This window comes from Paenibacillus sp. FSL P2-0322, from assembly GCF_037975315.1.
In the GTDB taxonomy this organism is placed as follows: Bacteria; Bacillota; Bacilli; order Paenibacillales; family Paenibacillaceae; genus Paenibacillus; species Paenibacillus polymyxa_B.
Window position 1 is genome coordinate 3,849,452 of sequence record NZ_CP150243.1, and the last position, 57,671, is coordinate 3,907,122.

Here is a 57,671-nt window from a genome sequence, read left to right on the forward strand (position 1 = left end):
CCGGACTTTATCGAATGTTTGGATCGGCGTCAAAATAAGAAACGAGAGCAGTGCCGTTGCTGCGGGAACCAGTGGGTCCTTGTCAAAAGCTTGCGCCAGTCTGTAGGCAATGAAGAAGACTGCATAGAGGGCGACGATGCCAGTTGTCATCGTCGATCCTAATCCGATAATACCCTTGATGGGTGCGATGAGGTTCTGGTAAGGCTCCCAGGCAAGTGCGGAGAAAAGCGTCGAAAATGCTCCAATAATCAAAAAAGGAAGGGTGGACATCAGTCCATTTGATATAGCGCTCATATAGCGATTTTGCTGAATTTTCCCAGCGTATCTTTGCAATTTATGCGATAGTTTTTTTTCGTTAGCCATATTCCTTCAACTCCTGTTTTAGAGTTTCATCTGTTGAACAATAATCTAGAGAGCGCTTCTATTTGAGGAAATCATATTTTTGTACCAATGGAAGCTGTTCTTGCGAATCCGCCGCAATTGTCTCAGGTTGAACTCATCCCGGTCAACATAGACGAATCCGTAACGTTTGCTTACTCCCTGGTGGGTGCTGACCAGATCAATTGCGGACCAAGGACAATAACCAAACAGCTCCACTCCGTCCGTAATAGCCAGCTGGCATTGCTCGATATGCTTGCGCAAGTAATCGATGCGGTAATCATCTCTTACAACATCGCCCTCTTCCAAGGAATCAAAAGCCCCCAGTCCATTCTCGGTAATGATCAGCGGTAGCTGGTAGCGGTCATAGATCTTCCTAAGAGTAACACGCAGGCCTGCCGGATCAATTCCCCAGCCGAACTCCGTTCGCTCCAGATACTCATTTCCACTCCCAGCAAAAACACCCACTTCTCCAACTGAGATTTGCTGATCTCCCATCCCGCCTTTTTCTACCGAATTCTGGGTACTGGCTTTGACCGTTGCAGAGCTGTAATAATTAAAAGCGATAAAGTCTGGCTTCGCGGCGGCCAGAATGCTCATATCCCCTTCTTGAATCTCAGGCGTATAGCCTTTTTCCTCGAAGTAACTCCAGACCAGCGTATTGTAACGGCCAAACACCGCCATATCAAGGTATAACCAATTGCGGATTGCGTTGAAGTTATCAGCCGCCAGCACATCTTCCGGACGCGAAGACGCTGGATATACGCACGAGATGTTAGGGGCCGGTGCCACTTTAGCTTCAGGTAACATTTCTTTGCACAGAATCATCGCCCTGGCTTGAGCCAGAAGCATATGATGATTTTGCTGATACAATTCCTTTTTCGGATTCTTCAGGTTCGGGTCCAACGTTCCCAAAGCGGAACCGTGCAAAATCATCATGTTTTGTTCGTTAATAGTTAACCAATATTTCACCCGGTCCCCAAAGTGTTCGAACAATGTCTTCGCATACGTTTCAAATGCGTTGATTGTACTACGGTTCGACCATCCGCCTTCTTTTTCCAAAGCTGCCGGAAGATCAAAATGATACATGGTCACGATCGGTTCGATCCCGTATTTTAATAACTCATCAATTAAATGGTTGTAAAACTGTATGCCTTTCGGATTCAATTCCCCTGTTCCCTGCGGATAAATGCGGGTCCAGGCCACCGAGAAGCGATAAGCCTTAAAGCCCATTTCCGCCAGTAAGGCAATGTCTTCCTTATAGTGATGGTAATGATCGCTTGCCACCTTATAATCAGTGATCTCTTCCCGGGGCGGACGGGTGTCAATAACAGACGGCCCTTTTCCGTCCTCGTTCCATGCTCCTTCAAACTGATAGGACGAGGTCGATCCACCCCATAGAAAATTGGAATCAAACGCTTTCAATTCATGATATTTCATTTAACACCTCCAATGAAAAAGTGTTGATCTATATGTACAGACGATTATAGATTTAAGGCTTCGGCAAGTACTTTTTCACCATTCATCATGCCATAATCCATTCTGTCGATTACGCTTACCTTGATGCCTTTAGGCTCGTATTTGGTTTTAAAATCGTCTTCCAAGTAGCCAACCTGCGGTCCTATCAGCAATACGTCCGTTTTGTCCGCATACTCTTTAAAAGAGCTTTCGGAAGTAGCTCTGATTTCAACCTCAACATTTTGAGCCTGTGCAGCCTTCTGCATCTTTTGTACCAACATACTTGTAGACATCCCTGCTGCGCATACAAGCGTAATTTGTTTCATTGGTTATTCCTCCCCGATAATGGTGTGATGGATACTGTTGCTTCGTAACGGTTCAATCTGCTGTAAAGTTCCACGATATGTCTCGCCAGATCCTTGGTCGTAATGGCAGACATGAGATGGTCTTGTGCATGCACCATTAGCAGTGTCACTTCATGAGCTGTCCCACCCGCTTCCTGCTGGATCAGTCGCGTCTGCGATTTATGCGCTTGGACCAGCTCGTTCTTGCATTCTTCAAGACATTCTGCTGCCTGCTCCGCATTACCCTTCTCGGCAAAGCTGATAGCTTCCATAGCTTTACTCTTCGCAATACCCGAATTTGTTATAAGTCCCATTATGATTTCCTGATACTCATCCATTGAATTCACCTCATGCATTTCATCTCTTTAGCTTACAGATTCAGTGTATACGATTCTTGCCGACTTCTAAACGCAACCCTTTTCCACTAGAAGCGGAAATGCTTACAATGGAAAAAAATAGAGAAGCTCTGCACGATGCTTGTTCAAAATCCAAGCAGATGTCGTGCAGAGCTTTATTTTAATACAGTTTATGTTTGACAATAATTTGAGCAAAATCCCCGTAGGTTTTGCATTCCAGCATTTGCTGGATAATATCCGAGTCGTCGAGTAGTCCCATCAGATGCTTATACATTTTCGCCGGAGGCTCGTCGCCGTTTTTGTTAATACTGAGCAGGCAGACGAACTGCACGGGCTTGCCGGACCAATCTATGGGAGATTTCAGTGTACAGACCGCCCATACCGTCCGGTTGCTTTGCGGAATAATAGGATGAGGAATGGCTATCAGATTTCCGTAAGCCGTAGGAGCAGCATTTTCCCTTTCCATCACCAATCCGATGAATCCCTCGGAAGAGCGGATCAATCCGGAAGCATGCATTCTTTCTCCCAAAAAAGTAATAACCTCTTCTTTTGTAGTAAAGTTATGTCTCAGAAATACAAGCTCTTCCATAATGTAGCGGAAAGTAAATTCGTTTTCATCCGTCAGCAGCTCTTCAATCTTATCGATGTCACCGCCGCCAAGCAGAGTCTGAACTACCACGACCGGAACGGATAATGTCTGCGGGATTGGAACTGTGCTTACCACAAAATCAATGCCATGCAAAGGAACCTGCTGCAACTTGTAATACTCGGTCGTGCCAGCAACCTCAAGCCTTTCACCGAACTTGCTACGTAGCTTGTAATACAGCAAGCGGGCACTTCCAACACCCGAAGTGCATACGACAAGGCAGCGTTTAGGTCTGTTGTTCATCTGCTGCCTTTCCATGGCGGCCCCGATATGAATCGCCAAATAACCCATTTCTGTCTCTGGTATGGTCAAATTCAGTTTGCTCTCGATTAACTTGGCACCTATGACCCCCGCCTGAAAAGCCAAAGGATAATTATTCTTCACATGATCCAGCATCGGATTACGGATATTCATCCTATATTTTACGCGGTTTAGCGCCGATTTCAGATGAAGACATATGCCCATTAACAGTTCTTGATCCCGGCTGATATTCAGGTTAAAGCCCCTGTCAATTTCAGCCAGCATTTCTCTGCCAAGCTCATAAATTCCCCGATCCAAGAGCTTCTGAGGCCCTGTCTCTTCTGTCTGTTGCTCCGTAACTCCCTCAAACCACTTGTTCCCGGCCAGATGCATGGCGATATAAGCAACCTCATCCTCCGGAAAGGTCAAATCCATTTGCTTTTCAATGTGGCTAACAATATGTTCAGCGGCTCGAAATTCCTCGGTAGCCCGAAAATCTTCCCTTTCATCGGAAAGCATCGCGACCCGGTTCCCATCGCGAATACGCTTGCAAGCTATAGCGATATGAATGGACAGGTTGTTGAAGGCAACATCCGACAAAGTGACCCCGTGGTTCTGGATTTGCTCCAGAATAATACCTCGAATGAGTGTCATTTCCCAAGGGGTAACCATTCTCGATGCGGCCTCCACGCCCCCAGCCCTTTCTTCTTCAGAACGGTTGACGATGAATTCAGACATGCAGAAACGTAAGCGAACCTCGTCGCCCCTCAGCTTGACACCGTAATTCGGGCGCTTATCAATGCCGATTCCGTAAGCCTGTAGCATATGCTTAACCTCTTTGAAATCATTTTGTACGGTGGATTTGCTAATGTATAACTCATCCGCCAACTCTTCGAGCTTCAAATAATTTTCTGTAAGCAGGAGGCGCGAGATTAAATAACGCTGTCGGTATTCAGGAGAATTGAGATCATCCGGTTCGTTATACAGGAACAACTGCTGTAGGAGCGTACGAAAGCTGCGGTCGTCCGTGATTTTCAGTTCATACCCCCTTGAACGAACAGGCTGAATCGATGCTCCATGCTTGGCCAGAAATTCATCCAGTTCTCTGATATCGCTACGTACGGTACGTGAAGTAACCTGGATCAACTTTGCCAGATGCTCGCTGTTGACAGGAGTGTCCGCAGCCAGCAAATGCTGTAGAATCGAAACCATTCGCGTATTCATTCAAGGTGACCCCCCGTTCTTTTGTCAAAATCTATCCTCTACTCAGGCCTGCTCGGTTAGCTCGCCTTTAGGTACGAAAGTGGCAGGAGCAGCACAGGAATTGCGCTCTACAAATTTCGTATCCACTGTGATTTTTGCTGTAACCTGCGTTCCCTGCTCAATAGTATCGGTCAGGAGATCGACAGCCAGAACGGCCATTCTTTCTTTTTCTACATGAATGGTCGTTAGCTCCGGCGTAACAATGACCGATTCCGTAATGTTGTCAAAGCCGATAATTGAAGTATCCTGCGGCACCCGGATGCCAAGCTCGCTCATGGTCTTCATAGCGCTGATAGCAATATAGTCGCATTCGCAGAACCAGGCCGTCGGCAAAGTTTTCCCACTCTCCAGATAAACGGTTAACTGCCGATTCAGATCCTCCTGCGAAGTAAGAATGGTTGGCGCTACAGCCAGCATTTGTGCCTCCGGAATCTTCAGCCCCCGTTCCATGAGTGCCGCCAAAAATCCGCGTTTACGTTCCTCAAAATTATGAATTCGTACATTTGAAGCAATATAACCGATTGAGGTATGACCCATGTCGCATAAATAAGCTCCTGCCTGATAAGCACCCATAACATTATTAATCTGGATAAATTGTACGGGAAGCGTATCAAAGCAGGTATCCAGCACAATCAGATTCGGCAGCTTGCCATGAATATCACTGATCTGCTCACGGGTCAGATTGGTTCCCAGAACAATGGTGCCTGCACTGCGTTTCTCCTCTGCAACCATCTGGATATCCCTCTGGAAAAATTCTACGTCGACCGTCGAGAAGATCAACGAATACCCTTTTTGTCGGCAACGTTCCTCAATAAACTGGATTAATTCTTTAAAAAATGGCTGTTGATAGTATTCCTCAAGGACAATGCCCGAATTTGTACACACGAGAAAAAGCAAGGACTTATCACTTCTTGAAGCCGTTATCGTCTTGCTTTTGGGACTGTATCCTGCCTCGTGGGCTACCTGGAGAATACGTTGACGCGTATCCGGGCCAATACCCGGCTTGCCGCTGAAGGCCAGTGAAACAGCTGATTTGGATACGTTGGCCAGCTTGGCAATGTCTTCCATTTTCATGCCCTAATTCTCCATTCTAAATAAGATGAACACAGCAGTGAAGTGAATAAATGAAGTTTACACCGATTTGAGATGCGATGCAATAATTAGCTGAATTTATTTATATTTGTTTAGTTATTTTTTTAGTTTTTATAACTAAATATCACTAAATAATTAATTGACACCGTTTTAATTCGATGTTACTATGGCCTCGACATAGAAATAGTCATTGAATTTAGTTTTTACAACTAAACTAATTTGGTTTTGTTTAGTTTATTTATTCTATTTTGTTCAGCAAATGTTGTTTATTCAAGTACAGAGGAGACATGATCATGAAGAAATTAAAGTTGGGTTATGCTCCGACGCGCCGATTTACGTTCAGCGCCGACGACGCCTTTAAGTACAAAGTGGAAATTCGCAAGAAAATTGAGAGTTTTGGCATGGATATCGACATTGTAGACCTGGAGGGCCTTAATGAGGAAGGCTTGCTGTATGACGACCATATAAACGCGGATTTAATTGCAAAGCGATTCAAAGAAGAAGAAGTCGACGCTGTTTTTTTCCCACATTGCAACTTTGGTACAGAAGATACTGTAGCTCGTGTAGGCAAGGCGCTCGGCAAGCCTGTCCTGCTGTGGGGACCGCGGGATGAAGCGCCGCTTGCGGACGGCATGCGCCTTCGCGACACCCAATGCGGTATTTTCGCCACAGGTAAAGTGCTGCGAAGATTCAACGTTCCCTTCACCTATGTAACGAACAGTTGGGTGAATGATCCGGTTTTCGAAAGAGGCTTTACCAACTTTGTGGCGGCCGCCAACGTCGTGCGCCAATTCAAGAGCTTACGCATTCTCCAGATTGGCCCCCGCCCCGCTTCATTCTGGACGATGATGTGCAATGAAGGCGAACTGCTGGAACGCTTCGGCATTGAGATTCATCCCATTACCATTGTCGACATTCAGATTAGAACCAAAAAAATCGCCTCCAGCAATAGCTCAGAGCTTCTGGAAACGATGGATTACATTAAAGAAAAACTCGATTACAGTGAAGTGACCGAAGATGATGTAAGACGGATAGCCGCTTTAAAGGTCGCCATGAAATCCTTCGCCCGTGAGACGGGAAGCAGCGCTATCGCAATTCAGTGCTGGTCCTCTTTGCAGGATGCCATATCTATTATGCCGTGTCTGGCCAATGCAATCCTGACTGACGAACAAATTCCGGTTACTTGTGAAACAGATATCCATGGAGCCATTACTTCCATTATGGTACAGGCTGCCTCCATGAACACATTGCCAACCTTCTTCGCAGATATTACTGTTCGACATCCTGAGAATGATAACGGCGAACTTCTCTTCCACTGTGGCAATTTCCCGGTCTCGCTCTCCGTAGAGAACAAACCGAAGTTACGCAAACATTTTCTCTTCGACGACCATTCTCCCGGAACTCATGAAGGCGAAATCCGCGGTGGCGGTATGACCATTGCCCGATTTGACGGCGACCACGGTGAGTACTCCATGTTCCTCGGGCGTGCCCGGGGTATTGAAGGTCCTTATACCCGCGGCTCCTACGTATGGGTGGAAGTAAACGATTGGCCGCTGTGGGAGGAAAAACTCGTAAAAGGGCCTTACGTCCATCATTCCGTAGGTATCCACGCCAATGTGATCCCGGCCATTTATGAGGCCTGCAATTATATACCCGGCCTGACGCCTGATCCGGTCGATCCCACGGAACAGGAAATTCAAAGCTGGCTTAGAGGATCCGATCTCGCCCGTAATAAGCGCCCGAACCTTCACGTTTGAGACGTCTAAAGCGACAAAGCCCATCCCTTTAATACCTATCTTGAGGAGGACATTATGGAAATCCAGGAACTGAAAGTAAAAGCCGCACAAATCCGCATGGACCTGCTAACCATCATTCACCGCGCCAAAACGGGACATACGGGGGGATCGCTGAGCAATACAGACATTTTAACGGCTTTATATTATGAAATCATGAACGTTGATCCTGCTAATCCAAAATGGGATGACCGTGATCGCTTTATCGCCAGCAAAGGGCATTCCGTAGAATCTCTATGGTGCATTCTGGCCGACCGGGGCTTTTTCCCAAAAGAAGAGCTGGAGACCTATAGCCAGTTCGGCACCCGACTCATTGGCCACCCGAACAACAAGGTTCCAGGGATTGAAATGAACACCGGGGCCCTCGGCCACGGCCTGCCCATTTCCGTAGGCATGGCACTAGCTGCCAAGCGGGATGACCGTCCTTACCGTGTATTTTGTTTAATGGGAGACGGCGAACAGGCCGAAGGGTCCAACTGGGAAGCCGCTATGGCAGGCTCTCATTATAAGCTGGATAACCTGATCGGCATTATCGACCGCAACCGACTCCAGATCAGCGGTGCTACCGAAGAAGTCATGGGACTGGAGCCGCTGGAAGAGAAGTGGACTGCCTTCGGCTGGAACGTCGTCTCTATCAACGGCAACAATATGGAAGAATTGCTTAAGGCATTCAGGTCCGCCCCTGAAGTAGCCGGAAAGCCAACGTTAATTATGGCCAATACCACCAAGGGCAAAGGCGTATCGTTCGCCGAAAATGTCCCGGCATGGCATCACCATGTGCCTAATGATAAAGAATTGGAGCTGGCTCTCACAGAGCTAAAGGCAACGATCGAAGAATTGACGCAGAAAGGGCAGGTGCATTAAGCATGAATAAAATTCCTAATCGCCAAGTAATCTGTGACACACTGCTGGAGTTGGCCAAAGACGACCGTGATATCATGGTACTGGCCAGCGATTCGCGCGGTTCTGCTGCAATGGCTCCCTTTGCCAATACGTTCCCGCAGCAGTTCGTCGAGGTCGGCATTGCCGAACAGAATATCGTAGGCATGTCTGCAGGCCTGGCCCACAGCGGCAAAAAACCGTTTGTGACTTCACCAGCCTGCTTCCTCAGTATGCGCAGTATTGAACAAGTCAAAGTTGACGTTGCTTATTCGCGGACAAATGTGAAGCTCATCGGCATTAGCGGAGGCGTCAGCTACGGGGCGCTTGGCATGTCACACCACTCCGTGCAAGATATCGCAGTAGCTCGGGCAATTCCGGGACTGGCGATTGTCCTGCCTGCTGATCGTCACGAAACGAAGAAACTGACCGAAGCGCTTGTAAAATATGACGGCGGCGTATACGTGCGAATCGGGCGTAATCCCGTTGAGGACGTTTACGAAACCGATGATTACCCATTCGAAATAGGCAAAGCTATAACTGTGAGAGAAGGCAACGACGTTACAATTATTGGTGTCGGTGAAACCGTGCGAATCGCACTCGATGCCGCCAAGGCACTCAACGACGAAGGCATATCCGCCCGGGTAATCAACATGCATACAATCAAGCCGCTGGATGAAGAGGCGATCATTACCGCTGCACGTGAAACTGGACGCATCATTACCGTTGAGGAACATAGCATTTACGGCGGTCTCGGCGCAGCCGTGGCAGAAGTTGTTGTGCAGAATCACCCGGTTCCTATGAGAGTGCTCGGCATCCCGGATGAGCCGGCGATTGCCGGTAAATCGGCGGAAGTTTTCCACCACTACGGCATTACGGGTGACAATATCAAACAAATTGCATTCGAATTGATTAATAAGTAGAGGGCGAAGCATATGGAGCACAATCAACAATATATATTGGCCATTGACCAGAGTACTTCAGGCACCAAAGCACTCCTTGTAAACCATCAGGGTACAGTAATCGCCCGCAGCGGGATGGAGCATAAGCAATATTACCCCCATCCCGGCTGGGTAGAGCATGATCCGCTCGAAATTTATGAAAATGTCAAAATAACGGCCCGCAGCGTATTGGAGCAAGCCTGCGTCCACCCGTCCGCACTAGCTGCGCTGACAATCACCAATCAACGCGAAACGGCATTGGTGTGGGATAAGACGACTGGTCAGCCAATATATAATGCTGTTGTCTGGCAATGCCAACGTACGGCGGACCTGTGCGCCGAGCTGAAGCAAGCTGGCCACGAAAGAACCATCCACGCCAAAACAGGGCTTATGCTTGACCCTTATTTCTCCGCTGCCAAGTTCAAATGGATCATTGAACATACGGAAGGAGCTGCCAACCTGCTGGCTGAAGGGAGGCTACTTGCAGGGAACATGGACAGTTGGCTGGTCTGGAAGCTTACCGGCGGTAAAAACCATACAACCGACTTTACAAATGCCAGCCGTACATCGCTGTTCAATATCCACACGCTGGAGTGGGATGAAGAGCTTGCCCAGCTGTTCTCCGTTCCTTCTTCCCTGCTGCCTGAGGTTAAACCATCCGACGCAATTTTCGGATATACGGCAGATTGCGACCTTTTCAATGAGAAAATACCGATTTCGGGCGTCATTGGGGATTCACAAGGGGCATTGTATGGGCATCTGTGTTTCAAGCCCGGAACAGCCAAAGCAACCTTTGGCACGGGTACCTCTGTATTAATGAACGTAGGGAATCATCCGGTGGATGGCGGTGACGGACTTGTAACCGCTATCGCCTGGGGGGCCGGCGGAACTGTTACGTATGCGCTTGAAGCCATCATCCGGACAACAGGCGACAGCATCAAATGGACGCAGGACAACTTAGGACTGTTCTCTACCTTTGAGGAAATGCAACGCTTAGTCGAAAGCGTTCCTGCAAACGATGGCGTCTATCTTGTGCCTGCCTTTGTCGGAATGGGCGCTCCCTATTGGAATCCCTACGCCCGGGCAGCAATTATCGGTATGAACCGTGGAACTGGCAAAGGACACATCGTCCGGGCTGCGCTGGAGAGCATCGCTTACCAAGTACGGGACGCTATAGAGTTTATTCAGGAACAGTCCGGGATTGAGTTGGTCGGCCTGCGCACGGACGGCGGGGCTTCCTCCAACACTTGGCTGATGCAATTTCAGGCCGATATTCTGGGCAACCTTGTGACCCGATCCACATGTGCCGAGCTGTCGGCCATGGGTTCGGTCTATCTCGGTGGGCTCGGCACAGGCTTTTGGTCCGATCCAGAGCAAATCGCTTCCAATCTTAAAATGTATGAAGCATACGAACCAAAGATGGATGAGGCTACCAGAGAGAAATATTATACTGGCTGGCAGCGGGCTGTTCAGTCTGTATTGCAACAACAGCATGAATCTCCCGTTTTATAAATAATCTCTGTACTCCACTCCTCATATCTCCCCAATACAAACCAAACAAAAAGGGCCCTTGCTTTTACAAAGGCCCTTTTATTAAGTTACTCACTCGAACGATATAACTGACCCAACGCTTTTACAAACTCACGGGCTGCCGGGGTCGCTTCATCAAAAGAATGCGCGATAATTCCGATATCCCGCGAAATTTGGGGAATGATCTCTTTAACGATTAGTGTATGGGACACCGAGGAAAGCGTAAACTTCGATATAATGCCAATGCCCAACTTTTTTTGGACCATATGGACTAAGGTTTCAGCCGTTTGGACCGTGAGACTCTCCTGGAAAGGAATTTGCTGCTCATGCAAGGTGTTTAATACAGCAGATTCATGTCCTCCTTTACAGAAGATAAGGTCGTTCCTGTTCTGTTCCAGAGAAACCTCATGTTCTGCTTGCAATGGATGATTCTCCGGCATGATAGCAACCATGGAATCGTGTTCAAGAATATGGACGTCATAATGATCGAAAGGAGAAGCTACTATTCCAATTTCAACAGTGCGATCCTCCACCCATTGTTTAATTTGATTCGAGTTTCCTTCCATCAGTTCAATGGTGACATCGGGGTATTGGGAGCGGAATAAGCAGATCGCTTCTGGAAGCAAGTTCGTAGAGGCTGCCGGGAAGGAGCCTATTTTTACTTTACCGCGTAAAAGCTTATTCTCCTGACACGCAAGCTGAACCATTTTATCTTCGATTTCCTTCATTTGTCTGGCCAGACTCAGCATTTCTTTTCCCACTTCGGTCAGTACGAGTCCATTCTGCTTGTCGCGAATAAACAATTTCACCTGCAAAGTATTTTCAAATTGGATCAAAGCCTTGCTAACCGCAGGCTGGGAAATAAACAGCGCTTTGGAAGCCTCCGTCATATTCATTTTCTCCGCAACCTTCATAAACACTTCAAGATGATTCATATTCACAGACATACACCCGTTATAACCATACGGTTATTCCCTCCATGAAATAATAGTATTTCAGTTATATCAAATATACCTTTAACTGTCGTTTTAATTTGGGTGCTAGCGCATAATATTCTTTACACCTATATCGCTCCCTATCTAAATCAAGCTGGACTGGCTTCCCAAACAGATGTGGTGCTGCTTATTTTTGGAATAACTTCGGTTGCCGGAATCGGGTTGATCGGTGTATTCATTGACCGCTGGCTGCGTCTACTGGTACTTGTGAGTACCTTCGGCTTCGCTATCGCATCTTTGGCGCTGGGAATCAGAAGTCACCAACCTGCCTGTTGTCTATTTAACTGTTGCCTTGTGAGAGCGCAGATGTGGCACAGTCTATGCTTGTAACCGCTTGGAATTTGGCCATTGGTGGAGGCGGTTTGCTTGGCGGAATTCTTCTGGAGACACTTGGAAGCAGCTCTTTCCCGTGAGCGTTACTGATTCTTATGCTACTTGCCTTCATAGTTTCGTGGCGTGCTAAGAATCACGAGTTCTCCCCCAAGAAATACCTATTGCCCTATAAAAACATTGACGGTTAGATGGCTGAGAATCACATCCACACTTGGCAAGAAGCTCAACGAATATGTAGATCAGGTTATAAAGAACCTTCCTGTCCATCTAACTTCATGGATTGAAAGGTTCTTTTATCAGAAGTCATAGAAGTTCTAAGATCCTTTTAATATAATACCTTCTCCAGACAGCGTGCCAATTCATCATCGGGAAGGGGCTTGCGATGCGTATTCTCCAGGTAGATATATTTCTCTGTTTCTGGCATTAAATATTGTTTGGACCACAGGAACATATCCGGACTGTCTCCCTGAAGACGAAGAAATCTCCGCACAGTGTCCGCATGAGAAATAGTGTTATCTAGATTGGTTAACCAATCTGCCCGGTAGAAATGCTCCCATCTTCCAGTTCCTGCGAGCGATAACGCTTCTTTACCCATCCGGTAGCTCCAAACGGCATGAGAAGCTTGTATAAATGCTCTTGGGTAATCTTTTTCAAGGAACAGCCCATAAGCGCTACATAAGCTTGCCAGTCCACGTGAACCACTCAGATGCAGTTCAATCTGCACAAGCAGTTGATTATACAGCCTGCGACATTCATCTTCAGGCAACTGCTTCATGATTCGTAGACACCGCTCTCGTAGTTCAACCCAATCCGGGATTGCCAACTCGGCTTTTTCCTTGAACCAGCGTACCTGTTCAGGAAAAGGCCTTTCTCCAGTAGCCCAGTACAGCCGTTCATCACTGCTTTCTTTGCCTTGTAGCCAATACCCCATAATTTGCCGAGCCGGATGGTGATAGAATTCCTCCCCTGCTCGATCATCCTTATGCGGGCCATAAACGATAGTGCAACGGGAATAATCCCGGTATAATTGGGAAATCTCTTGAAGCTGACTACTGTACAGCCGCCCGATAAAATCAGTAAGCTGCTCTTCGGTATCCACGTTACCCTTCGTCCATAAATTTGCTACTAAATCCAGCGTATATACATGTGGCAAAATATTACCTGAATTGACCAGCAGGTACTCGTCCGCCCCTGTAGTAAACGCTGATGTTAATTCCTCTACAATCAAGCTGGCTGAGGAGGGAAATTGGGTAAGATGGTTCGACGCTTGCAAGTCGTGGAAGGTCACATGGTAATATACTCCATTCTTGCCCCCATCCTGCGCCTCAGGCAATGCTGGTACACGATAATTAAGATTCCCATGGCGCCGAGATACCATTTTACCGTAACCATTGTCCGCCCATATTTTGATCACCCCTTCGGGTACTTCAATATGCCCCTGCTTGTATAACTCGGCAATCTCACCATACATCGCCATACAGCACACGGGCTGCTCCACAAATTCACAGATCATATTGTACTGCTTGCGAACCACATACGATATTAATTGTCCGCGTTTGTCCGGCGTATTAAAGGAAGGATCATCTTCCCAAAAAGGCTTGTCACCCTGCCCGCGAAAAGACAATACCCATACAATTTTCTCTTCCTTCTGCCGTTCAATCGCTTCCTGCCACAGCTGTTCAAACAACTCGGGATGCTCTCTGTAGCTAGCTTGTTTACCCGGAAAGGCGCGCAAAAACATTTCCGCCCCCAACGGCTCGGCATGATGATGTGTGATCCATAAGCCCATGTCTGCTGCAAGCTTATGATGGATACCTGTGCGTGGTAAATCGGTTCCGGGAATCACCATATTTCCACCGCACCGCAGTAACGCTTCAAAAACGGGCTGCCACACCTGCTCCGTTGGTGGATAATCTTCCTTCCAGCCAATCAAGCATACCTCATCATTGACAAACCATCCCCGATATCGGACCTTGGACGGTATACTGTCAACATTCTGACTTGGCAAAACGATGGTATCCCGCTTAGGCGGGAGAAGCTCCGCCCAGAACCAGAACGGCTCCACACCCAGAGCGAAACGGCTGTAATGAAGCAGTCCATAAATAATTCCTAATTCATCACGGCCAATAATATGGAGTACCGTTCCCTTGCTACCAGCAACAAAACGCAGACAATAGCCCTCTGGCCAATGCGGGCAGCTATCTCCTTCCTGCGCATAACGGATAATGATCGAGGGCTCTACTTCTGTTTGCAATGGCTTGCGGCCAAACACTTGCTTATGATCTCGCGCAATCATGTTCCAAGCGTGGGCAATTGGCACACTCTCATCGGTTTGAAGATTGTATCCGCTTTCAGATGAAATAGTTAGAGGTTCACAAGCTTTCATTTATTGTCATCTCCTATTTTTTTCAACTATGAGGATTCTTCTTGTCTTTATTTTATAGGTTGGCAACATACATATAAAGCTGTTCCAACGTAAATATAGCTTTTTTTCGGTAAATCACTTGAGAGTTGAAGCTTAATTCGAGAAAGAAAAAAGTAAGGAACAGGAGAGAAATAAGAAAGACTTGATTGCTACACTAAAAATGTTCCAAAAAACAGACTGCCCTTAAAGATTCAAGTGCAGCAAAAAGGAGACTTGATATGAAATTGAAAAAACGATTTGCTTCTTTGTTCCTGTTGGCATTGATGGCATTTATCCCGGTCCAGGCATATGCTTCTGGGTCCGTTCCAACCACGCCCTCTGGAATTCCGATTTCCGAAATCGAAAACAGAACAGATCAAATTATGAAAAAATATATAGGAACAGCGATTCCTGGTGCTGCGGTTTCCATAGTAAAGGACGGGAAAATTGTTTTTTCAAAAGGTTACGGATACTCAAACATCGAGAAAAAAACACCCATGAGTACGGAAACAACCTATATGGAGGCCGGTTCAGTATCGAAATTGTTCACCTGGACGGCAGTAATGCAACTGGTTGAGCAGGGAAAGCTGGATTTGAATACGGACATCCGCACATACTTGCCTGACGGCTTTCTCAAGCCTTCTTTTGATAAGCCTATTACCCTGAAATCACTGATGAGCCACACGGCAGGTTTTGAGGAGCGCCTGGAAAAACTTTTGGTTCATAACGCTGCTGATCTTAGGCCTCTCAAGGAGCATATCGCACCCGGAAATCAGCCTCAACAGATTTATGAGCCTGGAACAGTGATTGCTTATTCCAACTATGGGACCAACCTGGCCGGTTATATTATAGAACGTGTATCCGGAATACCTTTTGAAACCTATATTCAGAAACATATATTTGAGCCTCTAGACATGAAACATTCTTACTTTACACAACGGTATGATCTTATCCCAGAGGTTATCGAACATAAAGCAACAGGCTACTCCAAGAAGGATGGAAACTGGGTGGCAAAGCCGAATGTTTTCTTTAATGATGTGCCGGCTGGTGCGTTAAACATTACTTCGGAGGACATGGCTCATTTTATGCTTGCTCATCTGAACATGGACCATTCCTTAAAACATTCGCTGTTCAACAAGAATGAAACCTTGCGAGAAATGCATGAGGCTTCGTATACCCACTATCCCGAGCTTCCGGGGAATGCCCATGGCTTTTGGGAACGGTTCGCGGGAGATTATCGTGTTATCGAGCACGGTGGAAATACAGATTCATTCTCCTCTCTGGTCTCTATCGTGCCGGATCAAAACTTTGGGATCAGTATTCTGACTAATGTGGAAAATGAAATGTCCGGGGCGAGAAGCGAACTCATTGACCTGTTTGTCGGGGGTTCCGACGCTACTCCGCAAGCGGACAGCACGTTGAAGCATAGCGGGGATGTGGCGGGAAAATACCGTTCTGCTCGCGCAGTATCATCTGGTATATTGAAGCTTATACCCGTATTATCCAATGCGGAAGAAGTAGTCACAGCCAACGGCAATGGCGGAATCACTCTGAGTATTCCATCCATGAATATTCATGTTGATTATGTAGAAACCAAACCCTATTTTTTTGAACGCGTGACTCCCGGGAGCACTCCTTATGATCATGCGGGCCTAAATATCAGCCGTCTTTTTTTCTTAACCAATGCCGATGGTAAAGTGACGCAGTTGTCATATGGAGTGATCGATGACCAATTGCCGATATCCTTCCTGCAAACATCCATTTTTAGTTATATTCTGGTCGGGGGATGCGGTATTTGGTTTGCGCTTGGTTCTATTTTCGGTATTATTGGATGGCTGCGGAAGCTCAAGGACGCAAGAAAGCAGAAGAGTACTTCGCGGCTTCCCTTGCCTGACAGTGTAACCGTAATACCCTTGCTGGGTCTGCTTGTGATCGTCAATCTCATTGCTTCCAGCATCCAATTGATAGGCGACCCCTTTCAGCCTATGTCCAATTTCAATTTGAATATTATCTTTTTCTGGGTACTTGGGCTTGCCTTTGTACCGGCCGCTTATCTTGCTGTAAGAAGATGCAATGTTACCAAAACAACATTGTTAAGAAAGGTATACACCGCGACGCTGATTCTTTCGTTTCTAGCTATTTCGATTTTCCTGTATTCCTATAATTTCTACTTTTTGGCATAGCTCCACTCGATAAGCCTGCCATACCTTCCAGTGTACCGATGAAGATTGCAAAATGAACAACCCCAATCTGAGCTAAATAAAAAAACTCTCCTCTGCATCTAGCAGGGAGAGTTTTTAACACACTCAATGAGATTCAAATACGTGCCGAATTCAGCCTTTGCTTTCAGTATGTTGTTGAAACTGTTTATTCTGTTTCTGGCTGAGTATTTACCAATTTTATATGAACATCTCTCAATTGTTTCTCAGTAACCTCCGAAGGTGCTCCCATTAATAGATCCTGCGCTTTGCTATTCATTGGAAAAGCAATAACCTCTCGGATATTCGATTCATTTGCAATGATCATAACAATCCTATCAATTCCAGGTGCTATACCTGCATGAGGCGGCGGCCCAAATTGAAAAGCATTAAAGAGTGCAGGAAATTTACTCTTGATATCTCCATATGTATAACCTGCAATCTCAAAGGCTTTTACCATAATCTCCGTATCATGGTTACGGACAGCACCCGAGGACAGTTCAATCCCATTACATACAATATCATATTGGTACGCTAGGATATCAAGAGGATTCATATTCAGCAGCGCATCCATACCACCTTGTGGCATCGAAAAAGGATTATGACTAAACCCAATTTTATGAGTATCAGGATCCAATTCAAACATAGGAAAATCAACTATCCAGCAAAATTTATATATATCCTTTTCCAGCAAATCCAGTCTTTTTCCTAATTGATTTCTGACAGCACCGGCTATTTTTTCGACATTTTTAAGTTGATCAGCAGCAAAAAACAGTGCATATCCTGAACTAGCTTGCGTAACATGTATTAATTCGTTTTTCACCTCTTCAGAGATGAATTTTGCAATAGAGCCACTAAGAGACATATCATCATTGAACTTAATCCATGAGAGGCCTTTCGCTCCAGCCTCAATAGCAAAGTTTACTATATCGTCATAAAAGCTTCTTGGCTGTGCTCCACAACCAGGAACAGCAATAACTCTTATCGTTTTATTTTTAAATACTTTAAAATCAGTCTCTGTAAACAGCTCTGTAACATCATGGATAATTAATGGATTTCTTAAATCAGGTTTATCGCTCCCGTATTTGAGCATGGCTTCTTGATATGGAATCCTGGTAAAAGGCTTTGAGATTTTAAAATTTGTAAATTCAGAGAAAACTTCATATAGCATATTTTCAACTACATTAAAGACATCTTCCTGTGTTGCAAAAGCCATTTCCAAATCCAGCTGATAAAACTCGCCGGGTGATCTGTCTGCCCTTGCATCCTCATCTCTAAAGCACGGAGCAATTTGAAAATATTTATCAAAGCCCGAAACCATTAATAATTGTTTAAATTGTTGTGGTGCTTGAGGCAAGGCATAAAATTGGCCTGGATGCACTCTACTAGGAACTAAATAGTCTCTGGCGCCCTCTGGAGATGAACTTGTCAGGATAGGTGTCTGGATCTCTAAAAAATTCAAATCGATCATCTTTCTTCTGATACTTTGAATTACTTTAGAACGAAGTATAATATTATTGTGTATTTTTTCATTCCGTAGATCCAAGAAACGATACTTTAATCTTAAATCTTCCCGAGCTTCATTTGCTAAAGATACTTCAAAAGGTAATGGATTCACTACCTTCCCTAAAACTTTTATCTCATTAGCAGCTAACTCAATATGCCCGGTTTTCATAGTGGGACTAATCGTATTTTCAGATCTGTTACATACAGTGCCTGTAACAGAAATGGTTGACTCCCTGCTGATCTTTGATACAAAATCTTTCAATTCGTTATTATCAGAAACAACAATCTGCGTTACTCCATAATGATCCCTAAGGTCAATAAAAATAACCCCGCCATGGTCACGCATATTTTTTATCCATCCTGCAATTCTCACTACTTCGCCGACATGTTTTTGATCCAATTCTCCACAGTTATGAGTCCTATAACTATGCATGAAAAACCCCACTTTCTTTTATCCCTATCATCTTAATGATTTCTATTTTTCTCCACACATATACTCACATTATCGTTAAAGCTTTATACCTCTCATTCAGGTATTCCGCAGTTTCAACCATTATTTTTTGTCCTATTTCATCAACATGCCTGTTCTTCCAATTCTCAAAGACTGTTCCCTTGACCCATTGGTTAAAAGCGCCAAGGGCTGGTCCGCAGTGTACTTGATAATCAACCTTACTGTGTTTGTCTCCATTCATTGCAAGTCGTGTAGAATAAGTAAAGTACCATCTAAATATCAACGCCATCTTACGTTTAGGAATTCTTTCAGCTTTTTCAATGATCTCAGCCGGGTAATAAGCTTTAATATCTTCATATACTTGTTCAATACTCTTCTTAAAATATTTTTCTTCGATATATTTTTTGGTTCCGCTATCAATTTCATCTATGGAGTTATAATTACGGTAAAGATCATATAATTTATTCGCCCTGGCCGGGAAAAAAACTCCTTTTTTCATAACCTGAATTTTCGCTCCCATTTCAAACATATCCCCTGCGGGAGCGTAGTCTGTATCCTGTATATTTAACTGCTGGAGCAAATCCTTTACATCATCACTTGTCCCTGCTTCAACCGTACATTGGTTGATTGAGCCTGTCATGATAAAATCCGCACCCAGTATAAACGCTGCCGCAGCAGCTTGTGGAGTCCCTATCCCCCCGGCTGCCCCTACCCTTATACTTTTATTGTATTTATACTTAAGTAACGCTTCATCCCTCATTTTAAGCATTAACGGAACCAGTACATATGCAACAGCATGATCAGTATGCCCGCCTGAATCAGCCTCGACACACAGATCGTCTACCATAGGAATTTCCATCGCCATCCGGGCCTCATCCCGGCTTATCCTATTTTCCTCGAGCAGTTTATTTACGATATTCTGAGGCGCAGGACTCAAGAATGCCTCCACAACCTCGGGTCTTGATACTTTCGCTATAATCCTGTTCTGCGGTGTTACGATCCCCTTTTCATTTCGTTTCAAACCTTTCAATCTGTACCTTACCAAAGAAGGCGTTATACTCATAAAAGCAGAGGCTTCAATAGTTCTAACACCGTATTTTATGTACAAATCAACGATGTTATTTTCTATTTCCAGGTGATCGGGAACATGAATAAGATTCATTCCATAGGCTTCGCCTTGGTTCAATTCTTGCTGAATATACTTTATAGCTTCCTCAAGGGCCCCAATCTTGACTCCCCCTGCCCCAAAGAATCCCATCATTCCTGCCTTACCTGCTTTTACGACCATCTCTTTTGAAGATATTCCCTTATACATCGAACCCATAAGATACGCGTATTTAAGTCCATAATATTTTTTGAATTCGCTATGACCAAGAGACTCCGCCGTAAATCGTTGGCCGGATATACTATTCTTCGACTTTACTTCCTGTACCTGCTCGCTACGTTCCTCATCCTCCCTCACAATCAGCGGTTCTGCGTCTCGTTGTATTGCGTTCACCAACCCTGTTATGACTTTTCCAGGCCCAACCTGTATAAACTGGGTTACACTTTTACCCATTAGATATCTTATACTTTCCGACCACTTGACTGGACTTACGATCTGGTTGATCAGCGTACTCCTTACATCTTGCTGCCTGTAGGGTCTGGCATAGATATTTGAAATGACTGGTATTTTTAATTTTGAGAATTCGAACTGCGACGCATAGGCCTCAAATCTCTGTCTGGCATCTTCCAAATACCTGGAGTGAAATGCTCCACTTACATTTAAAATCACATAGTTTGTGGCTCCTGCATCTTCAAAAATTGGCTGTGCCTGCTCAATCATGTCCTTCGGTCCTGAGATGACAATCTGGCTTGGCGAATTAAAATTGGCAACATCAATCCCCCTTAAATTATTTTTCTCGATAACTTCTCTAAATACTTCCTCGTTCAAGCCTATGACCGCTGCCATACCACCACCGGTAGCCTTGACCATCAGTTCTCCTCTTTTTTTAACCAGCTTCAAGCCCGTTTCAAAGTCAAATGCCTCTGCGGCAAATAAGGCATTGTATTCACCCAGGCTATGTCCTGCAACATAATCAGGTTTTCTTCCAGTCTCTTTTAATTTATTAAGATAACTCAAAGCGTTTACGACAAATAGCGCCGGTTGGGTAAAATCCGTTTGTCCTAGTTGATTAGCAGGATCTTCAAGACACAGTTTCTTAATAGAGTAACCAAGAATAGCATCCGCTTTTGCAACCAATTCCTGAAATTCGTCAAATAGTCCTACTCCCATGCCTTTGGCTTGAGCCCCTTGTCCAGGGAACAGATATGCGATCATTTGTGTCCTCCTTTTTGCTAGTGAATGCATATTAGTCGAATATTTCAAATAGACGATCCAAATTTTTCATATCGTTTTGAAAAGGTGAAAGAATAGAACAAATACTTGCCATTTTCTTGCTACCAAAATTGTACTTCACAAAATTAGCAAGAGTGCCCGAGGGGCCAAGGTCAATATAGATAACCCCGTCCCCGTCTCCCAGACATTTTAAAGCGTTCCGAAAACGGATAGGTTTTCTAGTGACATCCCAAAGAAAACAGTAGTCAAGGGATGTCGCCTTTCCTCCGTACATAGATGAAACCATATTTAGAGTCGGATTCCTTAGGGTCTTAAGCTTTAAATACGCTGTATATTCCAAGGCTATAGGGTCCATTAAGGAAGAGTGAAAAGCAAACTGGACCGGTAATCTTTGACATATAATCTCATTTGCTATCAAGTAGCGTTCAATTTCTTCCAGTTCCTCACAGCTTCCAGAAATGACAAAATGCGAGTCATAGTTGATTGATGCTAACTCTGAATTGGCATTCAATACGGATATTTGGTCATACAGACTGAGGTCGCCAATTACGGCCAGCATGCCACCCTTTGGACAGTAGGTTTCTACCATTTCTGCTTGCTTGACAAGGCATTGAAGAGTATTTTCATAACTCATACAACCAGCCACAGCAACAGATGCAAACTCACCGAGGCTGGAACCCAAAACGTAATCAGGATAAATCCCCTTTTCCAGTAATACCTGTGTGAGGGCATACTCCACCATGAAAATTGCAGGGTGAGTATATAACAGGTTATCAAACACGTCTCCTCTCCCACGGTTGTCGTCGTACAGCATTTTTAATACGGACCTGCCTGTAATATCCGTATGAATCTCATCCAGCTTGGTCATCCATTTTCGGAAAACTGGATTTAACCTATATAATTCTCTTCCCATGCCGTAGTATTGTGAGCCTTGGCCTGAAAACATAAAAATCACAGATCTGTCCATTCTAACCTCCCACAACATACTCATTGATAAAATCCCAATAAAACCATTTAAAATAAATATTTCACAGTAAATTGCGAACTAATTGCATTTGGGAAGGTGTGGGATTGCTTTCGTTAAGAACATTCTCCATATGTTGTCTTATTGCAGGTTTGAATTTCGGCTCTGTTATGATATATAGCTGCCCTTTTTTGATTCCCTCAAACATCTGATTTGCTACATCCTCTGGAAGTATTCCATTCTGGACAGCCTTGCGGGCCAATTGATTAATGACTTGTCTTTCCGGGGGAAGATTTCCTAGTCCGGTCTGCTTACTCAGCTCCGTCGGTCGGTTTCGTTCAGCATCCATAATTTGGGTGCGTACGAACCCGGGGCAGACAACTGAAACCCCTACATTGGAACCTATCAATCTGAGTTCTTGGTGTAGCGTTTCAGACAAGCTTAAAACGGCATGTTTTGACGCGCTATATATGCCATTTCCAGGGCCGGACAATAGCCCGGCGATGGAAGCTGTATTCACAATATGACATGCGGTTTTCTGTTTCAGCATAATAGGAACAAAAATTTCAGTTGCAAAGAGAATCCCCCATATGTTTACGTTTATTACCCACTGCCAATCCGCCACCGTATTTTCCCATAATAAGCAGCCCGTGCCGGCGTCCACCCCTGCATTGTTGAACAAAAGATGCACAGCCCCAAATGTCTGAACCGTTTTTTGCGCTAACGCACGTATATCAGCTTCTTTGGAAATATCCGTCACCACGGATAACGTTTCTGCACCCATGTCTTTCAATTGTTTTTCGGCCCTTAGAAGGGCCTCCTCCTCAATATCCGCGAGGACGACCTTCATGCCCTCATTTACACATCGATCCGCAATAGCACGGCCAATCCCACTGGCGGCTCCCGTAACTACGGCTATCTTATCTTTAAATTCCCTCATGATTTACCTCCAGAATATTTTGTATTTTCCATCTGATAGTGATCGGTTCCCTGTTTATGTTTAAAACAGGGTTATCGGTAGGGGGATTCTGCGAACATCTTTATCCTCATGGAGTGCCTCCCATGAAATCCTGCCCCCCTGGCTCCAATACATCGCTATATTTTCCATATTTTTCTCCTCTAGCAGCAATTGAGAAACGGTCTCTCCTATTTTCCCTGAGAGAAGCGCACTCGTGTTTGAGTCTTCTGCGCTTTCTCCTATAAATAAAGGAATGGATGCCCCTTCGGGCCCGTTGCCGCTATCGGCTATTTCGAGAAGTTCCCTAAGACCCGTGAGTAGATCCTGCCGCGTATTCGCTACGATTGCCGCCCGGCATATCATCGCTTCGCGGCCTGTCTGAAGTGTAAAAGCAATATCTTGTAAGGCATCATCGCTCTGCTGCTCCAGATATCCCAGTAATTGATTGGCAAGCGCCATCAGTCTCTCACGATTTATGTCCGAGAGAATCACCACTTGGGGCTGATCTGCCACTCGTAAATGAATGTTGTCTTTTTCTGAAGGGATATATTCTTCCAGAATGAAATGCACATTAGAGCCTCCCGCACCAAAGGAGCTTACGGTTGCCCGCAACGGGAATTCCCGTTCTTCTCCCTGAATCTCGATTACAGGCCGCTCCCATTCCTGAACCTCCCGTTGCAAATAAAATGGAGTATTACTGAAATTAATATTAGGGTTAAGCTTCTCGGCCTTAATGGTAGGAACCAGTTTTCGCTGCCACAATTGCAATATGACCTTGGTTAGCTGTGATATTCCCGAAGCCGCTTCTGCATGCCCTATATTGGATTTGACTGAGCCAATGGCACAAAATTGCTGCTCAGTCGTAAATTTCTGGAATGCTTTATTCAAAGCAGCAAGTTCAATAGGGTCTCCCAATGTAGAACCATTTGCGGCTGCCTCTACATAACTGATCGTCCGGGGGTCTATACCGGCTTTCAAAAAGTTTTCTTCGACTAGTTGCGCCTGCGCATTTGGGTTAGGGATTGTATATCCATTGCTATGTCCCCCATGATTGGTTGCCGTGGATTTAATAACCGCTAAAATGCAATCTCCATCCTGTACAGCCTTATGAAGCGGTTTTAAGAGTACCGCTCCAACTCCTTCCGCTGGAAGGTACCCATCCCCATCTGCAAAGCTTCTGCTATCTTCATGACTTCCAATCAACTGATTTTGACTGGATTCAATATACTTTTTGGGACTAGTCAATAGATTCCCCCCGCCAGCTACCGCTATTTGACACTCTCCCCTGATCAGGCTTTCACATGCCATATGGACAGCTACAGCTGAGGAAGAGCTCATCGTATCAATGGATATGCTCGGTCCCTGGAAATTGAAATAATGCGACATGGGGTTTGCGACTGCAACAGACCCAAATGATGTTACCCGTTGGGCAGAGTCCGGTTCGATATCACAGGAGCAGTATTTGTGATACGTAGCGCCCACATAGACGCCAACCTTGTTCTGGTGCTTCTTCTGTAATGCCTCTCGCGTATATCCTGCACTTTCAAGCAAATTCCATATTATTCCCAGGAAAAGTTGCTCCATCGGGTCCATTAAACTGATCTCATAGGGGGTGAGATGAAAGAATGCTGGCTCTGACAGGCTTATTCGTTCCATGAAACCGCCCCACTTGCAGTAGGTTTTTCCCGGCTTGTTTCTCTCCTTGTCAAAATAAAGATCGTGCTCCCAACGGTCTTTTGGAACTTCGGTAATGCAGTCCTTGCTATCTTGGAGATTGCTCCAGAACTCCTGAAGATTTTCCGCCCCTGGATATTTCCCGGACACCCCGATGACAGCAATGTCCATCGCTCCTGTTTCTTGTTTCTTCTCCTCCTGAGCCTCTACCTCGGTTGCCGAAAATTGGGGACGACGGAATATCGGAGAAGGGGCTTTTACCTGCTCCATACCAAACCATTCAATCAATTCGCCTCGATGCGATTCCAGGAAATATTCTATTAAACTCTGAATATTCGGATATTCAAAAAGTAAGGTCCTCGATAGCGGTCCGAAGTTTTTTTCCAGCTCATCGGTTAATTCCATTGACTTTATGGAGTCAACACCGTAGTTTTCCAGATTTTTGTCCTCTTCAATGCGGTGTTCCGGCAGTCCAGTGGACGAAGAGAGCAGGCTCTTTAGGTAACTTGTCATTTTTTCACGCAGCAGCTCTTCTTCCTGGCTGGACACTGCCTTATTTGTTATAGAAGTTGTGTCGGCTTTTGCACCCGCAGCTGCTGCCTGATCTATGCCAAACAAAGCGTTCAATTGGTCTCGATAGGCCTCCACAAAATATTCCGTCAAACTCCGAATATCTGGATATTCAAAAAATAGAGTCCTCGACACCTGATAGAACGTTTTCTCCAGCTGGTCGGTCAACTCCATAGACTTTATAGAATCAACCCCATAATTCTCAAAAGGTGTATTCTCTTCGATTCGATATACTGGCAGGCCAATGGACGATGAAAGCAGAGTCTTCAAGTAATGGACCGTCTTTTCACGCAGCAGGTCCGCTTCTCTGCCGGACACTTCCTTGTTTGCTGCAACAGTTGTGTCAGCTTTCGCGCCTGCCACCGCTACCTGATCTATACCAAACAAAGCAATCAATTGGCCTCGATAGGCTTCCACAAAATAATCCGTTAAACTCCGGATATCCGGATATTCAAAAAATAGAGTCCTCGACACCTGATCGAACGTTTTCTCCAGCTGATCGGTCAACTCCATAGACTTTATAGAATCAACCCCATAATTTTCAAAAGGTGTATTCTCTTCGATTCGATATACTGGCAGGCCGATGGACGTTGAAAGCAGAGTCTTCAAGTAATGGACCGTCTTTTCACGCAACAGGTCTTCTTCTTGGCCGGGCTCTGTCTTGTTTGCTGTGGAGGGAACGATGTTAGCTTCTGACCCGAGCGCCTGATCCCGAGATGCTTTACCGCTTTCTTCAAGCTGTCCCTCCATGACCATCATTGTGCTGATTAGATCTACGTCTCCTTCGATCACCATGACCTGATCCGAAATACAGGCTATGCTTTGGTACAGGGCGCTCATTCCTGTCTCTGTCCTCATCGCATACATACCCACCTTCTGCATGGCCTTCTCCGTCTCCTGGTCAGGCCGCATTCCGCCATCTTTCCATAACGGCCAATTGATGGACAGCGTTTTGCCTGTACGCTCCATGGAGGTTACCAAGGTATTGCGGTACCAGGCATATGCGTCCATAAAAGCATTCGCGGCAGCATAGTCAGACTGACCTGCATTACCACCCACTCCCGAACCTGACGAAAAAAGGATAAAGAAGTCAAGAGCAATGTCCTTACTGGCTTGGTCCAGATTTACCAGTCCCGTAACCTTGGGCGCTAGCACTGCCCTGAATTCCAGGCTAGTCTTTTTAATAATATAGTTATCCTGGATTATTCCAGCACTGTGCAGGATGCCGTTGATTCCGCCGTATGTCTGTTTGATATCTTCAATTAAGCCAAGCACAGCTTCCTTCCGCGTGACATCCGCCTGTTTGTATTCTACCCAGGCGCCCAATGCCTTCAATTCCTCCAATGAAGTCTGCTTGTCCTGATCCAGTAGGGAACGTCCAGTAAGAATCAAAGTCACTTCCTTGGCCTGACGCGCAATCTCTTTAGCAAAAATAAGACCTAAACCCTTTGCTCCTCCAGTAATCAAATAAACCCCGCGGTCTTTCCATGGAATATCCGGTGTTTCTGACGGCATTTCTGCTTTACTCCAGACAGGAATCCAACGTTTGCCTTCTGCAAACCGGATGCGGCTATCCGCAGGGTGTCGGCTGCTCGTCTTTAGTATTTCAATGAGCCCTTCCATTTTTTCTGTACCCTCAACTTCAATTAACTGACCATAGATCTTTGGATTTTCCTTTTGCGCAGTTTTGAGTATGCCGCACAGCCCAGCGAAAAGCAGCTTTTCATGCTGAGGCATCGTTACAATCTGCACCAGCACCTTGCCTTTGGGTTTGTCATTCAGGATACTTTTTATTTTTTCAAAAACCTGGACGGCATACTTTTCGAAGCGCCGATCAACCTCTTCCATACCGGATTGCAGAGTGATACATTCCATTCCTGCCAAGGAGAACTCGATATCTCCTGCAGCAATGGTATCTGTTTCGCAAAGCATTACCACATGTCGTTCGTAAGTGGGAACCATCGTGTCCTCCGCAACCGCCTGTTCTTTCCAGAAGGGTTGGAGCATCATTACACCAGGTGTTTTCTCACATGCGCCCACTACCTTGTAGGAGCATCCTTTTATACGCACGCAGACTTGGCCTGCCTCATCACACAAATCAATGTCATACTTCTGCGTATTATGACCAGCCCCGCTTCCTCTGCTATACCGGATCAACGCCCACATTTCACAGGGACATTCCCGAAAAATTTCGAGTCTCTCAATGGCAGTCGGCCGTATTTTCTGTAGAGGGTCAATGCCTGAAGGCCGCATGATATTTTCATCATTCGAAAACAAGTATGCCGGCGGCATTTGCAAAGCAGCATTTATTATAAAGGGATGCAAAACAAATAAGCCCTCAGTATTCCTTATACCGGAAGGCAACGATAGCTTGGCCAGCACTAACCCCTGTCCTATATGCACTTGTTCATTGGCCTGATGTCCCGAACTGTAGTCGGCCCCCATGCCCCACACTGCTTCATCGTCTATCCCAGGCGAAACATGCTGAAAGCACTCCATCTGCAAAGCCTGTATATCCCACGTTTCCGCTTCATTTAACATCTTCAGTTCGGCACTACCCTGGCTGTGTAAGACAGGGTCCCTGGCTTCTGTTAATCTGCTGTAGATTTTGAAGCCAATCGCTCCTTGATCTCCCGGAAAGAGCCCTATATGTATTTCTAACGGCTGATCTCCTATAGCGGGAGCATGTGTCCATACAATATCTTTAATAATGATGTTTGCCTGACCCTTCTCCTGTACTGTTAACGACTGCTCAACCGCTGCCCGCACCATTTCAAGGCATGCCGCTTCTGACAGGACAAGCTTTCCGTCAACTACGGAGTCCTTCAGATAAAACTCCTGGCCGCTAAAGGTTGAACTAAATCTTTGCTCAGAAAGTACGGAGGTGTTTTGATGCAGTAATGGATGTAGATGTGCATCTGCATTGGCGACAGGCTTTTCTTCATCTACATGTATCCAATAGCGTTCTCTGGCAAAAGGATATGTGGGTAAAGGGATACGGCGGGGCTGGACATTACCGTAAAGTCTGCTCCAGTCCATATGGACACCCTTGACCCACAAGTCTGAGATTCTGCCATACTTTTCCGCTAGAATCTGTAAATCAACCGTTTCATCGAGCGTTTTCTCCTCTGAGGCCATGTTCAAGCTCTCCTTGTCCCGCTTGGCCTGTCCCCGGTAAAGCTGTGCAATACTCTGTCTTCCTCCAATAAAGCCCCGCAACTTGCTTCTAAGTTCCTCCACTGATTCAACGACCACAGCGAGGCGCTCTTCCATCGCCTCACGTCCTGTCTGCAAGGTATAAGCCACATTCACCAAATCGTGATCGGAAAACTCATTCCGATCCATTACAGTAGCCAATTGGCTTACCTGCTCCTTCAATGCTCCATCACTTTTTGCCGACAGAACTATGACGACTGGTCTTGGAGGAGTAAAGGTATTTTGAAATTCATCCTGTTCCGCAGGGAGGTATTCCTCAAGGACGATATGAGCATTAGCCCCACCGGCTCCAAAGGAAGATATCCCGGCGATCCTCGGGTATTCCCGTTGCTCGCCGTCCTCCTCCACTATCGGACGCTCCCATTCAGAAAGCCCCTGTTGGACTACAAATGGCGTTTTGGAAAAGTTTATATTAGGGTTCAGTTTTTGGGAATGCAGGCTAGGGGCAATTTTCCGGTTTTTCATTTGCAAGATGATTTTAGCGATGCCTGCAATCCCTGCGGCCGCCTCTAAATGGCCTATGTTTGATTTTACCGAGCCGATAGCGCAAAACCCCGTGTCCTGCGTATCTTTCTTAAATGCCTGGGTAAGCCCGGTGATTTCAATAGGATCACCGAGCTCCGTTCCAGTACCGTGGGCCTCAATATAACTGACTGCCCGGGCATTTACGCCTGCTTTATCAAAAGCCTCTCTAATCAGTTCACCCTGTGCTACGGGGTTAGGCACGGTATACCCGTTTGTTTTTCCTCCATGGTTGATACGGGTTCCCCGAATAACCGCATAGATATGGTCCTTGTCTGCAATGGCTCGTGACAAAGGTTTGAGCAGTACGACCCCTGCACCTTCGCCAGGGACAAATCCATTCCCGCCTTCCCCAAAGCTTTTACACCGCCCCTCAGGCGATAGCATTCTCATCGTACTGAGAAAGATATAGCTTGAAGGATGAAGATATAAGTTGACTCCTCCAGCAACAGCCATTTCGCATTCACCGTTAAAGATATGCTCACAGGCCTCGTGGATTGCAGTTAATGAGGAAGAGCACATGGTATCAACCGGGATACTGGGCCCCTTTAAGTTCAAGAAATAGGATATTCTGTTGGCTACCGAGCTGAAGGAGGTTCGCGGAAATACGGGTTGTCCTTGTTCCCACAGCTTTGGTCCATATAGATTGAACCCCGTTCCGGTAATTCCTGCAAAGACGCCAATCCGGCCATTATACTGTTCGGCGAGCTGTTCCCTGCTATATCCTGCATCCTCGAAAACCTTCCAGCATTCTTCCAGGAATATTCGCTCCTGAGGATCCATACTCATTGCTTCCCGGGGAGATATATTAAAGAAGAGAGGATCAAAATCTGCAAAACCCTCCACGAATCCTCCATATTTACTATAGCTTTTGCCCTTCTCAACCGCTTCTTTGATGTCGGAACAGTAGAACCCTTCCCTCTTCCAGCGTTCCGCAGGAATTTCTGTTATACAGTCTTTGCCCTGTTCCAGGTTGCTCCAGTACTCTTCCATATTTTTGGCCTGCGGATATCGTCCGCTTATACCAATAATCGCTATTTGCTCGTGTTTCACACGGTCTCTGTTAGTAGCCGTGTTGCGGATACGATTGTTTTCTTCCTTTGGCAGGGGTGACAAAGAAAACTCGCTGGCAGCATGCAAGGTTGCGGAAATGGAGACGGATTTCTCTTCCGTCTTTATCGGGCTTCCGATTCCTGTCCACCGTACGCATTCCTTGTGATAATCAGCAATAAAATATTCGGCCACTGCCTCCAACGTCTGATATTCATAAAACAAGGTCATTGATATTTCTCCAAAAATCCCCTGCAGCTTTTGATTAAGCCTTGTAATCATGATGGAGTCAATGCCATAGCTCTCTAAAGGCTCGCTGACATCAATCTTGTCAATGCTCAGCTTGGTAACTTCTCCAAACAATAGTTTTAGCTGATATAAGGTTTTTTCTAGAAGCAGTTCAAGATTCACCTCTGAAGAAGCTGACTCTTCAACATATTCTTTCTCCTGCGGTCGGGACTCCAGGAAATACTTTTGCAATCTGGATTGCTCGCCTTCTATTACTAATAACTGATTCAGACCAGCGGCCAGACCGTTATATAAAGCCTGGATACCGTTTGAAGCTCGCATGGCTACCATGCCAATATTTTGCCAAGCCCTCTCCGTGTCATCGTCCACATGCATCCCTCCATCCTTCCAGAGAGGCCAATTGACAGATAGCGTCTGCCCTTTGCGCCCCTTTGAGGATACAAGGCTGTTTCGATACGCGGCATAGGCATCCATAAAGGCATTAGCGGCAGAATAGTCGGCTTGACCGGGGTTGCCCATAATCCCAGCTATTGAGGAGAAGAGAATAAAGAAATCCAGATGTAGCTCCTTGGTCTCCTGATCTAAGTTCACCAGTCCGGCAACCTTTGGTGCCATTACTTCCGCGAACTCTTCCTGTGATTTATTCATAATAAAACGATCCTGTATTACTCCAGCACTATGAAGGATACCATCAAGGCCTCCATACTCTTCCCTGATCTCAAGGATCAATTTGGAGACCTCTTCCTTCCGTGCTACATCTACCTGTCTGTACTCAACGCGGGTCCCCAGCGCCTTCAACTTCTCCAATATGGCCTGTTTGCCTTCGTCTAGATTTGAACGGCCTACAAGAACTAGCGTGGCTTCCCTGACTCGCTGGGCGATATCCTCCGCAAAAATAAGTCCTAAACCTCCTGCACCACCCGTAATCAAATAAGTCCCCCGATCCTTCCAGGGTACTCTTCCCGTTGTCTCAGTGGGTTTCATCTCGTTCCAGCCGAGAACCAAACGTTTACCATCCTCATACCGTATCCTTTTATTCTTTGGATATTGACTGTTCTCTTTTAATTTCTCAATCACCTCTTCCAGACCTACAGATTCCAATTCTACGAGTTGCCCTACGATTTTCGGGTTTTCTTTCTCAGCTGTCTGCAGTAATCCCAATAGTCCTGCGAAAGGTTGCTGTGCGCTTTGTGCGGAAACTGCAATCTGTATCAGTACGCTACCCTTGGATTCCTCTGTGAGAACCATTTGCACTTCCGTGAGCAGCTGGAGGGCATACGCCTGAAAGCGTTCATCCATGCTGCTTTGGCTGGCATGCAGCTTGATGCAACGGGTTCCTTTCATGAGCGATTCAATGCTGCGCTCCGCGAAATGATCCAGTTCGCAAAGCACCACCAGATGCTGGCTAAATTCAGGGCGTGCCACTTTCTGATGAGCAACTTGCTCTTTCCAGAAAGGCTCAAGCATAAGGACTCCCGTATCCGCCAAGGACCCCGCAGTCCCTGTTCCGCTTTGCGGGGCCTCATGTGAAACCATTTGAGCTTGAAATTGGCGTATTTTTACAATGGCGTCCTCTTTCTGTATCCGTCCGCTTTTTACCTCGCCTAGAATATATTGAAAAAAGTCCTTCATCTTCTATTGCCTCCCAGCACGTAGAAACTTCTCATTTACGTATACATATATTGAGGATTTCACTGGCAGCCTCATCAACAGACAGGGTATCGTTCATCATTTCATCCAAGAGTCTGCCGCACAATATATCATCAAAGTCTACATCGCTCTCACCCTGCGAAAATAATGCATAGGCTTTTACTTGATCCTTGCTTTCAGAAGTCCAGTAATGCTCTTTAGCAAAAGGGTAGGTAGGCAGGCTGATACGGTGAGGCATCTTCCCTGTGTAAAGTTTTTTCCAATCCAAGTTTATCCCTTTAGCCCACAGCTCCAAAAGCTTGGTATATTTCTTTTTGGAAATCCAAAGATCGATCATTTGTTGCAAGTCTTCGTCCCCCGAAAAAATAGACAACGATTCTCTGTTGCGTTTAGCCTGTCCCCTATATAGGTTGAGCATGTTATGACGTCCATCCACAAAACTCTTTAATTTTTCCTCAAGCTCTGCGGTAGATTCCACAAGTACGGCTAAACGCTCCTCCATCGCCTCGCGCCCCACCTGAAGCGTGTAAGCAATATCCGATAGGCTTGCGGAGGATAGCTGACCCTGAAGAGCATTCAGCAGCTGCCGTCCCTTTTCCTTAAGCTGCTCCTCGCTCTTGGCCGACAATACGATCATAGCAGGTCCCTGAGAGTCGGATTCTGTTCCAGACTGTTCTTGATACTCGGGAATATACTCTTCAATCACGATATGGGCGTTTGCCCCGCCTGCACCAAAAGAAGATATTCCAGCTCGTCTTGGATATTCTTTTGTGATTCCATCGCTTGTAATTACCGGTCTCTTCCATTCCTCCAGGCTTTGCTGAACGATAAATGGAGTATTGTTGAAATTAATTTCAGGGTTCAACTTCCTTGAATGTAAGGATGGTACTAGCTGGCTGTGCTTAAGCTGCAACAATATTTTAGTCACTCCTGCAATGCCTGCTGCACTCTCACAATGGCCTATATTCGATTTGACCGCCCCTATGGCGCAGAACTGCTTATCCTTTGTGAATTTTTCGAATGCCCTTGTCAATCCTGCAATTTCAATAGGATCTCCCAGAGCTGTACCGGTTCCGTGGGCTTCAATATAACTAACTGTCCTTGCATCGACATCCGCACGCTGGAGCGCTTCTTCAATCAACCAGGATTGAGCTTGAGGGCTAGGTACTGTATAACCGCTGGTTTTACCTGAAGCATTTAGCATGCTCCCTTTGATAACTCCATAAATATGGTCGCCATCTGCAATGGCCTTCTCCAACGGCTTCAACACAATCGCGCCGACACCCTCTCCGTCGACGAATCCATCTGCCTGATCTCCGAATGACTTACATTCACCCGTTTTAGAAAGCATCGTCATAGCCGACAGCTTGATATAGTGTATAGGGTCTACAATCAAGTTGACTCCCCCGGCAATGGCACACTCGCTTGTACCGCTATACAGACTTTCCAAAGCCAAATGGATCGCCGTCAATGAGGAAGAGCAAGCGGTATCTAAGGACATACTCGGACCTTGGAAATCCAAATGATAGGAAACCCGGTTTGAGATGGAATTATATTGAGGTCCCAAACCGTAATTTCCGTTCATAACACCTGCAAATACACCGACTCTTCTACTCTCACAAAGATTGGCAGGGGTATACCCAGCATCCTCTATGCTTGCATATGCTGCTTCCAGGAAAAGTCTTTCCTGCGGATCCATTGTTTCGGCTTCTGCGGGAGAAATCTTGAAAAATAACGGATCGAATAAATCAATGCCTTCGATAAAACCGCCCGATTTCGTATAGATTGTGCCCCTTTTCCCTTTTTCTTGGTCAAAGTAGGTCTTCCAATCCCAACGGTCTTTCGGAATTTCAGTTATGCAATTTTTACCTTCTCTTAGATTGTTCCAATATTCCTCTATATTACGAGCTCCCGGATAGCGTCCTGACAGCCCAACAATCGCAACATCCCTGATATTGGAGGATCGTATCGTTGGCTTTTCCTTTGTGCTGTCAGAAGGCTTAAGGAAACGCCCTCCCCGGTCAAACTTCATTGGGACAGTAGCGAGTAATTGCGAAGCAGGGACCTCTTCAACTCTGGAAGTCTCTTCGGTCAACTCCTGTTCCTTCATTCCTACCAGCTTCTTCAACGAGTCCTTTTGCGTTTGAAGAAGGTATGCTACTAGATCATCTATGGTGTTGTACTCAAAAAACAGCGTGCTGGCAAAATCCTCAATGACTTCACGCAAAACATTTGTGATTTGCACAACCAATATCGAGTCGATTCCATACTCTTCCAGGGCAACCGTTGAGTCGATACTTCCCGGTTCCATTTTTAGCGTCTCACCAAGCAAATGTTTAAAATACGCCGTACTTTTTTCACGCAGCACATGTTCTACCTCTGCTTGTGCTACCTCTATTTTGGGTTGAGTTCGTTGTTTCATTGATACCGTTTCTACGGTTCTTTTCTCTATCAATATTGATCTTCGTTTGTGCTGTCGCTTTTGCCGAACCAAGCCATCGCTTTGGGCTGCAACAATCTGCTGGCCCCAATCATGCGCCTCTTGCGCCGGGAAGAACGCTGCATGGAAACCTTCTTTGTCCAGTACGGTTTCCCATATTTGAGGGTGAAGCCCTGGACATCCAGGAATACGCCATTCCGGATCCTCATACGCCCACCAACCATCTAGCAATCCGAAGGTAAGGTGGGTAAACACGCTACTACCTGTGATTTCATTGAGCAGGAGCAAGCCGTTGCTTTTCAAAACCGCTTTAGCATTACGTAACGCCTGGCGGATGTCTTTTGCGGTATGAAGTACATTAGCGGCAATGACAATATCATATTTACCCGTCTCAACACCTTGCCCAGCAATAGGTTCTTCAACATTAAAAATCTGGTAGCTGAGATACGGATTATGCGGCCCATACTCTTTTTCCGCGTGCATCAAAAAGGCTTTGGAAATATCGGTATAGCAATATTCCTGAATGTGTTTGCGGTATGGGCGCAATTTCAGGAATAGCGTGGCACTGGTCCCTCCGGTGCCCGCGCCGATTTCCAGAATTCTGATTTCCGCAGCGGCGTCGGCCATAATCCTCTCCTGGATATAAGCGGCAGTAGTATCAGCAAGTACTTCATTAAAGTAGTCCACCACCAGATTGTTCTTGTAAATTCCTTCCACTAGTTCCATTGAGGAATTGGGGAAGATGATTTCGGTCGCAGACGATTTTCCGGTAAGCACTTCCGGTAAAGCTCGTAGCGTTGTCTCAACCAAATTGACCCTTGCTCTCATCTGCGGATATTGCAGCCAAGTACGCTTGCGCTCTTCCCATTCCTGCCAGACATCATCTCGATCCGTCAAGCTGGAGTTTCTACCTGATAGGTCGTTATCCATCTGTGCCAAAATCTCCATGCTCTCTTTTAGCCATTTGCCATATAGCTCAGGAAGTCCGAGTTTATTTTTGAACTCGTCGACGGACTGACGATCTGTCCCTGATAACCCCATGGACAAGAGCTGCTCCCGTAACAACCTGCTTAGGAGATGTTCCATCTCCCTTTCCTGGAGGTCGCCCATATCGTCTGCAGCATAGTTTTCGATAAAATGGCTTCTTGATTGTATTGCTGTAGCAATATTTTCCTGAATATCCCTGAGATTCGGAGCCGAATTAGGCGAGTAGAGATCAATCTCTTCCGTCGGATTAGTCCCTTCCATCTCCAGGTGTCTTGTTGTTTTCATAAGCCCCATTTGGTCTATCGGTGAGGCAAGAAGCGTCTCAAGCGCCTCCATCCCCTCCTGCGGGTCAATGAGCCCAACACCTATTTGCGCCAGTCTGGAGTAGTTTTCTACCTCCTGCCCTCCATTTTGGGAGGCATTGTTTTCGCCGCTCCCCCAGTATCCCCAGTTCATGACCTTCACTGGACAACGCCATTCCTGCGAAAGACGATGCGCAAACGCGTCTTTAAAGGTACTTCCGGCAGCATAGCTACTTTGTCCCTGATTCTTTACATAGGTAATCATGGAAGAGAAGAACAATACGAAATCCAACGGCTCATTTTGGAAGACCTGAGCCATGCGTACACTGACATCAACCTTTGCTGAAAGCCCTGACCGGAACTCTTCCTCCGTCAAATCTTCCAAGCCCTTCTCCAAAAATGAAATGGCTGAGTGGACCACACCGTTTATGTTGGAGTACCGCTGTTTTATTTCCTCATATGCCCGCTGCAGCTCCCTTTCGTCTGCTACATCCGCCGTGATATAGCATGGAACAGGTCCCAGGCCTTCAAATCCGTCCAGTTTGGCCTGGATAGAAGCATCCTTTTGCCTTCTGCCTAGCCACACCGTCTGGGCCTGGTAGGTACAGGCCATATACTTGCTCCAAGCCTCTCCGATAGTGCCGGCGCCCCCGATGACCACATAGACGCCTCTGGCTTTGTATAGCGTCTGTCCTTTTAAACCTGAAGTCTGTTTGAATGGAATCAATTGCTGCCGATACCACTGCCCATTTCTGAAAACCCACATCCGTCCTTGCCGGTCCGAAGGCAGCGTAATTATATCGGATAGTGGCCAGTCATCATCGGATTGCAGGTCAAGGATACGGATTTTCCAGTTCGGATATTCTTTGGCCATGGTGCCTACCAGCCCATGAAGACTTGCGTGAGTCGGGTTGACTGTATCGTTCTGATCCATCGACTGAGCTTGATTGGTTATCGTTGTCCAGCCTAGCTTTTTCGTCCCGTATCCCAATAAAAGCATCGCTTTGACCATTCTAAAGAAGAGTAGGACTCCCTGCTCCTGTTCCTTGATCAAGGATTCGGCAATCACCGATTCGACGGGAGCACAGGGTGCAATCCACAGAATATGGTCAACGGCTCCATATTCTTCTACCTTTGAGGCAACTGTTTCAATGGAATCGTGTGCTTGAAGCTCCAAGAAATGCGCCCTAGGATAATACTCCCGGATGGCCTGTCTGTCTTTGTCAGTACCACCCACAATGACCAATCGGTCTGTCGGTGAGGGGGAAACGACATCTTTTTTTACAGCAGCCGGGTCCCATTTCGGGATGAGCATTACGGATCCTACAAGCGGGTCGGCGGCACTTTCTCCTTCTGCTGCGCCTTGTGCATTTTCAATGACGACTTCTCCGTCCAGCGCCCGGGTGGATAATCCTGTTATTCTGACGCAAATAGTTCCTTCCTCATCACACAAGTCAATATTAAGCTTCTGTACCTTGTCTTCTTTCTTGCTGCCCTCGCTGTATTGAATCAACGACCACATGGTCGGGGTGCATGCCCCATAAATCTCAATCTCTTGGAGGGCAAACGGCATATGAGGCGTAGCTGGTACAGCGCTACCCGGTAGCCCTTCTTTCTCTTGGCCCATGATTAGCCCGATGGATGCATGCAAGGCCGAATCCAGCAAGCTGGGGTGAAGGACCAAGCTGTCCGCCATATTAGAAATGAAGGAAGGCAATGCCAGCTCGGCTAGCACCCTGCCCGGATGTGTATATACCTTCTCCACACATCTGTATGCCGGGCCATAATCCATTCCCATTTCCTCGAAGATTTCGTAACATTGCGATCCGTTAAACCTGTGTTGACCAAAATCTGCCTGTAACGCCTTAAGGTTTAGTCTCGGTTTTTGCTCTACGCAAACCTGCACCGCATCACCTTGGCTATGCACGGTATGCCCTCTTTCGCTTCCTACTTGCCCGCTATACACTTCAAAGCTGATTTTTCCGGTGTCTTCCAGGGATAGCCTGGTGTGTACAGGAACTGGCTGGTTGTGCACCACAATGGGCCGAATCCAGTTTACATTTTTCAAACGGATTCCTGTTGTGCTGTTGTCCATATCTCCTGTGGAACGTTCTACAGCCGCCCGTACCATCTCAAGATAGGCTACGCCAGGCAGAACCTTTTGACCTTTCACAACATGATCCTTGAGGAAAAATTCCTCGCCTGTAAACGTTGAACTGAACCGCTGTTCCAGAAAGTCTGAAGTGTTCTGATGCAGTAAAGGTGTCAAAAAGGATGATTGGGACGAAGCGGCTTCTGTTATTGCGGCGCTCTTTTCCTCATGTACGGGTATCCAATAGCTTTCTCTGGCAAAAGGATAGGTTGGCAGACTCATCCTGCGAGGCTTCACATCCTCATAAAGCTTGTTCCAATCCAAAATCAGTCCCGTAACCCAAAGTTCAGCGAGCTTTCCATACTTCCCTTTGTCCACCCATGCATCAATCATTTTAGCCATATCTTCATCGACTTCCTGAGTGACAAGCCCTCCTCTATTACGCTTTACCTGTCCTCTATACAGTTCTTCTACGCCTTCCTTTTTTTGTAGGAAGCCTTCCAATTTCCAGTCAAGCTCTTGGATGGATTTTGCAATGATCGCCAGACGTTCGTCCATCGCTTCTCGCCCGATTTGCAGCGTGTAGGCGATATCTGAGAGACTTGTATGCGGGTCATTCAGTTCTCTGAGTGCAGACAGCAATCTTTGCACCTGCTCGTCCAGCCTTTCCTTATTTTTGGCCGACAACACGACTATGACAGGATTCAGGGATGCAGGAGCAGCTTGCTGCTGACTAGCTTCTTCTGGAATATATTCTTCGATGACCACATGAGCGTTAGAGCCCCCAGCACCAAAGGCCGATACTCCTGCTGCCCTTGGGTATTCTCTGGTTTCACCGTTGATGGCAACTACAGGCCTTTTCCACTCTTCTAATTCTTGCTGAACTTTAAAGGGACTATCGCTGAAGTCGATATTGGGATTTAAGGTACTTGCATGTAGCGAAGGCACGATTTGTTTATATTTCAACTGCATAAGCACCTTTGTCACCGCGGCGATACCAGCAGCACTCTCACAATGCCCGATATTAGACTTCGCCGACCCGATTGAACAGAACTGCTTATCGCCGGTATATTTCCGGAAGGCCTTCTGTAAGCCTGCAATTTCAATCGGGTCTCCCAGTGGAGTTCCTGTTCCATGGGCTTCTATATAGCTGATGGTTCTGGGGTTGATTCCTGCCTCCTTAATTGCCTGACCAATCACACGGGCCTGTGCGTTGGGGTTAGGTACGGTATAGCCGTTGGTTTTTCCCCCGTGGTTCACTGCAGTTCCTTTGATAACTCCATATATCCGGTCTCCGTCTGCTATGGCTTTGGCTAATGGCTTGAGCAGCAAAGCCCCGACTCCTTCTCCCGGTACATATCCGTCTCCCTGTCCGAAGCTTTCACATCTCCCATTGCTTGATGCAAAACTTCCCTGTCCCAACAATAGGTATTTGTTAGGATGGATGGAGACGTTGACCCCTCCTGCTACTGCCAGTTCGCATTCTCCATGCTGTAGTCCATGACAGGCCATATGAATTGATGTCAGTGACGAGGAGCACATGGTATCTACAGCGATACTTGGCCCTTGAAAATTACAAAAATACGATACCCGGTTGGCAACCGCCGAGGCATTCCCGAGAAGTCCAATCATCCTTCCCTTGGCTTGTTCCTGGGCTCCATAGAGTTGATACTCATGGTACATCACTCCGACGTAAACCCCGACATTGCCTTCTATGCCGCCAAGCTCCCGCTCTGCACAAAGGGTTTCTCTCGTATAACCTGCATCCTCTATCGTTTCATAAACGCATTCCAGGAATAAGCGCTCCTGCGGGTCCATCGTTTCCGCTTCCCTTGGCGAAATATTGAAAAACAACGGGTCAAACCAGTCCACTCCATCGATGAACCCTCCCCACTTGCTGTAGGTTTTTCCGGGCTTGCCTCTGTTTTCATTAAAGTACAGACTGTGATCCCAGCGTTCCTTAGGAATCTCTGTAATGCAATCCTTTCCATCCCTTAGGTTGTCCCAGAACTCTCGGATACCCAATGCTCCCGGATATCTCCCCGACACGCCGATAATTGCAATGTCTAATGCCTTCTTCTCCTGATGTGGCTGTATACCTGTCGGGAAAAGCCATGGACGCCTACGATTAGCCGATATCGACACTAAAGGCTCTATGGTTGCTTTTATAGGTACTTTCGGGCCTGCATCAGGAGCCGTATTCTTCTCTGTCGCTTCTACAGCATCAATCAGCCGACCGCGATACGATTCAAGGAAATAACCCGTCAATGACCGGAGATTCTGGTATTCAAAAAATAATGTTTTCGGTAATGAGCCGAAAGTCTTTTCCAATTCATTGGTAAGCTGCATAACCAGTATGGAGTCAATCCCATACCTGTCCATTGGTGCATTTACATCTATACTTTCAGCGGGCAGCTTGATCACGGTTGAAAGTACCGTTTTCAAATAACCCTCCGCTTTTTCCCTTAGCCATTCTTCTCCGATAAGCGGTGCTCCTCCGCTTTCCATTACAGATCGGCCTGAGACATCAGTTTCCGAGAGCTGGCCTAAAATTGCCGCTTTAATCCTTTGGGGATACCCTTCGATCACCATAACCTGACTTCTGCCGGAAGACAGGCTTTGATACAAAGCTTTGATTCCATTCTCCGTTTGCATGGCAATCATGCCCAGGTCTTGCATCGCCCTTTCCGTTTCCAGGTCGACATGCATGCCTCCATCCTTCCACAGAGGCCAGTTTATCGACAGCGTTTGCCCCTGGCGCTGCTTTGCTGTCACCAAAACATTTCGATAGGAGGCATACGCATCCATGAAGCCATTAGCAGCGGAGTAGTCAACCTGTCCTATATTGCCAAGGCTTCCTGCGCCCGAGGAAAATAAGATAAAGAAGTCCAGAGGCAGGTCTCTGCTGGCCTGGTCCAGATTCACCACCCCTGAGACCTTCGGAATCAGCACTTCTCTAACCTCTTCTTTAGTCTTCTTGATGATGAAGTTGTCCCGAATCACTCCGGCTGTGTGCAAAATACCGTTAAGGCCGCCAAATTGCTCGACGATACCATGAATTAACCCGGTAACCGATTCGTTGTGGCCCACATCTGCCTGTTGATACTCTATATGACCGCCCAGCGCTCTCAGTTCGCTTAACAGAGCCTTTTGGTCCGCAGAAAGTGATGACCGACCCACCAATACGACGGTGGAGTTTTTCACATTGCGCACAATGTCTCTGGCAAAAATAAACCCCAGGCCACCTAAGCCACCAGTAATGAGATAGATCCCACCATCTCTCCACGGCAGGTCTGCATCTTCACGTAAGGCTTCAATTTCTTGCCACATTAAAGCCTGTCGTTTGTCCCCTTGGTACCGTATCCGTTCGTTATGCAGGCCACTCCGGTTCCCTTGTAGTTTCTCAATGATTCCTTCGACATTATCCTCTACATCAAGCTCAAGCAGCTGACCCATGACATTCGGATTTTCTTTTTGAGCGGTTTTCAGCATTGCAAAGAGCCCGGAATAAACCTGTTGGTCCTTCCGAGCGCGGGTTGCAAGCTGTATCAAAACTTTCTGTTTGGGGATGTCTAGCAGGATGCTTTGCAATTCTTCAAATATCTGAATGGTATAATCTTCAAACCGACTGTCCATATCCATGCTGGAGGACTGTAAAACAAGGCAGCGAGTACCATCCATGTGGGCTTCAATATCCTCCCCGGAGATACCATCCACTTCACACAGGATCACAACATGCTGGATATCTTCGTTAGCGTTCACCCCTGTGGTGACAGGTGTCTCCTGCCAGACAGGCTCAAGCATCAGTGTACCCATATCCTCAGTGATGCTGGCTTGCCCCACATCTCCTTCCAAAGCTCTGGATAAAAGTCCTTTGAGCTGCACGCAAATCTTTCCGGTCTCATCGCACAGATCAATATCCACCTTGCTTAATCCATTCGACGTCTCTTCACTCCCATCGTGAGAGATCCGGGCCCACATCACTGGAGTGCATTTTTCGGAAATCTTCAGTTCCTCCAAAGCAAAGGGTAACGCTGGCTTGCCTACAGGCAAATTTTCTTCCGAACCCATTACCAAGCCGATTGTGGCCTGCAAAGTTGAATCCATCAAAGCTGGATGCAGTACAAATTCAGTTTGAGTATGGAGTACAGAGGATGGTAGGGACAGCTTGGCCAGCACGTAATCCTTTTCTCGAAAGATTGCCTCAATGCCACGGTGTGCGGGTCCATAGTCTATCCCCATGGCTTTGAAAGCTTCATAGCATTGGCTTGAAGAAAGTGGTGTGCGGGTACAGTCTGCCCGTAAGACATTCAGGTCCAGATACTGTAGCTCGCCAGCCCTCTCCAGCACAGCCATTCCCTGACTGTGTATAATACCTTCAGCGTCGGCCCCTTCCATCCCGCTGCATATTTCAAACGCAATCTCTCCATTGTCCTGGGGATATAGACTGATGAGTACCCTGACCGGTCCGTCTGCTACAACCACAGGCCGAGCCCATACGATATTTTTCAGCTGAATATGGGTCTCGCTTTCTACTACGGCCCCCACTGCCTCTTCTACAGCTGCTCGCACCATTTCGAGGTAAGCCACCCCGGGTAATGTTTGTTGGCCCTTGATTCTGTGGTCCGACAGGAAAAATTCCCGGCCTGTAAAAGTAGAGCTATAACGTTGTCCGGAGAGATCGGAAATATTCTGATGCAATAAAGGATGAATTTGGGCAGTCACAGCCAGATTTACATTGCCTTGCCCAGTGTCTGTTTCGGATAACCAATAGCGTGCCCTTTCAAAAGGATAGGTCGGCAGACTGATTCGTCTGGGCTTGATATCTCCATAAAGTGCGTTCCATTCAATGCTTGCGCCATTGGCCCACAATTTGGCTACCTTATCAAGTCTTTTCTTCTCAGTCCAGGCCCGAACCAGGGTTCCAGTGTCTTCGTCCGAATCCAAGAGTTCGATTCCGCCACCTGCATAGTTCACACGGCCGATCAGCACTTTTTCCGACGAGTTTCCGTTAATAAAATGTTCAAGTTCATCTATCAGATTTTCTCTTGAATCCGTCAAAAACGCGAGACGCCAGTCCATGGCCTCTCTTCCCACTTGCAAGGTATAGGTCAGGTCCGTGAGATTAACGCTTTCGTGCAACTTAACAAAATTCATCATATCTGCTGCATAGGTTTTCAAGGATTGTTCACTTTTAGCGGACAGCACAAATAGTCCCGGGTTGTCTTTACCCACTGGGGGTAGATTCACCGCAGAGACTACAGGAACATATTCTTCAATAACCATATGAGCGTTAGTGCCGCTAAATCCGAAAGAACTTACGCCCGCACGCCGGGGTACTCCCGGTTCGGGCTCCCAGCTTTGCAGGCTGGTGTTAATATAGAACGGACTATCCTCCAGAGAAATATGCTCATTTAAGGATTCGAAATGAATGGTAGGCGGCAATTGGTGGTGCTTCATGGCCAGCAGCACTTTCATCACACTGGCCACTCCGGCCGCAGTCATCATATGACCCATATTGCTTTTCAGTGACCCCAATGCGCAATAGCCCTTCTTGCTTGTATAGGATCGGAATGATTCCGTAAGTCCCTCCACCTCGATAGGATCACCCAGCTTTGTTCCTGTTCCGTGGGCCTCTATCATGGAGATGGTTTCGGGATGAATGTTAAACCGTCGATATACGTCTTTTTCCAGCGAGATTTGTGAATTTACACTTGGGGCAGTTATTCCGTTGGTTTTTCCATCCTGGTTCATTCCCCATCCCCGAATAACTCCATATATGGAGTCCTTGTCTCTGACTGCATCAGAGAGCCGTTTTAATAAAATGACCCCAACTCCTTCTCCGGGGACAAACCCGTTTGCACGGGCATCAAAGGTAAAGCACCGTCCATCCTTGGACAGCATTCCTGCCTTGCTAGTCATAACATGCATCCCCGGACCAGCCATAATCATGACTCCGCCTGCCAAAGCAAGGTCACTTGTTTCTAAAAGGAGACTGTTGCAGGCTTCAGCAATAGCCACCAGAGAGGAAGAGCATGCGGTATCAATAGCCAAAGAAGGACCTTTCAAATTTAGCAGATACGAAATCCGAGCGGATAGAATTGAAGGCGACCCTCCCATAAGAACCTGCGCATTTAGCCCCTGCCCACTCATGGACCTCCCATAATCACTGGCTGCACAACCTACAAAAACACCGCAACGGCTCTCCGACAGTGAGGCTGGATTTAATCCAGCATCTTCAATGCATTTCCAGCTGCTTTCAAGAAATAGGCGCTGTTGAGGATCCATCATCTCTGCTTCTGCAGGGGATATATTAAAGAACAACGGGTCAAATTTATCTACATCCTCTAAAACACCCATCCATTTGCTATAGGTTTTTCCCTGAGCCTTGGGATCGGTATCGTAATATTCATCGATTGACCATCGCGTTGAAGGGATTTCCGATATACAATCCCTGCCCTGAGCCAGATTGTCCCAAAATTCAGCCAAAGTCCCTGATTCCGGGAATTGCCCTGCCATACCAATAATTGCGATAGACTCCTTATGTTCCTGACCGCGCGGCATATCTAGCATAGCTTTTTTAGAATCAGCATGCTTGACCGTTTTGTGGGAATCATTGCTATTCGGCAGCTGTCCATAGGCGAATTGAATCCGTTCTTTAACTTCTTGCTGATTCACAAACGTTTTATCCTGCATTTTTATTTCTTTTTCAATAGTAGCCGCCAGCTTTTCTCTTATCGATTGGGCCATATGGTTTTTCAGCTCAATTAATGACTCCCTGGGAGACTCAGACAGTTTTCTTGCCAGCTGCATGGCGTGCGGCACCACTTCATTCCTCGGTACAACCGGAAAAGGAACCCCTTTGGTTTCCAGTTCCGAACCACTATATCTAGTACCTGTAAATAGAATTTCCTGTGCCATACTAACCCCGAATTTCTCAGGGAAAATCAGGGTCGAACCCGCTCCGGGAGTAAAGCCGTACTTCATAAAGTTAGTAGTATAGATGCTTTCCCGACTCATCACGATAAAATCGCAAAACATCCCCATGCACCAGCCAGCACCAATCCCATGTCCCTGCATAGCAGCGATGACGGGCAGCTTGCAATCCAAAGCAATCTTGTAAACATTGGTATCGCTATATTTCGCCTTTCCCTCATGGATAGCCAGCAACCCCTCTTGGGTGCCTCCTGTGGCAAAGTAGGTGTCATATCCCGTCAGAATCACAACTTTATAATTCTCGTTAGCCTGCACTGTCTCAAACGCCTGATTCAGGCCGATAATTAGTTCATCGGAAAATGTATTTTTGTGCGCCGTGTCCTTCATTTTCAACAAGACAATCCCGTGCTCAAATTCCTGCAATTCAACCACAGACTGTACCTTCATTTGGGAGGCGCTTATCTCCTGCCCATCCTCCGACGTGTGGAAGCTGTCCAATGGTTGCAACGTGAAAGCCCATCCTTCTGATAATTCCTGTGGACTGGCTTCCAATGATTCATCCGGGAGCTCGCCAATAAATTGAAGCAATTGTTTTTCAGCATCTTCATAATTGATTTCCCCTGCTTGCACCGCACGAAAAATATCTTTTGAATCCATAAACATGTCCTCCTAGCTGTATGAAATAGGACAAATATCGTGTTGGCTGTCTACGAGTGTAATTGGTTGAATAACTGGTCGGCCTGTTCAAAATCTAACTCACCCTGCAGTACTTTCTGTAACAAGACTTGCATGGGCTGCTTAGGCTTCGGCTCTGTAGGAGCCTGATTTGTATCTCCCGCCGACTTGTTCAATTCCTTTGCCAAAAATTTGGAGAATTCTTTAATGTTAGGATAGTCGTACACTCTGGTTGCCGGAATAGCTGTTCCAAAGCGTTTATTCACAGCCTGCACCCACTCTACACCTATAATGGAGTCCAGTCCCATATCAATAAATTGATCATCCCGGCCAATATCCATTTCATTCATACTCAAGGATTTCGCAAGACTTTCTACCAGTTCCTTCTCCAATGTTTCTATCCGTACAGCCGTTGGCGCATATGTCGACCGCTTTGCCTCATCCCTGGCAACAATGGGCGGCGGCGAAGAAGGCTTGGCCTCAGGTTGCGGCGGGGCAGGCTTGGATTCTGCCAGCACAGCTGACTTTTCTGGCTTATCTGCTACCATCTGGATGTTGGAAACGGAGCTTAGCAAAATGCCCTGCGGTTTTTCAGGTACTTTCGCCAAAGTCTGTCTCTGCACATTATCGTTGCTATGGTTAACTGCAGGAGGGCTGGAAACGAACTCTTGTACCGACACATCGACTACAGGAGTTTCCGCCTCGACGTCCCGGGATTCGCCCCCACGCGCGAAGATCCAATAGCTCTCCTTGGCAAATGGATAAGTTGGCAGACTAATCCGACGAGGGCTGGTATTCTCATAAAGTCTAGTCCAATCGAGGAGCAGCCCCTTAACCCAAAGCTCCGCCAGCTTTGTATACTTACCCTTGCTTATCCAACTATCCACCATTTTTGCCATGTCTTCGTCTGCCTCAAGAACAGCTAGGATGTCTTTATTCTTCTTTGCCTGACCCAAATACAGCCCGTCAATATCCTCATTCCCCGCTAAAAAGCTCTCCAGCTTTTCTGTAAGCTCACGGGTAGACTTAACTATGACTGCTAACCGTTCTTCCATCGCTTCCCGTCCCACCTGCAGAGTAAATGCTATATCCTCCAGGCTGGTTTGCGAGTATTCCGGCTCTTTGAGTTCAGCAAGCAGTCTTTGCACCTGTTCATCCAGTCGATCTTTATTCCTCGCCGACAGCACGATCATTACCGGATTTTGCAGTGAAGTGGCAGCCTGTCTAGTCTCCTGCTCCTCAGGGATATATTCCTCAATGAGCACATGTGCGTTGGAGCCTCCGGCGCCAAATGAGGAAATACCTGCGATTCTTGGGTATTCAACTGTCTTCCCATTCATTGTGACGACGGGTCTTTTCCACTCTCCCAGCTCCTGCTGAACTATAAAAGGACTATCGCTAAAATCGATATTCGGGTTTAGTGTTTTTGAATGCAATGAAGGCACGACTTGTCCGTATTTGAGCTGAAGGAGCACCTTTGTAACTCCAGCAATCCCAGCCGCGCTCTCACAATGCCCAATATTTGATTTTGCCGATCCGATTGCGCAAAATTGCTTATCCTCCGTATATTCCTGGAAAACTTTTTGCAATCCGGCGATTTCAATGGGGTCACCTAAGGATGTCCCGGTGCCATGCGCTTCGATGTAACTAATGGTTCTGGGGTTAATTCCTGCTTTCTTAAAGGCCCTTCCAATTACACTGGCCTGCGCATTCGGATTCGGAACGGAGAATCCGTTTGTCTTCCCTCCATGATTCACCGAGGTCCCCTTTATGACCCCATATATATGGTCACCATCTGCAATAGCTTTGGCCAGTGGTTTGAGCAGTACGGCTCCTACGCCTTCTCCCGGCACATATCCATCTCCGCCTTCTCCAAAGCTTTCGCACCGTCCTTTACTCGATACAAACCTGCCTTGCCCAAGCATCAGGTATTTGTTCGGATGAATGGATACATTGACGCCGCCAGCAATGGCAAGCTCACACTCGCCTTGTTGCAAGCTTTGGCAGGCCAGATGAATGGTCGTCAATGAAGAAGAACACATGGTGTCCACAGCCATGCTCGGACCGTGGAAGTTACAGAAATAAGATACCCGATTTGCGATGGAAGCCGGATTGCCAGGAACGGCAATCATTCTGCCCCTAGCTTGTTCCTGTGCCCCATAAAGCTGGTATTCTTCATACATGACCCCGACAAAAACGCCCACATTCCTATCCTGCCCAAGGCCCCGCTCTAGTCCAAGCGATTCCCGTGTATAGCCTGCATCCTCTATCGTTTCATAGACGCATTTCAGGAATAGACGCTCCTGAGGATCGATTATCTGTGCTTCTCTAGGAGAGATATTGAAAAACATGGGGTCAAACTGATCCACACCTTTGATAAAGCCTCCCCACTTGCTGTAAGCTTTTCCGGACTGGTTCCTGTCCTCGTCAAAGTGCATGCTGTGATCCCAGCGATCTTTGGGAATTTCCGTAATGCAATCCTTCCCATCGCGCAGATTGTTCCAGAATTCCCGTATGTTTTCTGCATCGGGATACATGCCCGACAAACCGATAATGGCAATTTCCTCTGATTCGCCTGCTCTTTTCGGTTGCGGTTGGAAACTTGCCTGAACTGGCATGAAACGCGATTGCTTCCGACTATCAGAAAGTGACCTTCCCGGGTCGTTTTCCATCGTAGAAGGCTTGAATTCTTTCGCAGGGTTGACCTCTGTCTCGATTCCAAGCAATTTAATCAGCTGCTTCTGGTGGACTTTAAGGAAATATTGGGTCAATTCCCGGATATTCTGGTATTCAAAAAATAAAGTTTTGGGCAGTGTTCCAAACGTTTTCTCCAACTCACGGGTTAGCTGTTTAATCATAATGGAATCAATGCCATACTTCTCCATAGGGGCATCGGTTTCAATCTGCCTTGCCGGCAGCCTGATGGATGTAGCGAGTAATTGCTTTAAATAATTTGCCGCTTTTTCGGCAAGCAGGTCTTGTCCGATGACCGAACCCATCTCGCTTTCCCTTATCATAGAGGAGGCATCTCCAGCCTGATTCAGGGACGGTTGCTGCAGGAGCGTTTCTCTTAGCTGACTGGCATGCCCTTCCAACACCATGACTTGATTCTTTTCGGAAGCCAGGCTCTGATACAAAGCCCGAATTCCTGCACCAGTCTCCATTGCAAACATCCCCATCCCTTCCATGATCTTTTCTGTTTCCCCATCAATACGCATTCCGCCTTCTTTCCAGAGTGGCCAATTGACTGAAATCGTCCGCCCCTGGCGTTGTTCTCGCTCTACCAGCGTACTACGGTACTTGGCATAGGCGTCCATAAAGGCATTGGCAGCAGCATAGTCAGCCTGTCCTATATTCCCAAGGCTCCCTGCAACGGATGAAAAAAGGATGAAGAAGTCCAGCGGGATTTCCTTGCAAGCCTGATCCAGATTCACCAATCCCGTAACCTTTGGTGCCAAAACGTTTTGCAATTCCTCCCGTGTTTTTTTAATAATGAAATTATCGCTAACCATTCCTGCGCTGTGCACAATTCCGTCCAGCTTCCCAAACTCTTCCTGAATATCCCGAATCAAAACTTCAACGGCCCTTTTATCGGCGACATCGGCTTGTCGGAATACTACTCTTGCACCTAAAGCCTCTATCTCCTCAATCCTTGCTTTGGTGTCACCACGAAGCGGGGAGCGTCCGACAAGAATTAAAGCGGTATCCCTGGCCTGTCGTGTAATTTCTTCGGCAAAAATCAAACCGAGACTTCCGGTTCCGCCGGTAATTAAATATACTCCCCTGTCTTTCCACGGAATGCTGATCGCTTCCCCGGAGGCTTTAATTTCCGTCCATACGGCAACATGCCGTCTACCTGATTGATAGCGGATATGTGGTTCTATATAGCTGCGACTGTTTTCTTGCAGGATATTTATCATACCTGCTGGATCCTGCTCCACATCCATTTCTATCAGCTGGCCAACCAGTACTGGATTCTCCAGCCATGCTGTTTTTAAGAGTCCGGAAAGCCCCGAGAATACCTGTTGGTGATCCTGCACCGGAACGACAAGCTGAACCAATGTTTTGCCTTTGGATTCCGTTTTAAGAATATGTTGAATTGCCGCAAACACCTGTGTCGCATAAGTCCTAAACCGTGCATCAATGCTCTTCTCTTCGGATTGGAGAATGAGGCACTGCACCCCGTTCATTTGCGATTCAATAATTTCCCCGGAAATATATCCCGGTTCGCATAAAATTACCAGATGCTGTTGATAGTCAGATGCTGTTCCTTCCAGAGCAATCGCTTGTTCTTCCCACACAGGCTCAAGCATCAAAGTCTCCGGTGCAGTCCATTCCTCTGGTGCCCCTGTCCCTCTTTCAGCAACTCGTGATAAAAATCCCTTCATCCTCACACAAACATTCCCCTGCTCGTCACACAAATCGATATCTAACTTTTGCAGCGGGCCATCCTGCCTGCTGTCTTCACTATTACGAATCCAGGCCCACATCTCTGATGTGCATCTGTTAAATACCTCTAACTCTTCCAATGCAAATGGTAAAGCTGGCTTAATGGAAGCTTTGCGATCACCTGCACTCATAATCAAGCCTATCGTCGCCTGAAGAGCGGAGTCCATCAAACTGGGGTGCATCACATAATGCTCCATCGTATGGTAAACGGAAGAAGGCAAGGACAACTTGGCAAGCGCTTGACCCACTCCGACATATATTTTCTCAATTCCCTGATGTCCCGGCCCATAGGAAATCTGCATCGCCGCAAACGCCTCATAGCACTGACGGGATGAAACGGAGCCCAGACTGCACTGCTCCAGCAAGGTTTTAATATCTATAGCAGGGACCTCTGCCACCGGAACAATTACTGCCCTGCCTTCACTTTGCACCACCAGCTCGGTGTCCGTTGCTCCAGACTTGCTGTAAATTTCATAGGCGATCTCCCCGCCATCTTGCGGATAGAGCCCAATACTGACATCAACCGACTCCTCCCCAACCACAACTGGACGGATCCAATCCACATCTTTTAACCGGATGGACGTCCACTTATCTTCTGGAGATCCTGCAACCTGCTCTACTGCCGCCCGCGCCATTTCAAGGTAGGCCACTCCAGGCAAGAGCTTCTGCCCCCTTATCACATGGTCAGACAGGAAAAATTCCTTCCCCGTAAAAATGGAGCTGAACTGCAGTCCATAAATATCGGACGTATTACGCTGAAGTAAGGGATGAATGCCGACTGCTGTCTCCCGTTCCAACACAACACCGCTTGCTCCCGTCCGTTTATTGATATCGGTTATACAATATCGTTCTTTGGCAAAGGGATAGGTTGGCAGACTGATACGGTTTGGTTTAGCCTCTCCGTACAACAGGGCCCAGTCAATTGCGACTCCTTTTACCCAAAGGTCTGCGATTTTTCCATAGCTGCCTTCGCTAACCAAAACATCAATCGTCGTGCCTGCACCCTCTCCGTCTTCACGAGCTCTAATTTCTTCTTTATGGCGTTTGGCGTGTCCCACGTGTAAGCCGTGGATACCATCCCGGCCTTCCACAAATCCTTTCAATTTCTCTTCAAGCTCCCGGAGAGAGCCTACAACGAAAGCCAAACGTTCTTCCATTGCTTCGCGCCCCACCTGAAGGGTATACGCTATATCTACCAGACTGCTGTCTGTGAACGGATGCTCCCCGATTGCAGCTAGTAATAGCTGCGCCTGCTCTAGCAGTTGTCCTTCACTCTTGGCTGACAGCACCACAATAGCCGATTTTGGGGTGGTAAGGGGAATAGAATTCTGCGCCTGCTTTCCAGGAATGTATTCTTCGATTATCAAATGGGCATTGGCACCCCCGAATCCAAAGGAGCTAACACCCGCTCTTCGAGGAATATTTTTCCCTTGAGTATCCCGCTGTGGCTTCCACTCCCGCGCCTCCTGAACGATATAGAACGGACTACCTTCAAGTTTTATATAGGGATTAATTGCCTCGCAATGAAGGCTTTTGACCAGCTTTTTATGCTTTAACTGAAGCAGTACTTTTATGACACCCGCGATTCCAGAAGCCAGTTCCAGATGTCCGATATTGGTCTTCACCGAGCCCAATCCGCAATGGGATTCTGTGATCCCGGGTCCCTCTGTATTCTCATAAAGCTCTTTGAAAGCTGCTTTCAGTCCGTTAATTTCAATCGGATCGCCCAGCTCGGTGCCTGTCCCGTGGGCCTCAATGTAAGAGACAGTCCTTGGATCGATTCCGGCCTTTGTATATGCATTTACCAACACATCCGCCTGAGCCCTCGGATTAGGAGCTGTCAGGGAATTGGCCCGGCCTCCGTGATTGACGGCAGTACCCCGAATTACACCATAAATATGGTCTCCGTCCTTCTCTGCATCCTTCAGCTTTTTCAGGAAAAGCATGCCGGCCCCTTCACCACGCACGTAGCCATTGGCCTTATCGGAGAAGGTTTTGCACCGACCGTCCTCACACAGCATTCCTGCTTTGTTGAAGCTGATATGGAGTTCAGGCGTGATAATCACATTGACACCGCCTGCAATCGCCATCTCGCAGCTTCCATCCTCTATGGCTCTAACGGCTCGGTGAATGGCCACCAGCGAACTGGAGCAAGCCGTTTCGATAGGCTCACTCGGACCATGAATATTAAGGAAATAGCTCATTCGATTGGGCCCAACAGACGGTGCCATACCGCTGGAGGAATACGCCTCGACACCCACATTTCCCTGATAGATCATACCGCTGTAGCCGCTGTTCGCGGTACCTACAAAGATTCCTGTGCGGGTTCCCGACAGACTCCCTGCCTGAATGCCTGCATCTTCAATCGCCTTCCAGATATAGGTCATCAACAGACGCTGCTGCGGGTCCATGAGTGCGGCTTCCCGTGGTGAAATTCCAAAGAATAACGGGTCAAACTCATAGATCCCCTCAATAAACCCGCCCCACTTGATGTTTGTTTTATTGGCCTCCTGCTCAGGGTCACCGTAATACGTCTTCCAATCCCAGCGATCTTCAGGGATTTCAGTGATACAGTCCCTGCCTTCCTCAAGATTTTTCCAAAACTCATCCACATCCCGAGCCATGGGAAATACACCGCTCATTCCCACGATGGCAATAGGTTCAGGAACAGCCTGAGTCTGTTGCGGCATGGACAACACATTCCCGCCTGCAAACCGGAAACGCTGCCGTCTAACGTGGGTACTGTCTTCCCTATCATCCTCCACGGCCTGGACAGCAGGCTCAATCCGGGCATGCACGGCAAACTGCTCGCCAAGCACGGCATCATATTCGTCCACCAAATACCTGGTGAAGTCATGAATCGTTGTGTATTCAAAAAATATGTCCGGCGTCAGCTCAAGTCGGTATAAGTGATTGATGTTGTTGCTAAATTGTGTGAGTAGGATGGAATCGAAGCCATACTCACTCAGTTCTACATGTTCATCAATATCTTCAAGTTTGACTTTCAGCAATTTTGACACGGCCTGTATCATAGCGGCCTGTACCTTGTCCAGCAGATCCGGTACGGCATTGCTTTTAGGGGAAGCTTCTGAAATTCCTGTCACCTTTTCAGGCTGCCTAATCTCTGGAGTCGTGATTAAACCCATGCTTTTCTTCATTTTTGCGAGATTGCCTTCCATCACCATAACCTGATCAACGCCCGCGATCATGCCACGATACAAGGCCTGAACGCCGGAAGAGGTTGACATGCCGCTCATGCCTGTACGCTGCCTTACCAGCTTCTCCGTTTCCTCATCAATACGCATCCCACCCTCTTTCCATAGCGGCCAATTGATGGATAGCGTTTGACCCTGGCGCTGCTTAGATGCTATCAGAGTGTTCCGGTATCCGGCATAAGCATCCATAAACGCATTAGCTGCAGAATAGTCTGCCTGTCCCTGATTACCTAATCCTCCGGCTACAGACGAAAATAGAACAAAGAAGTCAAGCGGCAGATTCTTGCTTGCCTGATCCAGATTCACTGTCCCTATTACTTTGGGTGCGAGAACCTCCAGCATTTCCTCGCTATTTTTTTGGAGTATGCGGTTGTCACGAATGACTCCTGCACTGTGAATGATGCCATTGATGTTTCCGAATTCCTCCTGAATTTCCTGGATTAAATCGGTCACCGCCTGCTCCTGAGTCACATCGACCTGTCTGTATATTATTCGCGCCCCTAATGCCTCCATTTTCTTTATCTCAGCCCGTTTGCCCTCATCCAGCGCGGAACGCCCCGTTAAAATCAAGACGGCTTTATGGACTTTATCCGTAATCTCTTTGGCAAAAATGAGTCCCAATCCACCGGCACCGCCAGTAATCAGGTACACTCCGCCATCCTTCCACGGGTTACCCGCCGCTTCCTGAGAGATGTGAACTTCGTTCCAGCAGGAAACCCACCGTGTGCCTTTCTCGTACCGAATCTGGATATCCTCGAGGCTACGGCTGTTTTCTTTTAAAATGTCTATGATTGCTCCCCAGTCCTCATCCTGTCCCAGTTCTATTAACTGACCTACCAGTTTTGAATGCTCAAGCCGGGCCGTTTTTAAAAGACCGGAAAGTCCCGAGAAAAGCTGCTGCTCCTCCTGTCCGCTTATGGCAATCTGGATCAGCACCTTGCCATTGGGTTTTTCCCTGAAAATGCTTTGAATCTCTTCAACCACCTGGACGGCGTAATGCTGGAACTGTTCCGCGATTCCGTTTCGGTCGGGTTGCAGTACAATGCATTGCACGCCGTCCATCCGAGCTTCAACTTGTTCACGGGAAATCTCGGACGGCTGGCAGAGTAACACGACATGGCGATCATATACGGGCATTTCAGCCCCTAGAGCAATCCCTTGCTCTTTCCATACGGGTTCAAGCATCAAGTTACTGGAATTTGACTGAACATCCGAGGAAATCAAGTCCCTATTCAGAATTCTTGATGAATATCCTTTTATCCTGACACAGATGGCTCCAGTTTCGTCGCTCAGGTCAATATCCAGCTTCTGTGCCTTTTCCTCAGCTAGACCGTCTGCATTGTAGCGAATCAGCGCCCACATGATGGAGCTGCAATTTTTTATAATTTCAACTTCTTGAATGGCGTAAGGCAAAGAAGGTTTGATCTCGCCAGACCCCAGCGTCAAGCCTACGGTTGCCTGCAAGGCCGAATCTATCATACTTGGATGCAGGACAAATTTGCTTTGGTTGTCAGAAACGGAAGCCGGCAAGCATAACTTAGCCAGCACTTGACCCTCTCCCGCATACACCATCTCAATCCCTTGATGTCCAGGGCCATAATCCATTCCCATATCCCTGAAAACTCCATACAATTGTGTGGAGTCGAAGTTCCGACTGCATACATTCTGCAAGTCTTTAATATTCAGTGTTGGGACCTCCACAGCCGATCTTCGTGTAGCACTGCCGTAGCTATATATCACAATCCCTGCATCAGCTTCTGCGCTCTCCCCATATATTTCATAGGAAATCTCTTGATGATCATCCAGGAAAAGTCCGATGTGTAGCTGTAGTGGCCCATCCTCTACGATAATAGGCCGTGCCCAAACCACGTTTTTAAGGCAAATTCCGGTTGGCCCGCCCTCATCATATCCTGTTGCCTGATCCACGGCCGCCCGGACCATTTCAAGGCAAGCAGCCCCAGATAGAACCTTGCGTCCATTCACCACATGATCCTTCAGGAAAAACTCCTGGCCTGTAAAAGTCGAACTGAACCGCTGCTCCGAGAAATCGGAGGTGTTTCGATGCAGTAAAGGATGGAGCGAAGCAGCAGTGACAGAAGTCATGCCTTTGCCTGCCTTGCTGTCAAGCTCAGGCGCCCAGCAGCGTTCTCTCGCAAAAGGATAGGTCGGCAGACTGATCCGGTAAGGTTTGATGTCCCCATACAGCTTGTTCCAGTCAATAGTTAGCCCCTTTACCCACAACTCCGCTATTTTTTTCAGTTTTCTCTTCTTGATCCAGGTTTCAAGCAACGATTTGGCATCTTCATCCGCCTCAAACATCACAATCCCGTCTTTGCTCTTTTTCACCTGCGCCGTTAGGACGCCAGAAACCAGATCATGATTCGCAAATCCTTCGAGCGCTTTTAGCAATGCCTCTTTTGAATCTGCCACAAAAGCCAGCCGGTAATCCATCGGCTCGCGGCTCACTTGCAGCGTATACCCCATATCCGAGAGGTTAAGATTTTCCCGGGATGCGATAAAGCTCCTCATTCTTTCGGCATACGTTTTTAGTTGCTTTTCACCTTTAGCAGACAAAACGAAGAGAACGGGATTATGGATATCGGCGGCTGCTGGTGATGTCGCAGATGTTCCAGTCCCGGGACGATATTCTTCAATAATAAGATGGGCGTTCGTACCGCTAAATCCGAAAGAGCTCACAGCGGCGCGCCTTTTGTTCCCGCGGGAAGGTTCCCAGGCGTTCAATTCTGTATTGACATAAAAAGGAGAATTATCAAAATCAAAATGCTCATTCGGGTTCTTGAAATTCAGTGTCGGTACTAGTTTTCTATGCTTCATGCATAGCAACACCTTTTGCACGCTTGCTATGCCCGCTGCTGCAGAAGTATGCCCGATATTGCTTTTTACCGAACCTATGGCACAGTAGTTCTTCTGATCGGTTTTCTCTTTAAAGGCGGTTGATAAAGCTTCCAATTCAATAGGGTCGCCCAGCTTGGTTCCTGTCCCATGCATTTCAACATAGCTAATGCTTTCAGGCTCAATCTGATATTTGTTGTATATTTCCCGCTCCAGCTCAATTTGGCTGTTTGTGCTTGGAGCGGTAATCCCGTTGGTTTTTCCATCTTGATTGATTCCGGACCCAATAATAACTCCGTATATATGATCCCGATCAGCCTCAGCATCCTTCAGCCGCTTCAGAACCAGCGCCCCTACTCCTTCCCCCGGAACAAAGCCGTTGGCGCTATTGTCAAACGTTTTACACCGGCCATCTGGCGACAACATTCCGGATGCAGACATGCCTACATACGATTCAGGAGTCAGATATAGCGACACCCCGCCAACCAACGCCATTTCTATCTCTCCGTTAGATAACGCCTGGCATGCCAGATGGGTTGCCACCAGCGATGAGGAGCATGCCGTATCTACGGATATGGCCGGACCCTTCAGATTGAGGAAATAAGAGATACGAGCCGCTGCAATAGCGTTGCTGTTCCCAGTAGTATTGGTGAACTGCGCTTGATGCTTGTACCGCAGCATACTATATTCATTATTTAAAATTCCAAGGTAAACCCCGCATTTTTTATTTCCCAACTGTGAGCCACTATAGCCTGCATCCTCAATTGCCTTATATGCTTCCTGCATAAAAATGCGCTGCTGGGGATCCATCCCTTCCGCCTCGGTAGGAGAAATATTGAAAAATAACGGATCAAAATATTCCATATCCTCTAAAACACCCAGCCACTTGCAATTGATTTTCCCCTCTTGCGCTGGACGAGGATCATAATATTGGCTTACATCCCAACGGTCCTTCGGGATCTCAATAATGGAATTTTTGCCTAGAGCGAGATTATCCCAATATTGCTGCACATCTTCCGCACCAGGATATCTTCCCGAAATCCCGACAATTGCAATTACGTCTTTATTTTCCAAAGGCATAGGCGATGAATCCTCTGCTACCTTTACCAGGTGGAATGGCTCGGAATCCTCCTTAGGCGATAGCCTTGGGGAACATTGCAGCGTGTCAGGTCCCTTCGAATGGACTTTCGCAATAGGCTTGTCCGTGTCCGGGACTGTGCTCAAGGACTGTTGATTGGAGCTTCCTCCACGCTTATTGATTTCTTGTGCCAAATATGCAGCGAATTGGTGAATGGTCGGATAGTCGTAGACCTTGGTCGCTGCTATAGATGTACCATATCGTTTATTAATATTTTGAACCCACTCTACGCCTATAATGGAATCTAGTCCGGTATCTATAAAGTTTTTATCCGCCTCAATCTCGCTCCGTTCCATATACAAAGCCTCAGCCAGGCTTACCGTCAGCTCTTCCTGTAACAGCTCTGCAGAGGCGCTGCACTCAGCCATGCTGGCCTGCGCCTGCTTTTCAAACGAAATCGGCATCAAATTCACCTGAATGGAAGCCTCTGCCGATTTCTCCGGCTCTAATGCAACGGATGACGGTGAATACTCTGCTGGAGAATGATCCGAAATAGACTGGGCAGAGAATGGCGCAATTGATTTGCTCAACAATTCCTTCTCTACAAATTTGCTAAAATCCCGGATGGTTGGATAATCGTAGACTT

General features: G+C 46.9%; 21 protein-coding genes (2 of these 21 running past the window's edge). 6 read left to right on the forward strand and 15 right to left on the reverse strand.

The annotated features are described in order from the left end of the window. The 6 genes from MKY24_RS17085 to MKY24_RS17110 all read right to left on the reverse strand — a co-directional run. Positions 1–363: the 5' portion of a PTS transporter subunit EIIC gene (locus tag MKY24_RS17085; protein WP_053325740.1), read on the reverse strand. The gene continues 942 nt to the left of window position 1, outside the view; the window shows 363 of its 1,305 coding nt (coding positions 1–363); it begins with the start codon at positions 361–363; its stop codon lies beyond the left edge, outside the window. A 45-nt stretch (positions 364–408) separates the two neighbouring features. Next, positions 409–1,818, reverse strand: a complete 1,410-nt coding sequence (locus MKY24_RS17090; protein WP_339200487.1) for a glycoside hydrolase family 1 protein — start codon at positions 1,816–1,818, stop codon at positions 409–411. A 44-nt stretch (positions 1,819–1,862) separates the two neighbouring features. After that, positions 1,863–2,162, reverse strand: a complete 300-nt coding sequence (locus MKY24_RS17095; RefSeq protein ID WP_023989371.1) for a PTS sugar transporter subunit IIB — start codon at positions 2,160–2,162, stop codon at positions 1,863–1,865. Beyond that, positions 2,159–2,518 carry a PTS lactose/cellobiose transporter subunit IIA gene (locus tag MKY24_RS17100; protein ID WP_023989372.1) on the reverse strand — a complete coding sequence of 120 codons (360 nt, stop codon included), beginning with the start codon at positions 2,516–2,518 and terminating at the stop codon, positions 2,159–2,161. The genes MKY24_RS17095 and MKY24_RS17100 overlap by 4 nt, the downstream gene beginning before the upstream one ends. 178 nt (positions 2,519–2,696) lie before the next feature. Continuing rightward, positions 2,697–4,646, reverse strand: a complete 1,950-nt coding sequence (locus MKY24_RS17105; protein WP_339200488.1) for a BglG family transcription antiterminator — start codon at positions 4,644–4,646, stop codon at positions 2,697–2,699. A gap of 42 nt (positions 4,647–4,688) precedes the next feature. Next, entirely contained in the window at positions 4,689–5,759 is a 1,071-nt protein-coding gene (locus MKY24_RS17110; protein WP_339200489.1) for a LacI family DNA-binding transcriptional regulator, read from the reverse strand. Between the two features lie 311 nt (positions 5,760–6,070). Between MKY24_RS17110 and MKY24_RS17115 the strand changes: the two genes are divergently transcribed. Genes MKY24_RS17115 through glpK form a run of 4 tightly spaced genes read left to right on the forward strand, consistent with a single transcriptional unit; the run spans position 6,071 to position 10,902 of the window. Beyond that, the gene (locus tag MKY24_RS17115) at positions 6,071–7,534 is read left to right on the forward strand and encodes an L-fucose/L-arabinose isomerase family protein (protein ID WP_339200490.1); all 1,464 of its coding nucleotides are present in this window, start codon (positions 6,071–6,073) and stop codon (positions 7,532–7,534) included. 54 nt (positions 7,535–7,588) lie between these two features. Continuing rightward, positions 7,589–8,434, forward strand: coding sequence for a transketolase (locus MKY24_RS17120; RefSeq protein ID WP_023989376.1), 846 nt, complete (start codon positions 7,589–7,591; stop codon positions 8,432–8,434). A 2-nt stretch (positions 8,435–8,436) separates the two neighbouring features. Next, positions 8,437–9,372 (forward strand): transketolase C-terminal domain-containing protein, encoded by a 936-nt coding sequence (locus MKY24_RS17125; protein WP_023989377.1) that lies wholly within the window; start codon positions 8,437–8,439, stop codon positions 9,370–9,372. A 12-nt stretch (positions 9,373–9,384) separates the two neighbouring features. Further along, the gene (gene glpK / locus MKY24_RS17130; protein WP_339200491.1) at positions 9,385–10,902 is read left to right on the forward strand and encodes a glycerol kinase GlpK; all 1,518 of its coding nucleotides are present in this window, start codon (positions 9,385–9,387) and stop codon (positions 10,900–10,902) included. A gap of 86 nt (positions 10,903–10,988) precedes the next feature. On the opposite strand, the gene MKY24_RS17135 is transcribed toward glpK, so the two are convergent. After that, positions 10,989–11,867 (reverse strand): LysR family transcriptional regulator, encoded by an 879-nt coding sequence (locus MKY24_RS17135; protein ID WP_068941452.1) that lies wholly within the window; start codon positions 11,865–11,867, stop codon positions 10,989–10,991. A gap of 90 nt (positions 11,868–11,957) precedes the next feature. Here MKY24_RS17135 and MKY24_RS17140 point away from each other — a divergent pair, with 90 nt between their 5' ends. Then, on the forward strand, positions 11,958–12,245 hold the full coding sequence (locus tag MKY24_RS17140; RefSeq protein WP_339200492.1) for a hypothetical protein: 288 nt from the start codon (positions 11,958–11,960) through the stop codon (positions 12,243–12,245). Between the two features lie 328 nt (positions 12,246–12,573). Here MKY24_RS17140 and MKY24_RS17145 read toward each other — a convergent pair whose 3' ends face one another. Then, positions 12,574–14,634 (reverse strand): glycosyl hydrolase 115 family protein, encoded by a 2,061-nt coding sequence (locus MKY24_RS17145; RefSeq protein WP_339200494.1) that lies wholly within the window; start codon positions 14,632–14,634, stop codon positions 12,574–12,576. A 257-nt stretch (positions 14,635–14,891) separates the two neighbouring features. On the opposite strand from MKY24_RS17145, the gene MKY24_RS17150 reads away from it, so the two are divergent. Then, positions 14,892–16,835, forward strand: a complete 1,944-nt coding sequence (locus MKY24_RS17150; RefSeq protein WP_339200495.1) for a serine hydrolase domain-containing protein — start codon at positions 14,892–14,894, stop codon at positions 16,833–16,835. Positions 16,836–17,019: 184 nt separating this feature from the next. Here MKY24_RS17150 and aspS read toward each other — a convergent pair whose 3' ends face one another. The 7 genes from aspS to MKY24_RS17185 form a co-directional block, all read right to left on the reverse strand. Continuing rightward, positions 17,020–18,789: an aspartate--tRNA ligase gene (gene aspS, locus MKY24_RS17155; protein WP_339202346.1), complete on the reverse strand. Its 1,770-nt coding sequence runs from the start codon at positions 18,787–18,789 to the stop codon at positions 17,020–17,022. Between the two features lie 64 nt (positions 18,790–18,853). Beyond that, positions 18,854–21,127: an ACP S-malonyltransferase gene (gene fabD, locus MKY24_RS17160; RefSeq protein WP_339200496.1), complete on the reverse strand. Its 2,274-nt coding sequence runs from the start codon at positions 21,125–21,127 to the stop codon at positions 18,854–18,856. 31 nt (positions 21,128–21,158) lie between these two features. Beyond that, the gene (locus MKY24_RS17165; protein ID WP_339200497.1) at positions 21,159–22,136 is read right to left on the reverse strand and encodes an acyltransferase domain-containing protein; all 978 of its coding nucleotides are present in this window, start codon (positions 22,134–22,136) and stop codon (positions 21,159–21,161) included. A gap of 37 nt (positions 22,137–22,173) precedes the next feature. Beyond that, positions 22,174–23,049 carry an SDR family NAD(P)-dependent oxidoreductase gene (locus MKY24_RS17170; RefSeq protein ID WP_025718361.1) on the reverse strand — a complete coding sequence of 292 codons (876 nt, stop codon included), beginning with the start codon at positions 23,047–23,049 and terminating at the stop codon, positions 22,174–22,176. Positions 23,050–23,109: 60 nt separating this feature from the next. Then, positions 23,110–31,980 (reverse strand): type I polyketide synthase, encoded by an 8,871-nt coding sequence (locus tag MKY24_RS17175; protein WP_339200499.1) that lies wholly within the window; start codon positions 31,978–31,980, stop codon positions 23,110–23,112. A gap of 31 nt (positions 31,981–32,011) precedes the next feature. Continuing rightward, the gene (locus MKY24_RS17180) at positions 32,012–45,412 is read right to left on the reverse strand and encodes an SDR family NAD(P)-dependent oxidoreductase (protein WP_339200500.1); all 13,401 of its coding nucleotides are present in this window, start codon (positions 45,410–45,412) and stop codon (positions 32,012–32,014) included. 50 nt (positions 45,413–45,462) lie between these two features. Beyond that, positions 45,463–57,671 carry the 3' portion of an SDR family NAD(P)-dependent oxidoreductase gene (locus MKY24_RS17185; protein ID WP_339200502.1) on the reverse strand. It continues 7,498 nt past the right edge of the window, so the window shows 12,209 of its 19,707 coding nt (coding positions 7,499–19,707); the start codon falls outside the window, past its right edge — the gene reads right to left on this strand; its stop codon occupies positions 45,463–45,465.

Bases quoted from the DNA above. Each gene is read 5' to 3' on its own strand.
- MKY24_RS17090 (WP_339200487.1), bottom strand. From the start codon at position 1,818: ATGAAATATCATGAATTGAAAGCGTTTGATTCCAATTTTCTATGGGGT.
- MKY24_RS17095 (WP_023989371.1), bottom strand. From the start codon at position 2,162: ATGAAACAAATTACGCTTGTATGCGCAGCAGGGATGTCTACAAGTATG.
- MKY24_RS17100 (WP_023989372.1), bottom strand. From the start codon at position 2,518: ATGGATGAGTATCAGGAAATCATAATGGGACTTATAACAAATTCGGGT.
- MKY24_RS17105 (WP_339200488.1), bottom strand. From the start codon at position 4,646: ATGAATACGCGAATGGTTTCGATTCTACAGCATTTGCTGGCTGCGGAC.
- MKY24_RS17110 (WP_339200489.1), bottom strand. From the start codon at position 5,759: ATGAAAATGGAAGACATTGCCAAGCTGGCCAACGTATCCAAATCAGCT.
- MKY24_RS17115 (WP_339200490.1), top strand. From the start codon at position 6,071: ATGAAGAAATTAAAGTTGGGTTATGCTCCGACGCGCCGATTTACGTTC.
- MKY24_RS17120 (WP_023989376.1), top strand. From the start codon at position 7,589: ATGGAAATCCAGGAACTGAAAGTAAAAGCCGCACAAATCCGCATGGAC.
- MKY24_RS17125 (WP_023989377.1), top strand. From the start codon at position 8,437: ATGAATAAAATTCCTAATCGCCAAGTAATCTGTGACACACTGCTGGAG.
- glpK (WP_339200491.1), top strand. From the start codon at position 9,385: ATGGAGCACAATCAACAATATATATTGGCCATTGACCAGAGTACTTCA.
- MKY24_RS17135 (WP_068941452.1), bottom strand. From the start codon at position 11,867: ATGTCTGTGAATATGAATCATCTTGAAGTGTTTATGAAGGTTGCGGAG.
- MKY24_RS17145 (WP_339200494.1), bottom strand. From the start codon at position 14,634: ATGAAAGCTTGTGAACCTCTAACTATTTCATCTGAAAGCGGATACAAT.
- MKY24_RS17150 (WP_339200495.1), top strand. From the start codon at position 14,892: ATGAAATTGAAAAAACGATTTGCTTCTTTGTTCCTGTTGGCATTGATG.
- aspS (WP_339202346.1), bottom strand. From the start codon at position 18,789: ATGCATAGTTATAGGACTCATAACTGTGGAGAATTGGATCAAAAACAT.
- fabD (WP_339200496.1), bottom strand. From the start codon at position 21,127: ATGATCGCATATCTGTTCCCTGGACAAGGGGCTCAAGCCAAAGGCATG.
- MKY24_RS17165 (WP_339200497.1), bottom strand. From the start codon at position 22,136: ATGAGTATGTTGTGGGAGGTTAGAATGGACAGATCTGTGATTTTTATG.
- MKY24_RS17170 (WP_025718361.1), bottom strand. From the start codon at position 23,049: ATGAGGGAATTTAAAGATAAGATAGCCGTAGTTACGGGAGCCGCCAGT.
- MKY24_RS17175 (WP_339200499.1), bottom strand. From the start codon at position 31,980: ATGAAGGACTTTTTTCAATATATTCTAGGCGAGGTAAAAAGCGGACGG.
- MKY24_RS17180 (WP_339200500.1), bottom strand. From the start codon at position 45,412: ATGGATTCAAAAGATATTTTTCGTGCGGTGCAAGCAGGGGAAATCAAT.